Source organism: Amycolatopsis speibonae (genome assembly GCF_042647925.1).
GTDB classification, from domain to species: Bacteria; Actinomycetota; Actinomycetes; order Mycobacteriales; family Pseudonocardiaceae; genus Amycolatopsis; species Amycolatopsis speibonae.
The window spans coordinates 57390-112733 of the sequence record NZ_JBHRWK010000058.1 but is presented as its reverse complement, the minus strand read 5'-3'; the positions used below and the strand labels follow the sequence as shown (position 1 = coordinate 112733).

At 69.7% G+C, this 55344-nt stretch carries 57 protein-coding genes (2 of these 57 running past the window's edge); 19 read left to right on the top strand and 38 right to left on the bottom strand.

What is annotated here, in order from left to right:
- The 4 genes in view from ACFOSH_RS31330 to ACFOSH_RS31315 are tightly spaced (at most 14 nt apart) and all read right to left on the bottom strand, a layout consistent with a single transcriptional unit that may run on beyond the window.
- Positions 1-196: the beginning of an ABC transporter permease gene (locus ACFOSH_RS31330; protein WP_378243024.1), read on the bottom strand. It extends 725 nt beyond the left edge of the window; 196 of the gene's 921 nt are visible here — the first part of the coding sequence; it begins with the start codon at positions 194-196; its stop codon lies beyond the left edge, outside the window.
- A 14-nt stretch (positions 197-210) separates the two neighbouring features.
- Positions 211-999: an ABC transporter permease gene (locus tag ACFOSH_RS31325; RefSeq protein WP_378243022.1), complete on the bottom strand. Its 789-nt coding sequence runs from the start codon at positions 997-999 to the stop codon at positions 211-213.
- Positions 1000-1008: 9 nt separating this feature from the next.
- Positions 1009-1872 carry an ABC transporter ATP-binding protein gene (locus tag ACFOSH_RS31320; protein ID WP_378243019.1) on the bottom strand — a complete coding sequence of 288 codons (864 nt, stop codon included), beginning with the start codon at positions 1870-1872 and terminating at the stop codon, positions 1009-1011.
- Positions 1869-2264 (bottom strand): GntR family transcriptional regulator, encoded by a 396-nt coding sequence (locus tag ACFOSH_RS31315; RefSeq protein WP_378243017.1) that lies wholly within the window; start codon positions 2262-2264, stop codon positions 1869-1871. Before ACFOSH_RS31315 ends, ACFOSH_RS31320 begins: the two co-directional genes overlap by 4 nt.
- 409 nt (positions 2265-2673) lie before the next feature.
- Here ACFOSH_RS31315 and ACFOSH_RS31310 point away from each other — a divergent pair, with 409 nt between their 5' ends.
- Entirely contained in the window at positions 2674-5661 is a 2988-nt protein-coding gene (locus ACFOSH_RS31310) for an AfsR/SARP family transcriptional regulator (RefSeq protein ID WP_378243015.1), read from the top strand.
- Here ACFOSH_RS31310 and ACFOSH_RS31305 read toward each other — a convergent pair.
- From ACFOSH_RS31305 to ACFOSH_RS31295, 3 genes are all read right to left on the bottom strand, one after another.
- Positions 5658-6203: a hypothetical protein gene (locus ACFOSH_RS31305; protein WP_378243013.1), complete on the bottom strand. Its 546-nt coding sequence runs from the start codon at positions 6201-6203 to the stop codon at positions 5658-5660. The genes ACFOSH_RS31310 and ACFOSH_RS31305 overlap by 4 nt on opposite strands.
- A 285-nt stretch (positions 6204-6488) precedes the next feature.
- Positions 6489-7490 (bottom strand): Gfo/Idh/MocA family protein, encoded by a 1002-nt coding sequence (locus ACFOSH_RS31300; RefSeq protein ID WP_378243011.1) that lies wholly within the window; start codon positions 7488-7490, stop codon positions 6489-6491.
- A 4-nt stretch (positions 7491-7494) separates the two neighbouring features.
- Positions 7495-8499, bottom strand: coding sequence for a LacI family DNA-binding transcriptional regulator (locus tag ACFOSH_RS31295; RefSeq protein ID WP_378243009.1), 1005 nt, complete (start codon positions 8497-8499; stop codon positions 7495-7497).
- Between the two features lie 124 nt (positions 8500-8623).
- Here ACFOSH_RS31295 and ACFOSH_RS31290 point away from each other — a divergent pair, with 124 nt between their 5' ends.
- Genes ACFOSH_RS31290 through iolD form a run of 7 tightly spaced genes read left to right on the top strand, consistent with a single transcriptional unit; the run spans position 8624 to position 16013 of the window.
- Complete coding sequence (locus ACFOSH_RS31290; RefSeq protein ID WP_378243007.1) at positions 8624-9523, top strand: sugar phosphate isomerase/epimerase family protein; 900 nt, start codon at positions 8624-8626, stop codon at positions 9521-9523.
- A 24-nt stretch (positions 9524-9547) separates the two neighbouring features.
- Positions 9548-10534 (top strand): sugar ABC transporter substrate-binding protein, encoded by a 987-nt coding sequence (locus ACFOSH_RS31285; RefSeq protein WP_378243005.1) that lies wholly within the window; start codon positions 9548-9550, stop codon positions 10532-10534.
- Positions 10531-11565, top strand: a complete 1035-nt coding sequence (locus tag ACFOSH_RS31280; RefSeq protein WP_378243003.1) for an ABC transporter permease — start codon at positions 10531-10533, stop codon at positions 11563-11565. Before ACFOSH_RS31285 ends, ACFOSH_RS31280 begins: the two co-directional genes overlap by 4 nt.
- Positions 11562-12362 (top strand): ATP-binding cassette domain-containing protein, encoded by an 801-nt coding sequence (locus ACFOSH_RS31275; protein ID WP_378243001.1) that lies wholly within the window; start codon positions 11562-11564, stop codon positions 12360-12362. Before ACFOSH_RS31280 ends, ACFOSH_RS31275 begins: the two co-directional genes overlap by 4 nt.
- Positions 12359-13291 carry a 5-dehydro-2-deoxygluconokinase gene (gene iolC, locus ACFOSH_RS31270; RefSeq protein WP_378242999.1) on the top strand — a complete coding sequence of 311 codons (933 nt, stop codon included), beginning with the start codon at positions 12359-12361 and terminating at the stop codon, positions 13289-13291. Before ACFOSH_RS31275 ends, iolC begins: the two co-directional genes overlap by 4 nt.
- Entirely contained in the window at positions 13288-14178 is an 891-nt protein-coding gene (iolB, locus tag ACFOSH_RS31265) for a 5-deoxy-glucuronate isomerase (protein ID WP_378242997.1), read from the top strand. The genes iolC and iolB overlap by 4 nt, the downstream gene beginning before the upstream one ends.
- Entirely contained in the window at positions 14175-16013 is a 1839-nt protein-coding gene (gene iolD / locus ACFOSH_RS31260; RefSeq protein WP_378242995.1) for a 3D-(3,5/4)-trihydroxycyclohexane-1,2-dione acylhydrolase (decyclizing), read from the top strand. The genes iolB and iolD overlap by 4 nt, the downstream gene beginning before the upstream one ends.
- 64 nt (positions 16014-16077) lie before the next feature.
- Here the strand turns inward: iolD and ACFOSH_RS31255 are convergent, their stop codons facing one another.
- From ACFOSH_RS31255 to ACFOSH_RS31240, 4 genes are all read right to left on the bottom strand, one after another.
- Positions 16078-16938 carry an NAD(P)-dependent oxidoreductase gene (locus tag ACFOSH_RS31255; protein WP_378242993.1) on the bottom strand — a complete coding sequence of 287 codons (861 nt, stop codon included), beginning with the start codon at positions 16936-16938 and terminating at the stop codon, positions 16078-16080.
- A gap of 117 nt (positions 16939-17055) precedes the next feature.
- Positions 17056-17634 (bottom strand): TetR/AcrR family transcriptional regulator, encoded by a 579-nt coding sequence (locus tag ACFOSH_RS31250; RefSeq protein WP_378242991.1) that lies wholly within the window; start codon positions 17632-17634, stop codon positions 17056-17058.
- Between the two features lie 47 nt (positions 17635-17681).
- Positions 17682-18428, bottom strand: a complete 747-nt coding sequence (locus ACFOSH_RS31245) for a maleate cis-trans isomerase family protein (protein WP_378242989.1) — start codon at positions 18426-18428, stop codon at positions 17682-17684.
- A 17-nt stretch (positions 18429-18445) separates the two neighbouring features.
- A complete protein-coding gene (locus ACFOSH_RS31240) occupies positions 18446-22243 on the bottom strand; it encodes a non-ribosomal peptide synthetase family protein (RefSeq protein ID WP_378242987.1) in 3798 nt (1265 codons plus the stop codon).
- A gap of 318 nt (positions 22244-22561) precedes the next feature.
- Here ACFOSH_RS31240 and ACFOSH_RS31235 point away from each other — a divergent pair, with 318 nt between their 5' ends.
- A complete protein-coding gene (locus ACFOSH_RS31235) occupies positions 22562-23428 on the top strand; it encodes an alpha/beta hydrolase (protein WP_378242985.1) in 867 nt (288 codons plus the stop codon).
- On the opposite strand, the gene ACFOSH_RS31230 is transcribed toward ACFOSH_RS31235, so the two are convergent.
- From ACFOSH_RS31230 to ACFOSH_RS31205, 6 genes are all read right to left on the bottom strand, one after another.
- On the bottom strand, positions 23397-24455 hold the full coding sequence (locus tag ACFOSH_RS31230; RefSeq protein ID WP_378242983.1) for an NAD(P)-binding domain-containing protein: 1059 nt from the start codon (positions 24453-24455) through the stop codon (positions 23397-23399). The two genes, ACFOSH_RS31235 and ACFOSH_RS31230, sit on opposite strands and share 32 nt — an antisense overlap.
- Positions 24456-24505: 50 nt before the next feature.
- Positions 24506-25138, bottom strand: a complete 633-nt coding sequence (locus ACFOSH_RS31225; protein ID WP_378242981.1) for an SRPBCC family protein — start codon at positions 25136-25138, stop codon at positions 24506-24508.
- Between the two features lie 34 nt (positions 25139-25172).
- Positions 25173-26027 carry an FAD binding domain-containing protein gene (locus ACFOSH_RS31220; protein ID WP_378242979.1) on the bottom strand — a complete coding sequence of 285 codons (855 nt, stop codon included), beginning with the start codon at positions 26025-26027 and terminating at the stop codon, positions 25173-25175.
- Complete coding sequence (locus tag ACFOSH_RS31215) at positions 26024-28471, bottom strand: xanthine dehydrogenase family protein molybdopterin-binding subunit (protein WP_378242977.1); 2448 nt, start codon at positions 28469-28471, stop codon at positions 26024-26026. The genes ACFOSH_RS31220 and ACFOSH_RS31215 overlap by 4 nt, the downstream gene beginning before the upstream one ends.
- On the bottom strand, positions 28471-29001 hold the full coding sequence (locus tag ACFOSH_RS31210) for a (2Fe-2S)-binding protein (protein ID WP_037303592.1): 531 nt from the start codon (positions 28999-29001) through the stop codon (positions 28471-28473). Before ACFOSH_RS31210 ends, ACFOSH_RS31215 begins: the two co-directional genes overlap by 1 nt.
- A 531-nt stretch (positions 29002-29532) precedes the next feature.
- Positions 29533-30453, bottom strand: a complete 921-nt coding sequence (locus ACFOSH_RS31205) for a threonine ammonia-lyase (RefSeq protein ID WP_378242975.1) — start codon at positions 30451-30453, stop codon at positions 29533-29535.
- 70 nt (positions 30454-30523) lie between these two features.
- On the opposite strand from ACFOSH_RS31205, the gene ACFOSH_RS31200 reads away from it, so the two are divergent.
- Positions 30524-31003, top strand: a complete 480-nt coding sequence (locus ACFOSH_RS31200) for an Lrp/AsnC family transcriptional regulator (RefSeq protein WP_378242973.1) — start codon at positions 30524-30526, stop codon at positions 31001-31003.
- On the opposite strand, the gene ACFOSH_RS31195 is transcribed toward ACFOSH_RS31200, so the two are convergent.
- The 3 genes from ACFOSH_RS31195 to ACFOSH_RS31185 are packed head-to-tail and all read right to left on the bottom strand — an operon-like array spanning position 30981 to position 34414.
- Positions 30981-32093 (bottom strand): XdhC family protein, encoded by a 1113-nt coding sequence (locus ACFOSH_RS31195; protein ID WP_378242971.1) that lies wholly within the window; start codon positions 32091-32093, stop codon positions 30981-30983. The genes ACFOSH_RS31200 and ACFOSH_RS31195 overlap by 23 nt on opposite strands.
- Complete coding sequence (locus ACFOSH_RS31190) at positions 32086-33189, bottom strand: vWA domain-containing protein (RefSeq protein WP_378242969.1); 1104 nt, start codon at positions 33187-33189, stop codon at positions 32086-32088. Before ACFOSH_RS31190 ends, ACFOSH_RS31195 begins: the two co-directional genes overlap by 8 nt.
- A 7-nt stretch (positions 33190-33196) precedes the next feature.
- Complete coding sequence (locus ACFOSH_RS31185) at positions 33197-34414, bottom strand: FAD-dependent oxidoreductase (RefSeq protein ID WP_378242967.1); 1218 nt, start codon at positions 34412-34414, stop codon at positions 33197-33199.
- Positions 34415-34507: 93 nt separating this feature from the next.
- On the opposite strand from ACFOSH_RS31185, the gene ACFOSH_RS31180 reads away from it, so the two are divergent.
- Positions 34508-35542 carry a nucleoside hydrolase gene (locus tag ACFOSH_RS31180; protein ID WP_378242965.1) on the top strand — a complete coding sequence of 345 codons (1035 nt, stop codon included), beginning with the start codon at positions 34508-34510 and terminating at the stop codon, positions 35540-35542.
- Here the strand turns inward: ACFOSH_RS31180 and ACFOSH_RS31175 are convergent.
- The gene (locus tag ACFOSH_RS31175; protein ID WP_378242963.1) at positions 35539-36105 is read right to left on the bottom strand and encodes a TetR/AcrR family transcriptional regulator; all 567 of its coding nucleotides are present in this window, start codon (positions 36103-36105) and stop codon (positions 35539-35541) included. The genes ACFOSH_RS31180 and ACFOSH_RS31175 overlap by 4 nt on opposite strands.
- Positions 36106-36206: 101 nt before the next feature.
- Here ACFOSH_RS31175 and ACFOSH_RS31170 point away from each other — a divergent pair, with 101 nt between their 5' ends.
- On the top strand, positions 36207-37226 hold the full coding sequence (locus tag ACFOSH_RS31170) for an aldo/keto reductase (RefSeq protein WP_378243034.1): 1020 nt from the start codon (positions 36207-36209) through the stop codon (positions 37224-37226).
- Positions 37227-37229: 3 nt separating this feature from the next.
- Here ACFOSH_RS31170 and ACFOSH_RS31165 read toward each other — a convergent pair whose 3' ends face one another.
- Genes ACFOSH_RS31165 through ACFOSH_RS31120 form a run of 10 tightly spaced genes read right to left on the bottom strand, consistent with a single transcriptional unit; the run spans position 37230 to position 44741 of the window.
- Positions 37230-38102: an AAA family ATPase gene (locus ACFOSH_RS31165; protein ID WP_378242961.1), complete on the bottom strand. Its 873-nt coding sequence runs from the start codon at positions 38100-38102 to the stop codon at positions 37230-37232.
- A 31-nt stretch (positions 38103-38133) separates the two neighbouring features.
- Complete coding sequence (locus ACFOSH_RS31160; RefSeq protein WP_378242959.1) at positions 38134-38703, bottom strand: nucleotidyltransferase family protein; 570 nt, start codon at positions 38701-38703, stop codon at positions 38134-38136.
- Entirely contained in the window at positions 38696-39517 is an 822-nt protein-coding gene (locus ACFOSH_RS31155; RefSeq protein WP_378242957.1) for an IclR family transcriptional regulator domain-containing protein, read from the bottom strand. The genes ACFOSH_RS31160 and ACFOSH_RS31155 overlap by 8 nt, the downstream gene beginning before the upstream one ends.
- A gap of 9 nt (positions 39518-39526) precedes the next feature.
- On the bottom strand, positions 39527-39931 hold the full coding sequence (gene pcaC / locus ACFOSH_RS31150) for a 4-carboxymuconolactone decarboxylase (protein ID WP_378242955.1): 405 nt from the start codon (positions 39929-39931) through the stop codon (positions 39527-39529).
- Complete coding sequence (gene pcaD / locus ACFOSH_RS31145; protein ID WP_378242953.1) at positions 39928-40701, bottom strand: 3-oxoadipate enol-lactonase; 774 nt, start codon at positions 40699-40701, stop codon at positions 39928-39930. The genes pcaC and pcaD overlap by 4 nt, the downstream gene beginning before the upstream one ends.
- The gene (pcaG, locus tag ACFOSH_RS31140) at positions 40694-41242 is read right to left on the bottom strand and encodes a protocatechuate 3,4-dioxygenase subunit alpha (RefSeq protein ID WP_378242951.1); all 549 of its coding nucleotides are present in this window, start codon (positions 41240-41242) and stop codon (positions 40694-40696) included. Before pcaG ends, pcaD begins: the two co-directional genes overlap by 8 nt.
- Positions 41242-41976, bottom strand: coding sequence for a protocatechuate 3,4-dioxygenase subunit beta (pcaH, locus tag ACFOSH_RS31135; RefSeq protein ID WP_378242949.1), 735 nt, complete (start codon positions 41974-41976; stop codon positions 41242-41244). Before pcaH ends, pcaG begins: the two co-directional genes overlap by 1 nt.
- Before the next feature lie 28 nt (positions 41977-42004).
- Complete coding sequence (locus tag ACFOSH_RS31130) at positions 42005-43183, bottom strand: thiolase family protein (RefSeq protein ID WP_378242947.1); 1179 nt, start codon at positions 43181-43183, stop codon at positions 42005-42007.
- Positions 43180-43935 (bottom strand): CoA-transferase subunit beta, encoded by a 756-nt coding sequence (locus tag ACFOSH_RS31125; RefSeq protein WP_378242945.1) that lies wholly within the window; start codon positions 43933-43935, stop codon positions 43180-43182. Before ACFOSH_RS31125 ends, ACFOSH_RS31130 begins: the two co-directional genes overlap by 4 nt.
- Entirely contained in the window at positions 43932-44741 is an 810-nt protein-coding gene (locus ACFOSH_RS31120) for a CoA transferase subunit A (RefSeq protein ID WP_378242943.1), read from the bottom strand. Before ACFOSH_RS31120 ends, ACFOSH_RS31125 begins: the two co-directional genes overlap by 4 nt.
- Before the next feature lie 679 nt (positions 44742-45420).
- Between ACFOSH_RS31120 and ACFOSH_RS31115 the strand changes: the two genes are divergently transcribed.
- Together ACFOSH_RS31115 and ACFOSH_RS31110 are read left to right on the top strand one after the other, a co-directional pair.
- The gene (locus ACFOSH_RS31115; protein WP_378242941.1) at positions 45421-46386 is read left to right on the top strand and encodes a 2-hydroxyacid dehydrogenase; all 966 of its coding nucleotides are present in this window, start codon (positions 45421-45423) and stop codon (positions 46384-46386) included.
- Positions 46383-47507 carry a glycerate kinase gene (locus ACFOSH_RS31110; RefSeq protein WP_378242939.1) on the top strand — a complete coding sequence of 375 codons (1125 nt, stop codon included), beginning with the start codon at positions 46383-46385 and terminating at the stop codon, positions 47505-47507. Before ACFOSH_RS31115 ends, ACFOSH_RS31110 begins: the two co-directional genes overlap by 4 nt.
- Positions 47508-47525: 18 nt before the next feature.
- Here ACFOSH_RS31110 and ACFOSH_RS31105 read toward each other — a convergent pair whose 3' ends face one another.
- Complete coding sequence (locus ACFOSH_RS31105; RefSeq protein WP_378242938.1) at positions 47526-47837, bottom strand: iron-sulfur cluster biosynthesis protein; 312 nt, start codon at positions 47835-47837, stop codon at positions 47526-47528.
- An 81-nt stretch (positions 47838-47918) separates the two neighbouring features.
- Positions 47919-48134, bottom strand: coding sequence for a hypothetical protein (locus ACFOSH_RS31100; RefSeq protein ID WP_449224197.1), 216 nt, complete (start codon positions 48132-48134; stop codon positions 47919-47921).
- 170 nt (positions 48135-48304) lie between these two features.
- On the opposite strand from ACFOSH_RS31100, the gene ACFOSH_RS31095 reads away from it, so the two are divergent.
- The 4 genes from ACFOSH_RS31095 to shbA all read left to right on the top strand — a co-directional run bounded on the left by ACFOSH_RS31095 (position 48305) and on the right by shbA (position 50327).
- Complete coding sequence (locus ACFOSH_RS31095; protein WP_378242936.1) at positions 48305-48760, top strand: GtrA family protein; 456 nt, start codon at positions 48305-48307, stop codon at positions 48758-48760.
- Between the two features lie 10 nt (positions 48761-48770).
- The gene (locus ACFOSH_RS31090; protein WP_378242934.1) at positions 48771-49121 is read left to right on the top strand and encodes a YidH family protein; all 351 of its coding nucleotides are present in this window, start codon (positions 48771-48773) and stop codon (positions 49119-49121) included.
- Positions 49118-49420 (top strand): DUF202 domain-containing protein, encoded by a 303-nt coding sequence (locus tag ACFOSH_RS31085; protein ID WP_378242933.1) that lies wholly within the window; start codon positions 49118-49120, stop codon positions 49418-49420. Before ACFOSH_RS31090 ends, ACFOSH_RS31085 begins: the two co-directional genes overlap by 4 nt.
- Positions 49421-49670: 250 nt before the next feature.
- Entirely contained in the window at positions 49671-50327 is a 657-nt protein-coding gene (gene shbA, locus ACFOSH_RS31080; RefSeq protein ID WP_378242931.1) for an RNA polymerase sigma factor ShbA, read from the top strand.
- Between the two features lie 134 nt (positions 50328-50461).
- Here shbA and ACFOSH_RS31075 read toward each other — a convergent pair whose 3' ends face one another.
- From ACFOSH_RS31075 to ACFOSH_RS31065, 3 genes are read right to left on the bottom strand one after another with little or no spacing between them, the layout of a single operon-like run.
- Entirely contained in the window at positions 50462-51286 is an 825-nt protein-coding gene (locus ACFOSH_RS31075; protein ID WP_378242929.1) for an amidohydrolase family protein, read from the bottom strand.
- Entirely contained in the window at positions 51283-52254 is a 972-nt protein-coding gene (locus tag ACFOSH_RS31070) for an aldo/keto reductase (RefSeq protein ID WP_378242928.1), read from the bottom strand. Before ACFOSH_RS31070 ends, ACFOSH_RS31075 begins: the two co-directional genes overlap by 4 nt.
- On the bottom strand, positions 52251-52553 hold the full coding sequence (locus ACFOSH_RS31065; protein WP_378243032.1) for an L-rhamnose mutarotase: 303 nt from the start codon (positions 52551-52553) through the stop codon (positions 52251-52253). Before ACFOSH_RS31065 ends, ACFOSH_RS31070 begins: the two co-directional genes overlap by 4 nt.
- Positions 52554-52659: 106 nt before the next feature.
- Here ACFOSH_RS31065 and ACFOSH_RS31060 point away from each other — a divergent pair, with 106 nt between their 5' ends.
- Entirely contained in the window at positions 52660-53370 is a 711-nt protein-coding gene (locus ACFOSH_RS31060) for a FadR/GntR family transcriptional regulator (RefSeq protein WP_378242926.1), read from the top strand.
- 83 nt (positions 53371-53453) lie between these two features.
- On the opposite strand, the gene ACFOSH_RS31055 is transcribed toward ACFOSH_RS31060, so the two are convergent.
- On the bottom strand, positions 53454-54470 hold the full coding sequence (locus tag ACFOSH_RS31055; RefSeq protein ID WP_378242924.1) for an ABC transporter permease: 1017 nt from the start codon (positions 54468-54470) through the stop codon (positions 53454-53456).
- Positions 54467-55344, bottom strand: partial view of a sugar ABC transporter ATP-binding protein gene (locus ACFOSH_RS31050; RefSeq protein ID WP_378242922.1) — the 3' portion only. Its footprint extends 643 nt past the window's final position; the window shows 878 of its 1521 coding nt (coding positions 644-1521); the start codon falls outside the window, past its right edge; the stop codon is at positions 54467-54469. The genes ACFOSH_RS31055 and ACFOSH_RS31050 overlap by 4 nt, the downstream gene beginning before the upstream one ends.

Here is a 55344-nt window from a genome sequence, read left to right as displayed (position 1 = left end):
GCTGATAGAGATCTTCCAGCCCCGCGTCGTACTCACGGCACGGGATGCCGCCTCCATGACAGTACATAGAGGTCTTGCCGTTCGAAGCGTCGATGGCGGCCTGCCCGGACAGGAGCAGGATCGCCCCGATCACGGCCAGGAACCCCAGGGTGACGAGCAGCTGGGTACGGTGCTGCCGCCAGGTGAGCCAGAGCAAGAACTTTTCCCTTTCTAGGAGCGGCGTCGGATGGCGAAGGTCGCGGCGACGGCGAGCAGGAGCGAGACGCCCCCGAGGATCGCGGCCTCGGTCCATTGGAAGCGCCAGTACCAGTCCTGGGGCAGGACCTTGAGCGCGGTGATCTCCCCGGTGGCGTCCCTGACCATTTCGACGACCCGGGAAGTGGGTTCCGTGCCCAGTGGGACGAGCTTGGGATCCGCGTAGAGGTCACGGAAATTGGACACGCCGATCATGAGGCCCACCGTCACCGCGATGGTGACGGCGATGGCCGGGAGCATCTTGCGGATGAGGGCGCCCGCGGCGGTGCCGAGCACGAATCCGAAGAGCCACCACGCGCCGGGCGCGACGCCGGTCATCGCGAACAGGACTGGATTGTCGAAGCGACTGATGAAGGCCGTATCGCCGCGATCGGTCGGGAAGACCTCCACCCAGCGCTGCATCATCGTGCCGAACGCCAGACCGCCCAGTGTGGCGAGAACGGCGAGGAATCCCAGTTTCACGCCGAGCCAGCGGAATCGCGAGATCGACTGGGTCCAGGCGAGTTTCGTGGTACCGCGTTCGAACTCGGTCGCGACCAGCGGCGCGCCCCAGAAGACACCGATCGCCACCGGCACGACCTGTAGCCAGGTGAGGTACGTGTACAGGTCTTTGAAGAGCTTCGCCGGATCAAGACTGTCCGCCGCGGCGTTTCCGTTGACCAGCAAGATGATGCCGACGGCGACGAGCAGGAGCGCCGTGACCAGCAGCTGCATGCGGTGCTGGCGGTAGGTGAGCCAGAACATCGTCGCCCCTTACGTCGAAGCCAGTGTCGGGCGAGGCAGGCTCGCGGATTCGGGTCGCCGGAGGTAGGCGAGCACGAGCTCCTCCAGGTTCGCCGGCCTTTCGGTCCACTGTGGACCGAGCGGAACCGGTTCGGTGCGGGCGAAGACGGTCGCTTGCCTGCCCGCGCGGGCCTCGTCCACGATCGCGACGCGGTTGGCCAGCGCGTCCGCCTCCTCCACGGGTCCGGACAGGATTCGGTGCCCGGAGACGAGTTCGTCGATGTCGCCGCTGACCTGGACCCGGCCGCCGTTGAGGACGATCAGCCAGTCACAGGTGTTCTCCAGGTCGGAGACGACGTGCGAGGAGAGCAGCACGGTCATGCCGGTTTCCGCGACCGCCTCCATCAGCCCGCGCATGACCTCGTGCCGGGCCAGCGGGTCGAGGTTCGCGAGCGGCTCGTCGAGTACCAGGAGGTCCGGGCGTTTGGCGAGTGCGAGAGTGAGCGCGACCTGCGCGCGCTGCCCACCGGACAGCTTGCCGACCTTGTGCTTCAAGGGAAGCCGCAGCGAATCGATGCGCTCGATCGCGAACTCGTCGTCCCAGCCGGGGTTGAGGCGCCTGCCGAACTTGAGCATCTCGGCGATGCTGAAACCGGGGTACAACGGCTTGTCCTGGGCGAGGAACGCGGAGGTTCCTTGGATCGAGACCGAGCCGACAGTCCCCTCGATCAGCCCGACCGCGAGGTGCAGGAACGTCGTCTTGCCCGCGCCGTTCGGCCCGACGAGGGCGACGACGCGTCCTTTCGGGACGGCGAGGGAGCAGTCGCGCAACGCCCACTTGCGGCGGTAGCGCTTGCCGAGGCCGGTCGCCTCGATGACGGGTTTATCGGTCATGCCGTTCGTTCCCCTCGAAAGCCATCGACCACCACCGAGGTGAACAACGCCTCGACGTCTTCCTGGTCCAGCCCTGATTCCCGCGCGTCGCGAACCCAGACCCCCAGGCTCTTCCGCAACCGCGTGTGCTCCGCGAACGAAGCACCCCCGAGCGTCTTCTGGACGAAGGTGCCGAGGCCCGGCTTCCCCTCGACGAGCCCTTCGCGCTCCAGTTCGCGATAGGCCTTGAGGACGGTGTTGGGGTTGATCGCCAGCTCGGCGACCACCTCCTTCGCCGTCGGCAGCCGGTCCCCCGGCTCCAGGAGTCCCAGCCGGAGGGCGTTCTTGACCTGCTGGACGAGCTGGACGTACGTCGCGACGCCCGAACCCTTGTCCAGGTGGAAGGTGACCACTGGCAACACCCTTTCACTAATTAAGTAGTGAAAGGGTGCAGGCAGGTGGGTGCTCTTGTCAAATGCCGAAAACCGTGAAGGCCGCCTTGAGGGATTCTGGATCCCTCAAGGCGGCCTTCACGGAAAAACCCCAGCCCCAGTCAAGAAGAAGCGCCAGTTCGACGACACGGGGGAAGACGTCGAGCTGGCACTACCCCCAACCCCCACCGCCTTCAGAAGGCGGTGTCTGCGCAAGTTGAAGGTGTCCACCGTCGTGCCGGAACCGAATGGGGGGTCCTGCCCGTCTGTTGGTTGGGCACGGTTCCGGCGACGGGTCCTCGGTGGACACCACTGAAGGATCACGGCGTCCGGATGCAGCGCGCTTGCACTACGCTTGCAGGCTCTGACGAGGGTGAGCGGAGGTGGCCGGGTGGAGTTCCGCGTCCTCGGCGCCGTCGAGGCGCGGGCCGGTGGCGGTCCGGTCGATCTCGGCTCGCCCAAACAACGGCTCGTGCTGGCGGTTCTGCTGCTGGAGGCGGGCAAGCCGGTGCCGCGCGACCGGATCATCGACCTGCTCTGGCCCGAAGAACCGCCTGCCAGCGCCCGGAACACCGTTCAAGCACTGGTGTCCAGGCTGCGGGCGGTGTTCCGCGGCGCGGGCGGGCCCGAGATCGTCTCCGAGGGGACCCGGTACCTGCTCAAGGTCGCCCCGGCCCAGGTCGACCTGCACCGCTTCACCGAGCTGACGGCACAAGCCCGCGAGGCCGACGACGAAACCGCCGTGGAACTCCTGGACGAGGCGCTCGGCCTGTGGCGGGGCGAGGCGTTGTCCGACGTCGTGAGCGGCGAGGTCGCCCAGCGGCTCCGCGGTGGCATGAACGAGGAACGCTGGACCGCGCTGGAAGATCGCGCCGAGGCGCAGCTGCGGCTCGGCCGCGGCAGGCAGGCCCTCGGGGAGCTGACCGAACTCGTCGCCGCGCATCCCCTGCGGCAGCGGTTCGTCGGGCAGCTCATGCTCGCCCTGCACCGCGAAGGCCGCACCGATGACGCCCTCGAGGCGTTCCGCGCGCTGAGGGATCGGCTCGGTACCGAACTGGGTCTCGATCCCTCGCCTGAGCTGCGACGGCTGGAAACGGCCATCCTCGCCGCCGATCCCGCGCTGGAGCCCACGGCGGGCACCACCAAACCCGAACCGGTCCGCCCGGCGCAGTTGCCGCACGACGTCCGCGGGTTCGCCGGCCGGGCGGGCGAGCTGGAGCGGCTCGACGAGGCGACCCGTCACGCGGGCGAGGGCACCGACATCTGGGTCATCAGCGGGACCGCGGGTGTCGGCAAGACCGCGCTCGCGGTCCGCTGGGCGCACCGCGTCCGCGACGCGTTCCCCGACGGCCAGCTCTACCTGGATCTCCGGGGCTTCGACCCCGATCACGAACCGCTCACCCCGGCTGTCGCGCTCACGCAGCTTTTGCAAGCGCTCGGCACCGCGCCCAAGGCCATCCCGCCGGACACCGACACGCGGGCCGCGCTCCTGCGGTCCCTCCTCGCCGACAGCCGGGTCCTCCTGGTCCTCGACAACGTGCGAGACACCGGCCAGGTGCTGCCGCTGCTGCCGCCGTCGGGCACCGTCCTGGTCACCAGCCGCCAGCGGCTCGGCGATCTCATCGCCCGCACCGGCGCCCGCGCGCTCCCGCTGTCCGTCCTGCCCGCCGAAGACGCGCGGCACCTGCTGGAAGCCGTGCTCGGCAGTGAGACCGTCGCCGCCGAGGCCGGTGCGGCCGCGGAATTGGCGCGGCTGTGCGGACACCTCCCGCTCGCCCTCCGGATCGCGGCGGCCAACCTCGGCGCGAGCGGCGAACCCGAGATCGCCGAACTCGCCCGCGAGCTCGCCGGCGGCGACCCGCTGGCCGAACTGACCGTCGACGGCGCCGAGGAAAGTGCCGTGACCACGGCGTTCGGCGTCTCCTACCGGGCGCTTCCCGAAGAGCACCGCCTGCTGTTCCGCCGGCTCGCGCTCGTCCCCGGCCAGACGTTCACCGCGCCCGCCGCGCAGGCGCTGACCGGTGCCCCGCACTCGAAGGCGAACCAGCAGCTCAAGGCGCTCGCGGCGGCGCACCTGGTCGAGCGCTACACCCCGGGGCGCTACCGGTTCCACGACCTGCTCCGCAGCTTCGCGGCGGGCCGCACGTGGTCGGAGGACACGAAGTCCGAACGCGACACCGCGGAGAGGCGGCTCTTCGAGAGCTACCTGAGCACCGCCGACGCCGCGGGCCGTGTCCTCATCCCGCACTTCCTGCGCCTGCCTCGGGAAGAACCGGAAGACAAACCCTTCCGCGACACCGACGAGGCGCTGGCCTGGCTGGACGCCGAGTGGCCGAACCTCGCCGCGACCGTCGAGCACAGCGCCGAACACGGCCCGCCGGAATTCTCCTGGCATCTCGCCGACGCTCTCCGGGCGTTCTTCCACCAGCGCGGCCACCACGCGGAATGGATCGACACGGCCTCGACGGCGCTCAAAGCCGCCCGCCGCAGCGACGCCGGGCAGGCACAGGCGGCGATGCATCTGAGCATCGCGCTCGCCTGCGTCAACAGCGGCCGCTACGACGAAGCACGCGAACACCTCACCAGCGCCCTGCGCGGAGACCTCCTCGACGGCTGGGACGCCGGGCGCGCGGCCGTGCTCAACAACCTGAGCGCGGTGCACCAGCGCCTCGGCGACCCGCAGGAAGCGATCCGCTGCGGGCTGGAATCCCTGCGGCTGTGCGAAGAACTGGCCCTGCCGGGGATCTCGATGGCGTTGGCGAACCTCGGCTTCCCGTACTGGCAGACCGGTCAGCTCGACGAAGCGCTCGCCAACTTCACCCGCGCGCTGACGGTCGCCGAACGGGACGGCGCCCGGTTCAGCGTCGCGGTCCTGCTGGTCGACCTCGGGAACGTGCACCGCGACCTCGGCCTTCCCGACGAGGCCTACGACTTCTACACCCGCGCGCTCGCGGCCAACCGCGAACTGGGCTACACCTACGGCGAGGCGACGGCGCTGTCCGGCAGGGCCGTGCTCGAAAGCGGGCGCGACCCGAGCGAGCAGAATCGCGCGGACGCGCTCGAAGCCGTCGAACTCACCCGCAAGATCGGCGACCGGGGCACCGAGGCCTGGACACTCGTCGGGCTCGGCGAGGTCTGCCTGCGGCTCGGCCTGCCCGAGGAGGCCGCCGAACATCACCGGCTCGCGCTGTCGATCGCGCGGACGACCAGTTTCTTCTGGTGCGAGGCCGCCGCGCGGACCGGTCTCGCGGAAACCCTGCTGAAACTGGGAAAGTCCGAGGAAGCCCGGACACACGGGGAGCTGGCGCTGGAACTCGCCGCGCGCTCCGGCTACCGGCTCGTCGAGGAACGCGCGAAGCTGATCCTGGACAAGCTTTAACCGCGCGGCTTCTCGTACGACTTCACGCTTCCGGCGATCGCCGCCATGATCACCGTCAGGGCGCCGAAGACGATCGCCAGCGCCGTCGCGACGCCGTTGCTCTTCTCGAAGCCGAAGATCCACTTGAGATGAGTGCCGAAAGGCGTACCCCACACCAACGGCGCCATCGCGATGCTCGCCACCACGTAGAACAAGCAGAGCCCGCACAGCGTCCACGCGCCGGGAATCCTGCGGGCGAAGGTGAATCCCGCCGCGACCACCAGCAATCCCGCGGTGATGACGCCGCCGACCACGTTCTGCACCTCGATACCCGACCAGCGACCGGACGCCCCGGTGGCGTGGACGACGTTGTAGAGCGCGAACCAGACGAGCATGCCGGCGGTGAGCAGTGCCAAGACACCGGCGGCCATCGCCGCACCGGCGTTCGCCCTCGGCTTGGGCCGCGCCACCGGGCTTGGCCCGCCACCCCACTGGGTCGGCGCGCCCTCCATCGCCGTCGGGCCGTAGTGAGGGAACCCGGGCTGCGGTGGGTTCGGCTGCATCCAGGCTCCTCGCGCGTTCCGGCGGCGCGAACCGCCGCCCGTCATGGTCGACGATCACGTTAGCGCGAGTATTCCGGTGGTGATGGGCCTTTGGCAGCAACCTGCCTTCACGGTACCCAGGCAGCCGAACACGCGACTCACGTGATCGAAGCCGGAACTCGCGTGATCAGAGACGTGACTCGCGTGACTGGAGGGGCGACACCTGTGACTGGACGGGCGACACGTGTCGTCCATTCAGTCACGCGAGACGGCCAGATCGGTGCAGGTGGTCGTGATCGCCCTACGTCAGACGCGGACCTCGGCCACGCGGACCGGGCGGCGTTCGCGGCGAGAGAGCTCGCACGCCTCGGCGATGTAGAACGCCTCAAGCGCGTCCGCCGCTCCGCACGGGCTCGGCGCACGACCGGCGGCGACGTCGAGGAACGCCTTCAGCTCACTGATGTACGCGGGCCGGAAGCGCTCCATGAACCCGGGGCAGGCCGGGCCGGGCAGCGGCGGGACGCCGGGTTCCACCGAGGTCAGCGGAGCCCTGTCGTCCAGGCCCACCACGGCGTTCCCCGCCGAGCCGAAGACTTCCAGACGGACATCGTAGCCCGCGCCGTTGTAGCGCGTCAGCGAGACGACCGCCAGGGTTCCGTCGTCCAGGGTCAGGGTCGCGGCCGCGGTGTCGACGTCGCCCGCGTCGACGAAGAACCGCTCACCCTTGTTCGCCCCGACGGCGTAGACCTCGACGACCTCGCGGCCGCTGACGAACCGGACGACGTCGAAGTCGTGCACTCCGCAGTCGCGGAACAGGCCGCCGGAATGCGCGACGTACTCCGCGGGCGGCGGCGCCGGGTCCAGCGTGGTCGCGCGCAGGGTGTGCAGCCAGCCGAGCTCACCCGAGGCCACCGCCGCCCGTGCGGCGGCGTAGCCCGCGTCGAACCTGCGCTGGAAGCCGATCTGCACCGGCACGTCCGAACCGGAGATCTTGTCGATCACCGCTATCGTGCCGGGGATGTCGGCGGCGACCGGCTTCTCGCAGAACACCGGGATCCCCGCGTCGACGGCCCGGAGGATCAGCTCCGGATGCGCGTCCGTCGCCGCCGTGATCACCAAGCCGTCCAAAGAGGACGCGAAAAGCGCGGGAATGTCCGCGGCCGCTTCGACGCCGAGTTCGGCCGCGGCCGCCTGGGCGCGTCCGGCGTCGACGTCGGCGACGACCACGGACGAAACCTCGTCGAAGCTCTTCAAGGTTTCGGCGTGCGAAGTACCGATCCGGCCGGTGCCGGCGAGTCCCAACCTCATGTCGTCACCTTTCCAGGGCTGCGGTGGTCGAACGGACCACCAGCGACGGATTCAGCAGATGCCGGACCGGTTCGGTGCGTTCACCCCGGACCCGTTCGAGCAGCGCTTCGACGGCCAGCCTGCCCATTTCGGTCCGCGGCTGGTCCACAGTGGTCAGTGAGAGATGCTTCAGCGCGGCCAGCGAGGTGTTGTCGTAGCCGACGACGGAAACGTCTTCCGGGACACGCAGGCCCGCCTCTTCCAGCGCGGAGATCGCGCCGACGGCGTTGAAGTCGTTGCCCGCCACCAGCGCTGTCGGCAGCCCCTCGCGCGGATGGTCGCCGAGCAGCTCGTGCACGGCCTTCTCACCGGCGGTGTCGGTGTGCTCGCTGCGCACGATGAGCGGATGCAGCCGGTGCCGCCGCATGGCCTGCTGATACCCCCGGCGCCGGGCCGCCGCACCGGCGGCGACCCCGCCATCCAGATGAGCGATCCTTCGGTGCCCCAAGGAGACCAGGTGATCGACGGCGAGGGCGGACCCGGCCTCGCCGTCGTCGTTCACCGTGTCCACTCCCGCTACGCGCGAGGTGCGCGACACCAGGACGACGGGGCCTTGCGCGGCCGCTTCCTCGATCGCCGACGCGGGCACCACGGGCGACAGCAGGATCACTCCGGCGGGCCGGAAGGACAGCAGGCTCTTCAGGGCGGCCCGCTCGCGCGCGGGGCTGCGGCCGCCGGTGTTGAGGATCAAGTGGAATCCGGCCGCTTCGGCCGCGGCGTCGAGCCCCTCGACGACATCGGCGAAGAACGCGTTGCGGAGATCGGAGACCATCACGCCGAGGACCGTCGATGTGCGGCTGGCCAGCGATCGGGCCATCGCGTGCGGCTCGTAGCCCAGTTCGTGCGCGGCGCACAGTACGCGTGTCCGCCGTTCGTCGGAGACGTTCGGCGCGTTCCTCATCACCAGGGACACGAGCGCACGGGACACCCCCGCTTTCGCGGCGACATCCTCCATCGTCGGTCTCGCCATTCCCGATTACCCCCGTCTCCCCCCACCCTTGACTTTACTGTGACGGACGCTACATGATTAGAGCGCTCTAATCAATAGAGCGCTCCAACACCCCGATCCCCGCACACGCCGCAGGAGGCCGCCGATGACAGTGACGACGTCCCGGATCCGAATCGCCGCCGCCCCGATCTCCTGGGGCGTATGCGAAGTTCCCGGCTGGGGCCGCGTACTCGACGCGGGGACCGTACTGGGCGAAATGGCGGAGCTGGGGGTCCGCGCGACCGAACTCGGCCCACCCGGATACCTGCCGCGCGATCCGGCCGCGCTGCGTGAACTGCTGGGCGGCTACAAGCTCGACCTCGTCGGCGGCTTCCTCGCCGTGGCACTGCACGAAAACCCCGAAGCCGCGCTGGCCGAGGCCGAGGAGTCCGCCGCGCTGTTCGCCGCCTGCGGTGGCGACATGCTCGTGCTCGCCGCCGCGACCGGGCTCGACGGCTACGACGACAGGCCGAGGCTGAGCGACTCCGAATGGGCGACGCTGATCGCGACCTCCGGCGCGATCGGGGAGATCGCCGCGCGCCACGGGCTTCGCACCGTGCTGCACCCGCACGTCGGGACACACGCGGAAACCGAGGAAGAGGTCGAGCGCTTCCTCGCCGATTCCCCCCTCCCGCTGTGCCTGGACACCGGGCATCTCCTGATCGGCGGAACCGATCCGGTCGCGCTGGCCAAGCGGTACCCCGAACGGGTCGGTCACCTGCATCTCAAGGACGTGCGCGGCGAACTCGCCGAAGACGTCCGCGCCGGGAGGCTTCCCTACACCGAAGCTGTGGGCGAAGGTCTGTATGTCCCGCTCGGCGACGGGGACGTCGACATCGAAGCGATGGTCAGGTTCGTCCACGAGGCGGGCTACGACGGGTGGTACGTGCTCGAACAGGACACCGCGCTGAGCGAGCAGAGCCCGGAAGATCTGCCCAAGCGGGATGTGGCCAGGAGCCTGGCGCATCTCGACGGAATCGTCAGCCGGCTCCCGGCTGCCAGGTAACGGAAGAAGCGAGGAGAGACGACGATGTCCCATCGCTTGAGGAAAGCTTTGGTGGTCGTGGCGGGGCTGTTGCTCCTGTCCGCGTGCACCGGGCCGAAGGCCGAGGAGAAACCCGCCGCGGGCGCGGGCCCGGTGAAGACCCAGCCCAGTGGGCCGTTGCGGGTCGCGGTCATCTCGCACGGCACGGCGGGCGACGCGTTCTGGAACGTGGTCAAGAACGGCGCCGAGGAGGCGGGCAGGCAACTCGACGTCCAGGTCGAGTACAACTCCGACGGGGACCCCGGAAACCAGGCCAAGCTGATCGACAACGCGGTCGCCCAGCAGGTCGGCGGGCTGGTGGTGTCCATGGCGAACCCGGAGGCGCTCAAGACCTCGATCGAGAACGCGGTCCGCGCGGGGATCCCGGTCATCACCATCAACTCCGGTGAGGACAAGAGCGCGGGCTACGGTGCGCTCACCCATGTCGGGCAGAACGAGACCATCGCCGGCGAGGAGGCCGGGAAGAAGTTCAGGGAGCTCGGCAAGAAGAAGCTGCTCTGCGTGGTCCACGAGGCGGGCAACGTCGGGCAGGCCCAGCGCTGCGACGGCGCCAAGACCGGCTTCGCGGGCGACGTGCAGACCCTTCAGGTCGACATCAGCAACCCCACCGACGCCGAATCCCGGATCAGGGGCGCCGTGCAGACGGACTCCTCCCTCGACGCCGTCCTGACGCTGAACTCACAGGTCGCCGCGCGGGCGGTGAGCGCGATCAAGGCGGTCGGCTCGGCGGCGCAGGTCGGCACGTTCGACCTGAACACCGACGTCGTCGGCGCGATCAAGGCGGGCGAAGTGGTCTTCGCCGTCGACCAGCAGCAGTACGAGCAGGGCTATCTCCCGGTGCAGTTCCTCAAGCTCTACCGGGACAACGCGAACGTCGTCGGCGGCGGGAAGCCGGTGCTCACCGGGCCCGACCTGGTCGACAAATCCACTGTGGACACCGTCGGCCAGTACGTGCAAAGGGGCACGCGATGACAACCACCACCCTCGACGAACGGATCGCGAAACCGAGGCTGCTCGACAGGCTGGTCGTCCGGCCCGAGATCGGCTCGCTGCTCGGCGCCGTCGTCGTCTTCCTGTTCTTCACCGTCGTCACCGACCAGTTCTTCAGCGGCAGCGGCGTGGCGACCTGGCTGGACGACGCCTCGACACTCGGCATCATGGCGGTCGCCGTGTCCCTGCTGATGATCGGCGGCGAGTTCGACCTTTCGGCGGGCGTGATGACGGCCTCCACCGCGCTCGTCACCGCGACACTGGCGACGGAGGCCGGCTGGAACGTCTGGCTCGCGCTGTTCGCGTCGCTGGTCTTCGCCCTCGCGGTCGGCGCGTTCAACGGCTGGCTGGTGATGCGCACCGGGCTGCCCAGCTTCATCGTCACCCTGGGCACGTTCCTGGCGCTGCAAGGGCTCAACCTCGGCGTCACGCGGCTGGTCACCGGTACCGTCCAGGTCTCCGGAATGCGCTCGACCGACGGCTACGAGTCCGCCGGTTTCGTCTTCGCGTCCACAGTGGACATCGGCGGGACCGCGTTCCAGATCTCCATCGCCTGGTGGATCGGGTTCGCCGTGCTGGCGGCCTGGCTGCTGGTGCGGACCCGCTTCGGCAACTGGATCTTCGCCGTCGGCGGCAACGCGCAGAGTTCCCGCGCGGTCGGGGTCCCGGTGGTGCGCACCAAGATCATGCTGTTCATGACCACCGCGCTCGCCGCGTGGCTGGTCGGTTCGATCAACATCCTGCGGTTCGCGAGCGTCCAGGCGAACCAGGGCATCGGGCTGGAGTTCCAGTACATCATCGCGGCCGTGATCGGCGGCTGCCTGCTGACCGGCGGGTTCGGTTCGGCGATCGGCGCCGCGATCGGCGCGCTGATCTTCGGCATGGCGCGGCAGGGCATCGTGTTCGCCCGCTGGGACAGCGACTGGTTCATGCTGTTCCTCGGGGTGATGCTGCTGTCCGCGGTCCTGGTCAACAACGCCTTCCGGCGGCGCGCGGAAAGGGTACGGCGATGAGCCACAGCCAAGCCGAAGAGCTGCTCTCGGTCAAAGCGGTCGGCAAGACCTACGGCAGCGTGATCGCGCTGCGCGACGTCTCCACCGTGGTCAACGCCGGCGAGGTGACCTGCGTACTCGGCGACAACGGCGCCGGCAAGTCCACGTTGATCAAGATCCTGGCCGGGGTCCACCAGCACGACAAGGGCGAGTTCCTCGTCGAGGGCGAGCCGGTCAAGTTCGCGTCGCCACGCGAGGCACTCGATCGCGGCATCGCGACGGTGTACCAGGACCTGGCGGTCGTGCCGTTGATGAGCGTGTGGCGGAACTTCTTCCTCGGCTCCGAACCGACGGTCGGCTTCGGCCCGTTCCGGGCGCTGGACCGGAAGAAGGGCCGCGAGACGACCAAGAAGGCGTTGTCCGACATGGGCATCGACCTGCGTGACGTCGAGCAGCCTGTCGGCACCTTGTCCGGTGGCGAGCGGCAGTGCGTCGCCATCGCGCGGGCGGTGCACTTCGGCGCGAAGGTGCTGATCCTCGACGAGCCGACAGCCGCGCTGGGCGTGAAGCAGGCCGGTGTCGTGCTCAAGTACGTCGCGCAGGCCCGTGACCGCGGGCTCGGCGTCGTGCTGATCACGCACAACCCGCATCACGCGTATCCGGTGGCCGATCGCTTCCTGCTGCTCAAACGGGGCGCGCCGCTCGGCGCCTACGAGAAGTCCGAGATCGACCTGGCCGAACTGACCCGGCAGATGGCGGGCGGCGCCGAACTGGAAGCCCTCGAACACGAATTGCGAGCCGCGGAGTCCCCTTCATGACCGCTCTCGAAGCACTGACCGTCGGCCGCGTCGGGGTGGACCTCTACCCCGAGCAGAGCGGCGTGCCGCTGGCCGGGGTCAGCACTTTCGCCAAGTCGCTCGGCGGCACCGCGACCAACGTCGCGGTCGCCGCCGCGCGGCTCGGCCGCTCGACGTCGGTGCTGACGAAGGTCGGCCCGGACGGCTTCGGCGACTACGTCCGGCAGGCGCTGCGGGAGTTCGGCGTGTCCCCCGAGCACGTCGGGACGTCGGCGGGGCTGCAGACACCGGTGGTGTTCTGCGCGCTGGACCCGCCGGCGGACCCTCCGCTGCTGTTCTACCGGTCCCCCATCGCGCCGGATCTGACCCTCAACGAGGTCGACGTGCCGTGGGACGTGGTGGAAACGGTGCCGCTGCTGTGGGTCACCGGGACCGGTGTCTCCGTCGAACCGGCCCGCGGCACCCAGCGCAAGATGCTCCAGCGGCGTGGACGCCGGGCACACACCGTGCTGGACCTCGACTTCCGGCCGATGTTCTGGCCGGACACCGAAACCGCGCGTGAGGAGATCGGCTGGATGCTCGACCACGTCACGGTCGCGGTCGGCAACCGCACCGAGGCGGAGGTCGCCGTCGGCACGGCGGACCCCGACGAGGCCGCGTCCCGGATGCTGGCCAGGGGTGTCGCGCTGGCGGTGATCAAGAAGGGCGCGGAGGGAGTGCTGGTGGCCACCGCCGAGGGCCGGTGGACCGTGCCTCCCCAGCGGGTCGACGTCGTCTGCGGGCTCGGCGCCGGGGACGGTTTCGGCGGCGCGCTGATCCACGGTCTGCTGTCCGGCTGGGATCCGGTGCGCATCGCCGCCTATGCCAACGCGGCGGGCGCGCTCGTCGCCTCCCGGCTGGCCTGCGCCGACGCCATGCCCACCGCCGACGAGATCGAGGAGTTGCTGTGAGCAAGCTGCACCGCCGGTTCGGGACGCTTTCGGACGAGCGGGACCCGGTCCGGCTCACCCCGGACTCGGCGGGCTGGACCTACAGCGGCCTGAGGGTTCTCTCGCTGGCCGCCGGTGAGTCCAGGGTCGTGCGCACCGGCGAGTTCGAAGCGTTCGTGCTGCCGCTGGCGGGGGCGTGCACCGTCCGGGTCGACGGGCAGGTCTTCGACCTCGCGGGGCGGGACTCCGTGTTCACCCGGGTCACGGACTTCGCCTACGTGCCACGCGACGCCGAAGTCGAGTTGTCGACAACCGGAGGCATCGAGGTCGCGTTGCCGATGGCGCGCTGCTCCCGTCGTCTCGAACCGCGCTACGGACCGGCCGAGAACGTGCCTGTCGAGGTACGCGGAGCGGGGCAGGCGACGAGACAGGTCACCAACTTCGGCGTGCCCGGTGTCTGGGACCACGCGGACAAGCTCAACGCGTGCGAGCTGATCACCCCCGGCGGCAACTGGTCGTCGTACCCGCCGCACAAACACGACGAGGCATCCGACTGCGAGGTCGTCAACGAGGAGATCTACTACTTCCGCGTCGCGGGACGCGACGGCGTGACGACTTCGCGCGAAGGGTTCGGCCTTCACCGGACGTACACCTCGGATGGCGAACTGGACGAGGACGTCGCTGTCCGGGACGGCGACGTCTTCCTGATCCCGCGCGGCTATCACGGTCCTTGCGTCGCCGCGCCGGGCTATCCGATGTACTACCTGAACGTCCTGGCGGGGCCCGCCGAAGAGCGGTCGATGGCCTTCTGCGACGACCCGGCGCACGGTTGGATCCGTGAAACGTGGAACGACCTGGAACTCGATCCACGCTGCCCGGTCACGAGTCCCGAAGGACGGGTGTCATGAAGCTGACCACGGCACAGGCCTTGGTGCGCTGGCTGCTCGCGCAACGGTCGGAGACCCTGGACGGGCGGGAAGTCCCGCTGTTCCCCGGGGTGTTCGCGATCTTCGGGCACGGCAACGTCCTCGGTCTCGGTACCGCACTGGAGGAGCACCGAGACGAGCTTCCCCTGTGGCGCGGGCAGACCGAGCAGGGCATGGCGCTCGCCGCGGTCGGCTACGCCAAGGCGACCCACCGCCGCCAAGTCGGCGTGGTGACGTCGTCGATCGGTCCCGGTGCGCTGAACATGGTCACCGCGGCCGGGGTCGCGCACGCCAACCGGCTGCCGGTGCTGCTGCTCCCCGGCGACACCTTCACCAGCCGGGCCCCGGATCCGGTCCTGCAGCAGGTGGAGCATTTCGGCGATCCGACGGCCACGGTCAACGACGCCTTCCGCGCGGTGAGCCGGTACTTCGACCGGATCACCCGGCCCGAGCAGCTGCTTTCGACGCTGCCGCAGGTCGCCAGGGTGCTGACCGACCCGGCCGACGCGGGCCCGGTGACGCTGGCGCTGCCGCAGGACGTCCAGGTGGAGACCTACGACTTCCCGGACTCGCTTTTCGAGCCGGTGACCCATCGCCCGCCGCGCCCGCGGCCCGATCGCCGGGCCCTCACCGAAGCGGCGGGGGTACTGCGGTCGGCGCGGAAGCCGTTGCTGGTGCTCGGGGGCGGGGTCCGGTACTCCGGTGCCGGTGAGCGGGCGCTGGCCTTCGCCGAGCGGCATGGCATCCCGGTCACCGAAACCACGGCCGGGCGCACCCTGGTCCCGCACGGCCATCCGCTGCACGCCGGGCCGCTGGGCGTCACCGGCTCGGCGTCCGCGAACGTCCTGGCCGCCGAGGCCGACGTCGTGCTGGCCGTCGGCACCCGCCTGCAGGACTTCACCACGGCGTCCTGGACGGTGTTCTCGCCCGACGTCCGGCTGATCACGCTGAACGCGGCCCGGTTCGACGCGGTCAAGCACGGCGCGCTGGCCGTGGTGGGCGACGCCGAGGCGGGTCTCACGGATCTGGCCGCCCAACTGGAGAGCTGGCAGGTCGATCCTCTGTGGACGGAGCGCGCGGCGGCGGAGCGCGGCCGATGGGACGCGCACATCGACGCATTGCGTACCGCTTCCGGCGAGGTCCCGACCTACGCCCAGGTCGTCGGCGCTGTCAACGACCTCTCCGAGCCTCAGGACTACGTGATGACCGCGTCCGGCGGGATGCCGGGAGAACTGATCGGCGGCTGGCGCGGATCGGGATCGATCAGCATGGACGTCGAGTACGGCTTCTCGTGCATGGGGTACGAACTCGCGGGCGCGTGGGGCGCGGCGATGGCGCACACCGGCGGTCTGGTCACCACGATGCTCGGCGACGGTTCGTACCTGATGCTGAATTCGGAGCTGTTCTCGGCCGCCTTCGCCGGGCATCCCTTCGTCGCGGTGGTCTGCGACAACGACGGCTTCGCGGTCATCGCCCGTCTGCAGGAGGGCCAGGGCGGGAAGCCGTTCAACAACTTCCTCGCCGACTGCCGGAGCGCGCACGCCTCACCACCTCGGGTCGACTTCGCGAAGCACGCGGAGTCGCTGGGGTGCGCGGTGTTCACAGCGTCCACTGTGGACGCCGTGCGGGCGGCCTACGCGAAGGCGCGGGAAGCCGCGGTGGCCGAGAAGCGACCGGCGGTGGTCGTGGTGCGGACGCAGCCGAGCTCGTGGACCGAAGCCGGCGCTTGGTGGGAGGTCGGCGTCCCGGAGCACCTTTCCGGCCGGGAAGGCTTCGAGCACGGGAAGTCGGGGCAGGTGCGGTATGTGAAGGGCTAGGGCTGGGAAGAGTTAGAGCGCGGCCGCGTCCAGTGGGCTGGACGCGGCCGCGCCGACCCCCGCCCTATTTGTCAAAGCTGGCGAAGTAGCCGGCCGCCATGTCTTCATCTCCGTGCCCGGCTTCGGACGCGCGGGCGAAGCGGGCCTGCCCGGCCTCGACGGCGTCCATCCGGACACCCGCGCGGGCCGCGGCTTCGAGCACCAGCCGGGCGTCCTTCTCGGCGTTGTCGACCGAGAAGGCGGTGGTGTAGTCGTTCTTGAGGATCGCGGCGGATTTGGCCTGGAAGTAGCCGTTGTCCATCGGGCCGCCGGTGACGACGTCCACGAAGTGCCGCGGGTCGACACCGAGTCCTTCGGCCAGCGCGAGTGCCTCGCCGACGCCGTGGGTCAAGGTGATCACCCAGGTGTTCAGCACCAGCTTGAGCCGGCTCGCCGCGCCGGTGCGGCCGTCTTCGCCGACCCACAGCGTGCGCTTGCCGATCGTGTCGAACAGCGGCTGGACGGTCTCGCGCGCGGCGGGCGCGCCCGCCGCCAGCACGATCAGCTGACCCAGTTCGGCGGGCTGGCGGGTGCCTTGGACAGGCGCGTCGACAAAGATGAGGCCCTGCTCGTCGGCGTACGCGATCAGCTCGTCGACAGCCTCACCGACGGTGCTGAGCTGAACCCAGATCGTGCCTGCGGCGGGGGCGGCCGCGCGGATCGCCGCCAAGACCGCCGGGCCGTCCGTGAGGACCGTGATCACGACCGGAGCGCCCTCGGCGGCTTCCGCGGCGCTCGTCGCGACCCGGACACCGTCCCCGGCGAGGGCCTCGGCCTTGGCCGCGGTGCGGTTCCAGGCCCGGACCGCGAACCCGGCCTTGCTCAGGTTGCGGGCCACAGGGGCGCCGATGATTCCGGTGCCGAGCACCGCGACGGTTTCCGTCATGACTTGCCTTCAGCTCCTTGCCGTCGTCTGTTTGCCGTCGTGAGTGGAATGCTCGTTAAAGAACGAGCACGAAGGGAATCCGCGCGAACGCGGGGGCTTCTTACGAAACCTGGAACATCAGAACGCCTCGATGGTGGTTTCGACGACTTGGGTGAGTGCCTGCCGGTCCGCGGTCTTGCCCAGCACCCGCAGGCCGTACATCGCGGCGAGGGTGAACCGCGCCAGCGCCCGCGGATCCCGGCCCGCGCCGATCTCGCCCGCCTGCCGGGCGGCGGCGAACTCGACGTGGAACGCGTTCTCCACCCGCTCGAAGTTGTGGCGGATGCGGGCGGTGACCTCGTCGTCGATGCCGCCGAGTTCCAGGGCGGCGTTGACTGCCAGGCAGCCGCGATGCGTGGCCGAGGTGTCCATCTCGTCGTGGACCACGTCCATCAGCACGCGGCGGATCCGCTCCCGGATGGTTCCCGGGGCGACCAGCATCTCCTCCACCCGGGTGGCGGACGTTTCCTCATAGCGGCGCAGCGCCTCCTTGAACAGCTGCTGCTTGCTCGAAAACGTGTTGTACAGGCTGCCCCTGCCCAGGCCGGTGCCGTCGACCAGGTCCTGGGCCGACGTCGCCGCGTATCCCTTGCGCCAGAACGTGCCGACCGCGGCGTCCAGCGCCTCGGTGGGATCGAATCCCTTGGGACGGGGCATGCCGCCAGCATCGCACGTTCTGTAACGATCAGTCAAATACCGGGCGTTCAATGCTCCGAGAGCAGGGAGCCGAACCCGCGCACCCGGTCGGCGATGCCGTTGCGGCGCAGGGCGTGCCAGTACAGGACGACGTTGTTCGAGATGACCGGTTTGCCGAGCCAGAACTCGGCGGCCGCCGCGAGCCGGGCCATGGCGACGTTGGTGCCGACCTGGACGATGGCTTCGACGTCGGCGTTGTCGATCTCCTTGACCGCCTCCCGGAGTTCGGTCTCGGTGACGTGGGAGATCTTGGCCGGGCTCGGCATGCCGAGGCCCTGGAGGTTCAGCAGGTCGTAGCCGCTGTCGTCGAAGAAGCGGCTCACCGAGTCGTCGCCGACCGGCAGGTACGGCGTGATGACCGCGATCCGGCGGGCGCCGTGCGCGGCGAGCGCGGCGTTGATCGCGTCCGGGCTCATCGTCACCGGGCGGCCACCGGCGGCGTCCCGCATCGCGTCGAGCACGCTGCCATGCGAATCCTTTCCCTCCCAATAGCTTTCCGGCGACACCCCGATGATCACGCAGTCGGGTTCGCAGCCGGTGACGCTCCGGATCGCCGGCCGCGTCGACCGCCGGATGCTGTGCATGACGTGGTCGAACCCGGGCTCGTCGACCATCGGGTCGTCGTCGATGGCCATCCGGCCGGTGTGGTTGGTGACGCCGTCGGGGCGCAGCGCGTCCAGTTCCGGCTGGGCCGAGGTGTTGGTGGACGGGACGACGACGCCGACCTTGAGGCGGGGACCGAGGGAGTCGGGCACTGGTGGTTCTCCTTAGCTCAGAGGGGTTCGAGCCGGGCACGGATCGCCGTTACCAGTTCGGCGACCCCTTGTTCCTTGAGAACGCTGTAGTGATCGCCTTCGAGCGTGACCACCTCCGGCGGCGTTGCCGAGTACCCGGAGCTGTTCTCGACGAACGAGTAGTCATCGCCGTCGGCCTTGAACAGGGTCACTCGCGCCGCGATCCGCCGCCGTGCGAGTTCACGGAAGGTGTAGTCGAATTCGTAGGTCTCCTCGACGATCCGGACGATGCGCCGTATGAGCGGTTCGCCGAGGGCGGGCAGCAGCGTCGCCACGAAGGCCACGAATCCGTCTTCGTCGCGGACGGTCTCCAGGCACGCCAAGGGTTCCGGCCCGGAGATCGACCCGAGGAAGACCGACAGCAGGATCGTCAGGTACGCCGGGTTCGTGTAGCTCGCCACGCGCTCCCCGCCGCCCTCGATCTCGGGGTTGCCCGGGCAGATCAGCAGCAGGTCGGCCACCCGCTGCCCCTGCTGTTCCAGCTGCCACGCCGTTTCGAACGCGACCCGCGCGCCGAACGAGTACCCCCACAGCGTGTACGGGCCCTCCGGCTGGACGCGCCGGATCTCGGCGACGTCGGCCTTCGCCATCTCCTCGACGGTGGCGTACGGCGTTTCGCCGTTGTTGATCCCGTGCGCCTGCACGCCATAGAAAGGCCGTGCCAGACCGCTTTCCGAAGCCAGCAGCCGTAGGTTCATCGGATAGCCGCCGAGGCCGGGCCAGCAGAACACCGGGTCGCCGCCGCCCGCCGCCAAGGGCACCAGCCGCGACGACGGCTTGGCGGAGTCCTCGCCGATCCGGGCGGCCAGATCGGCCAGTTTCGGGCACTCGAAGACGACCTGCAGCGGCAACCGCGTGCCGTACTCGCGGTTGATCCGGTTCACCAGGGAGACCGCGGTCAGCGAGTTGCCGCCGGCGGCGAAGAAGTCGTCCCGCGCCGAGACGTCGTCGTACTTCAGCGCCTTGCCCCACACCCCGGCCAGCCACCGCTCGTGGCTCGTCGAGGGTGCGACGTACGGTGTGCCGCCGCTCGCCGAGCGGACGGTGTCCGCCGCCGCCAGCGCGTGCGCGTCGACCTTCCCGTTGGCGGTCAACGGCAGTTCGTCCAGCACCAGCACCCGGTTGGGGATCATGTAGTCGGGCAGCGTGGCCGCGAGTTCGTCCCGGATGATCTCCGCCGGGCCCTTCATGTGCACGGCGTCTTCGCGCATCCCTTCGCTGCGCGCCTGCTCCGGGCTCACCTTGCCGCCGACGAAGAAGTACGACGGCCCGGGCGCGATCCCCTGCCCGGCGAGGATGTCGTCGATCCGCCGGGCGGCGGGCAACGGGTTACCGCTCTTCGAGCTGTAGCCCGAGGACATGAAGCCGAACCCCGCGCCGTTGCGCTGCAGATGATGCAGCTTCGTGCCGAGACCGACGTACTCGAGCCACTCGTCGGCGGCCCGGCTGACCGCGGTGATGCCGAAGGCCGCGCGTCCGTACACCTGCTGGTTGATCGCGATCACGTGCTTGGCCTCGATCAGCTTGCCGGAGACGCGCTCGAAATCCCCGTTCCGCCAGCGGTAGGTGCCGGCGGGCAGTCCCTCGACCCGCCCCGGATGGGCTTGCACGAACAGCTCGATGTCGTCCCGGCCCGGTTCGCCGTCGTTGGCGCGCAAGGAGAACGTGCCGAGGTAGTGGTCTTCGGCGGCGGCGCCGACGCGAGCCGCCACCGCGGGGTCGAACCCCGACGGGCTGATCGTGAGGCCGTATCCGGGCAGGATGTCCTCGAACACGCCGACCATATGGCCGGCCTCGAACTCGAGGACCTCACGGATGTTGTTCTTGTAGACCGGTTCGATGGCCCCGGTGCGGCCGATGAAGTGCACCGAATGCCCGGCACCCGTGCTCGCGCCGATCAGGACCAGCGTGTGGTCGATCGGGTGGTAGTAGTAGATCCCGGCGCCGAGGCCGTCGAGACCGCTGGTCTCCAGGTACAGCTGCGTCGCGTACAGCGCGCCCGGCGAGGCGTAGGAGTACTTCGGCAGCAGGCGTTCGTCGCTCTGGAACCGGCCGAACCAGCGCAGCAGCTCGCCCAGTTCGGCGAACGCGAGTTCACCGGGCTCCCGGGAGTGCGTGCCGGCCGGGCCAGGGTTCAGGAGCGCGATGAGGTCGTCGCGGGTGACGGCACCGCCCTCGTAGTAGCGATAGGTCTTGCGAGCGAAGACTTCCTGCCGCTGCCGGCCGGTTTCCCGCTTGCCCTCCAGCGCGACGACGGGACGGCCCGCGAGATCGGCGCGCACGCCCGGAGCCGAAAGCTGTGCCTTGACCTGCAGTTTGCTGGCCTTCGACTGATGGTGCCCGCCGTGGTTGCCCTGATCCATCACCGCGGCTTCGCGCGGATTCAGCTCCACGCAGGCCACCAGCGCCTTCGACCCGGTCCGCGCGTCGTCGGTCACCACCGCCGCCGCACGGCGCACCCACGTGTGGTCCTCGATCGCCACCGCGATCTCGTCCAGCTCGACGCGGTAGCCGCGCAGCTTGACCTGGTTGTCGGCGCGGCCGACGAACTGGAGGGTGCCGTCGGGGTTCCAGTAGGCGAGATCCCCGGTGCGGTACAGCCGTTCGGTCGGTATGAACGGGTTCGGCACGAACTTCTCGCTCGTCTGCTCGGGCCGGTTCAGGTAGCCGCGGGCCAGCTGGACACCGCCGATGTACAGCTCGCCCGTCTCCCCGATGTCGACCGGGGCGAGCGCGGCGTCGAGCACGAAGCACTGGGTGTTGTCGACGGGCACGCCGATCGAGACCGTCCCGGCGCCCTCGCCGATCGTGTCCGGGTCGACGACGTGGGCGGTCGCGTTGATCGTGCATTCGGTCGGCCCGTAGAGGTTGACCAGCCGCGCCGACGGCAGCTCACGGGCGAGTTCCCTGGCCAGCTGGCGGGAAAGCGCCTCTCCGCCGGAGAACAGCTTCCGCACCGTCGTGCAGGTCGCGAAGCGTTCCGTGTCGAGCAAGGCCTGCAGCAGCGTCGGAACGCACTGCAGGGTGGTGACGTCGTGCGCGAGCACCGTGTGGATCAGGGCTTCGGGGTCACGGAAACTTCCCGGCGCGCTCATCACCACGCGGGCGCCCGCGGCGGGCGCCAGGATCTCCCATTGCGCGGCGTCGAAACTCATCGGCGTCTTCTGCAGCACCGTGACGCTCGCGTCCAGGTGACCGCAGGCCTGCAGCCAGCGCATCTGGGACACGACACTGTGGTGCTCGATCATCACGCCCTTCGGCTTTCCGGTGCTGCCGGAGGTGTAGATGACGTAGGCGAGCGAGTCCGGCCGGGGCCCGCGCGGGGCCTCGCCGTTCGCGCCGCGGACGTCGGCCACCGACACGATCCGCGTTCCGGCGGGTACCAGCCCGGCGAGCCGTCCGGCGAGGTGCGGCTGGGTGACGACGACGCCGGTACCGCTGTCTTCGAGCATGTACCGCAGCCGGTCTTCCGGGTACTCCGGCGACAACGGCAGATAAGCGGCACCGGACGCGAGAATGCCCCACGCGCCGACCATCAGATCCACGGAAGGCTCGACGTAAAGGCCGACGGGATCGTTCGCCACGATCCCCAGACCGGCGAGGTGCGCGGCCAGCTCCGCACTCGCTTCTTCGAGTCCGCGAAAGGTCAATTCGCGGTCGCCGTCGACGACGGCGACCGCTTCCGGCCGCGTTCCCGCCCAGTGCCCGAGCAGCTCCGGCAGGCAGGTGCCGGACCGGACGTGATGAACCGATGTGCCGTTGTCGACAGACGTCATAATCTTTTCCCCTGGCAAAGCCATCCCCCGATACGAATTCCGCGGCCGCGCGCCGTGTCGACGCGCTGCTCGTGAACCACGAAGCACAGGAGCGACCCGGGGGATCCCGAGATACGGGCCGGAACGAGAACAGCCCGAAAGTTCCCCGACCGGAATTTTCCTGACAAACGAGAGAGCCGGATTCCCTGGTGAAAACGCGATTCCCAGTCACCGGTAAACGAAAGGGAAAACGAACCGCGCGCCCCGCCGATCATTCTTTTCCGCCCTTTGGTGCCGAGGTTCTCTCCTGGCGTGCCCGGATCCGCCACACTCGAAGACATGATTCCCACTTTCGTCTTCGTGCACGGTTCGGGAAGTTCCGCCCACGCCTGGTCGGCCACCCAGCGGGAGATGGCGTCACGCGGGCATCGGACGCTCGCGCTCGATCTCCCCGGCCGGGGCGCGGGATTCACGCGGGCCTACTACGAACAGGACCTCGAAACCTTCGCGGCCGAGCCGTCGGCCATGAGCGGCGTGACCGCGGACGCCTTGATCGGGCAGGTCGTCGACGCCGTCCAGCGGGTACGTCATCACGGCCCGGTCGTCCTGGTCGCGCACAGCTTCGGCGGGCTCCCGGTCACCGCCGCCGCCAACGCGATCCCCGAACTGATCGACCGGCTCGTCTACATCGCCGCCCAGTGCCCGGTGGAGCGCCACCCCGGCGAGTACCCGGCGCTGCCCGCGTGGTCGTCGTCCGCGCTTTTCCCCGCGACGGCGCCGCTCTTGGTCGGCGACCCGACGCGCCAGGGCTTCATCCGGATCAACTGGCGTGGTGCCGGCCGCGCGCAGCGGGCCGCACTGCGGGACGCCATCTCCGGTGAACTCACCGAGGAGCAGTTCCTCCAGGTCGTCGTCACCAGTCAGCCGGACGAGCTGTTCTGGCTGACCGGGCCCGAATGGGACCTGCGCGCCGACAAGGACTCCTGGGGCCGGATCCCGCGCACCTTCGTCAAACTGACCAAGGACCGCTCCATGCCGCTCGCCGCCCAGGAGCTCTACATCGCCGAGGGCGACGCGCTCACCCCGGACAACCCGTTCGACGTCCGTGAGCTCGAAAGCAGTCACGCCGGGTTCTTCCGGCGGCCCGCCGAGCTGGCCGGGATCCTCGACGACCTCAGCGTCCGAGCAGGCGCCGGATCTCGGTGACGGCCGTCCGGCCCGCCCGGTTCGCGCCGACGGTGCTGGCGGACGGGCCGTAGCCGATCAGGTGCAGCCGTGGTTCGGCGACGACGCGGGTGCCGTCCATCCGGATCCCGCCGCCTGGCGCGCGCAGGCGCAGCGGGGCGAGATGGTCGATGGCGGCCCGGAAACCGGTGGCCCACAGGATGATGTCGGCGGGTTCGAAGGTGCCGTCCGCCCACACCACGCCGTCCGGGGTGATCCGCTCGAACATCGGATGGCGGTCGAGGATTCCCGCTTCCAGCCCCGCCCTCACCTCGGGCGTAACCGCCAGATCGGTCACGCTGACGACGCTTTCCGGCGGCAGGCCCTCGCGGACCCGCCTGTCGACCTTCGCGACGGCCTCGCGGCCCCAGTCCTCGCTGAACGGCTCGTCGCGCCAGACCGGTGGACGCCGGGTCACCCAGCGCGTCGAGTGCGCGAAGGGCGCGATCTCCAGCAGCAGCTGCACGGCCGACGCGCCGCCACCGACCACGACCACACGCTTGCCGCGGAAGTCCCCGACGCCGGTGTAGCCGGCGGTGTGCACCTGGCGGCCGCGGAAGGTCTCCTGGCCCGGGTAGTACGGCCAGAACGGCCTGTCCCAGGTGCCTGTCGCGCTGATCACCGCGCGGGCGGCCCAGGTCTCCGCCGCGCTCGCCACGACCAGCCGATCGCCCTCGGCGCTCACCGACAGGACGTCGACGGGGCGATGGACCGGAAGGTCGTAGGTGCGCTCGAAGCGGCCGAAGTACTCGGAGACGACGTCGGCGGCGGGCAGTTTCGGATCCGGGGTGCCGAAGGCCATCCCGGGGAGGTCGTAGATGCCGTGGACCTTCTCCACGAGCAGCGAAGGCCAGCGGTACTGCCACGCGCCGCCGGGTCGTTTGCCGTGGTCGAGCACGACGAAACCCGCCTCGTTGGCGAATCCCGCGCGGCGCAGGTGATACGCCGCCGACAGACCGGCCTGGCCTGCCCCGATCACCGCCACGTCGACTTCGTGATCCGCCTTCATACCGGGTTCAACGGTGACGGGCCCCGGCTATTTCGCGGGCTGGGTCACAGTCAGCGTTTCAGTGCCCGCACGATCGCGACGATCAGGAGGACCCCGGCGAGCGCCACCAGCACCGGCCCCACCCGTTTGACCACGGAATCGCCCGCGTACTCCATCAGGTCGATGGCCTCGCCCTCCGCCGCGGGCTTGACCGCTTTCAACGGCGGACGTTCCGGGGTTTCGGGCTTCTCGGGTTCGGGCGTGGTGGCGAGCTTGCCGGACAGGCAGTCCGCGAACGAGTCGAGGATCTTGCCGCCGACCTCGGAGATCATCCCGCGCCCGAACTGCGCCGGCTTACCGGTGACGGCCAGTTCCGTGGCGACGGCGCCGTGGGTGACACCGCCCTTCTCGGACAGGGTGAGCGTCACCGTCGCCGACGCCGTACCCGCTCCGCGCGCGTCCTTGCCGGAAGCCTTGATCACCACCTTCCTGGCTTCGGCGTCCTTCTCGACGAAATGGCCGGATCCCTTGTAGAGCAGGGAGATCGGCCCGAGCTTGACCTTCACCGTGCCTTTGAAGGCGTCCCCGTCGACTTCGGTGACGGTGGCACCCGGCATGCACGGCGCCACCCGCTCCGGGTCGACGACGGCCTTCCAGACCTCGTCGACCGGGGCGGGAACGGTGAACGCGTGGTCGAGCCGCACGGGCCGACCTCCCTTCTCTCTGGGACCCTGCTTTCTAGGACCCTGCGGCGGCGAGGACCGCCCGGCCGGTCAGCACCCGCGCGAGGTGCTGCCGGTATTCGACATCGGAGTTGCCGTCGGCCGTCGGGTTCGTGCCCTCGGCCGCGTGTTCGGCCGCGCCGCGGATCGCGTCGGCGGTGGCCGCGCAGCCGACCAAAGCCGCCTCGACCGCCGCCGCCCGCACCGGTGTCGAGCCCATGTTGGTGAGCGCGACCCGCGCCTCCTCGATGGTGCCCGCCTCGGTGCGGACGCAGGCCGCGACCGCGACCATCGACCACGCCTGCGCGACCCGGTTGAACTTCTCGTAGTGGGCGCGCCAGCCGGTGTGCTTCGGCACGCGGACCTCGACCAGGAGTTCGTCCGCGGCGAGCGCGGTGGTGAACATGTCCTGGAAGAAGTCCGCCGCGGCGACCGTCCGCCGCCCGCCCGGACCGGCGACGACGAGTTCGCAGCCGAGCGCGAGGACGGGAGCCAGCAGGTCACCGGCGGGATCGGCGTGCGCGATGGCGCCGCCGAACGTGCCGCGATGGCGGATCTGCGGATCGGCCACCGTGTCGGTGGCGGCCTTGAGCAGCGCGGCGTGCTCGGCGACCAGCGCGTCCCGCTGGACGTCGTAATGCGTGGTCATCGAGCCGATGACCAGCACGTCGCCGTCTTCGCGGACACCGCGCAGCTCGCCGACCTTCCCGAGGTCGACCAGCGTTGTCGGCGTGGCGAGCCGCATCCGCAGCACCGGCAGCAGGCTCTGCCCACCCGCCAGCACCTTGGCATCCTCGCCCGCTTCGGCGAGGGCGACCACCGCTTCGTCCACTGTGGATGGAGCGACGTAGTCGAACGGGGCCGGGATCACTGGGCACCTCCGGTGGCGTCGATCGAACCGAGACCGCCACCGGCCTCGGAACCCAGCCCGCCCGCGGCGGCCGACCCGTACCGGATGGCGTGCCAGACCCGCATCGGGGTCAACGGCATTTCGATGTCGTTCACCCCGAAGTGCCGGACGGCGTCGATGACGGCGTTGACCACCGCCGGGGTCGACGCGATCGTGCCCGCCTCGCCGACTCCCTTGGCGCCCAACGGGTTCGTCGTCGACGGTGTCTCGGTGCGGTCGGTGGTGAAGCTGGGCAGATCCGCCGCCGACGGCAGGAGGTAGTCGGCGAACGTGCCGGTGGTCAGCGTCCCGCCTTCGTCGTGGACGGCCTCCTCGAACAGTGCCTGCGCGATGCCCTGCGCGAGCCCGCCGTGCACCTGGCCTTCGACGATCAGCGGGTTGACGACCACGCCGACGTCGTCGACACAGACGTAGGAGCGCAACCGCACGCGCCCGGTCTCGGTGTCGACCTCGGCCGCGCACAGATGCGTGCCGTGCGGGAAGGAGAAGTTCTCCGGATCGAACGTGTCCGACGAATCCAGCGAGGGTTCGACGCCGTCCGGCAGGTTGTGCGCCGAGAACACGGCCCACGCGATGTCCTGGATGGACGTCGCGGAATCCGTGCCCTTGACCGAGAACTTGCCCGCCGAGAATTCGAGGTCGTCCTCGGCGCACTCCATCAGATGCGCCGCGATCGGCTTGGCCTTGGCGAGCACCTTGTCCGCCGCGTTGACCACCGCGACGCCGCCGACCACCAGGGACCGGGAGCCGTAGGTGTCCATGCCCTTGTGCGAGGACTGGGTGTCGCCGTGGATGACCTCGATGTCCTCGAACGGGACGCCGAGTTTGTCGGCGACGATCTGGCTCCACGCCGTCTCGTGGCCCTGGCCGTGCGCGGAGGCGCCGGTGATCACCTCGATCTTGCCGGTGGGCAGCACCCGGATCTCCGCGTGCTCCCAGCCGCCCGCCGCGTAGTCCAGCGAGCCGAGCACCCGCGACGGCGCGAGACCGCACATCTCGGTGAACGTCGAGATGCCGATGCCGAGCTGGACCGGGTCGCCCGAATCCCGGCGCTCCTTCTGCTCACGGCGGAGGCCGTCGTAGTCGAAGAGTTCCTTGGCCTTGCCGGTGGCGGCCTCGTAGTTGCCCGTGTCGTAGGTCAGCCCGGCCACCGTGGTGAACGGGAACTCCTCGTGCTTGATCCAGTTCTTCTCGCGCAGCTCCATCGGGTCCATGCCGAGTTCGACGGCGAGCTCGTCCATGATCCGCTCGATCCCGAACGTGGCCTCCGGCCGCCCGGCGCCGCGATAGGCGTCGGTGAGCGTGGTGGTGGTGAACACGTTGGTGCAGGCGAAGTGGTACGCCGGGAACTTGTAGATCGCGTTGAACATGAACGCGCCCAGGATCGGCACGCCGGGGCCGACGAGGCCGAGATACGCGCCCATGTCGGCGAGCAGTTCGACCTTGAGGCCGGTCACCGTGCCGTCGCGGTTCGCGGTGATGGTGAGGTCCTGGATCTGGTCGCGGCCGTGGTGCGCGGCGACCATCGTCTCCGACCGGGACTCCGTCCACTTGACCGGTTTGCCGAGCCGCCGCGCGATCAGCGTCGACATCATCTCTTCGGGCAGGACGGCGATCTTTCCGCCGAATCCGCCGCCGACGTCCGGCGCGATCACCCGCACCTTGTGCTCGGGGAGGCCGAGCGTGGCCGCGGTCATCGTCTTGAGGATGTGCGGGACCTGGGTGGCCGACCACATGACCAGCTGGCTGCCTGTCGGGTCGACGACGCACGCGCGCGGTTCCATGAAAGCCGGTACCAGCCGCTGCTGGCGGAACCGCCGTTTGAGCACGATCCCCGACTTCTCTGCGTTCGAGATCGCGTCTTCGACGCTGGAACCCGTTCCCGCATCGGCGGAATCGAAGACCCAGACCGCGTTCTGGTTGGTGCCGAGCTCCTCGTGCACCAGCGGCGCGCCCTCGGCGAGCGCGTTTTCGAGACCGAGGACGACCGGCAGTTCGTCGTAGTCGACGTCGATCGCTTCGAGCGCGTCATGCGCTTCGGCCGACGTCCGGGCGACGACCACCGCGACCCCCTCACCGGCGAAGTTCACCGTCTCCGAAGCGAGGATGGGCCGCCTCGGCGACTTCATGTCCGGGGTGATCGGCCACGCGCACGGCATGCCGATGGCGCTTTCCGGGTCGAGGTCCTTCCCGGTGAACACCGCGACGACACCCGGCGCGGACTTGGCCTCGGTGACGTCGATCGAGACGATCTTGGCGTGCGCGAACGGGCTGCGGAGGACCGCGAGATGCAGCATCCCGGGGAGCGTGAGGTTGTCGGTCCAGCGGGTCCTGCCGGTGATGAGGCGCTCGTCCTCCTTGCGGCGGCGGGCCTTGCCGACCTCCGGTTCGATCGTGGAGGTCATCACTCACCACCCGCGCCGACACGGGAGGCGGTGTCCGAGGCGAGCCGCTCGGCTTCCGGGCCGGCGCCGGGCCGCATCTGGTGGGCGGCGTCGCGGACCGCGCGGACGATGTTCTGGTACCCCGTGCAGCGGCACAGGTTGCCTTCGAGTCCTTCCCGGACGGCCTTCTCGTCCGGATCGGGATTGTCGGCGAGCAGGTCGATCGACTGCATGATCATGCCGGGAGTGCAGAAACCGCACTGGAGCGCGTGATTCTCGTGGAAGGCCTTCTGCACCGGATGCAGTTCGCCGTCGCGGGCCAGTCCCTCGATCGTGGTGACCTCGCAGCCGTCGGCCTGGACCGCGAGGACCGAACAGGATTTCACGCTGTGCCCGTCGAGGTGGACGGTGCAGGCCCCGCAGTTGCTGGTGTCGCAACCGACCACGGTGCCTACCTTCCCGACCCGTTCGCGCAGGTGGTGCACGAGCAGGGTCCGGGGTTCGACGTCGTCTGTGTAGCTGGTGCCGTCGACGGTGACGGTGATGCGCATCAGGCCTCCAAAAGCAAGAGAAACCCCGCGCTGGTCCGGGGTCGTTCGGGAGCGGCCGGTCATTCGATTGTCACGGACCGACCCCGGAGCGACCGTGATCGGACTCACAGCCGAGCGTGCTACTTCTGCTCGGCAGGGACAACCCCCACCAGGGGGTGACTCAGGCGCGGGTCCGCAGATGCGTTGAAGGGAAGAGGGAAGGGGCGCAGATGCGGAAAAGAGGCGAGTGTCCATTCGGTACAGCGGGTCGTGAGTGGCAAGTGTCGTGCTAACGGCACTCACCACTCACGAGGCCACTCGGCGTTCGGCCTCTGGGAGACGCCGCTTTCGCGGATCCTGGCGGCAGGCGGCCTTGCGACGTGCCCGAAGACGGCCTGCCCGCACCCGGCCTGCGCCGGGTATCGGTACAGCGGGCGCCGGAATCGAGCGTGGAAGATTTCGGACGTTGAGTTGTCCGGAATCTTCCACGCTTGGCCCGCCGCGGCATTCGGTACAGGGGGTCGTGAGTGGCGAGTGTCGTTCTAGCGGCACTTACCACTCACGAGACCAAACGGCGTTCGCGCCCGTGATCACGGTGGCGACCCGATCCCCCGGGAGATCGTGCACGGTCAGCGCGGCCAGCCCGGCGGCTCCCGCGGGTTCCGGGAGGACGCCGAGGGTTTCCGCGCCCAGCCGCATGGCCGCGCGCAGATCGTCGTCGCCGACCAGCACGAAGTCGTCGACCAGCGACCGCAGCCGCCGCACGGATTCCGGCTCCGGGGACCGGATCGTGATACCGGCGGCGAACGAGTTGGCTCGATCGACGGTGATCGGCTCGCCCGCCCGCCAGCTCTTCGCCATCGCCGGCGCGGACTCGGCCCCGACGCCGACGATCCGGACGTCCGGCGCCTGCGCCTTGAGCCAGAGCGCGACACCGGCGATCAGCGCGCCGTCGCCGACCGGGAGCACGACCGTGTCGATCCCGCTCTCGCGCGCCAGTTCCAGGCCGATCGTGCCCGCGCCTTCGGAGATCGCGGGCTCCCGGCCGTCGACCACGAAGACGCGGTCCGGGGCTTCGGCGGCGAAGGCGGCCGCGGCGTCCTTCGCCTCGCCGTCGACCCGGCGCACCCGCGCCCCCAGCGCCTTCATCCGCCGCAGTTTGACCGGCGAGATGTCGGCGGGGACGAACACTTCGGCCCGCAAACCGCGCTTCCGGGCGGCGAACGCGAGAGCCTGCCCGAAGTTGCCGCTGGTCCCGCACACCATGGTGGTGCCCGGCTCCAGTCCGGCGGCGAAGTAGTCCGCCCCACGGCCTTTGAAGCTGCGCAACGGATTCAGCGTCTCGACCTTCACCAGGACCGGCCGCCCGAGCCGTTCGTTCAGCTGTTCGTCGCTGTACTGCGGGGAGTTCAGAAAGAGAGGGTCGATCACCTTCGCCGCTTCGGCGACATGGTCCAGCTGCAGGTCGGTCATGAAGCCCAAGCTAGAGCGGAAGACGATCACGGCGATTGTAAATTTTCCCGCCCGCGTGCAAAAATCTTGCGTGCCTCTGGACGAGATCGACCACCTGCTGCTCGGCCTCGTCCAGGCTGACGCGGCCCGCCCGCTGCACGACCTGGGGGACGCCGTCGGCCTCTCCCCCAGCGCGGTCCAGCGGCGGCTGACCCGGCTGCGCGCCGAGGGCGTGATCCGCGCGCAGGTCGCCGTGCTCGATCCGGAGGCGCTGAGCGCCGCGATGACGTCGGTCATCCTGGTCGCGCTGACCGACGACGACCTGAAGCACCACACGGCGTTCCGCGAGCGCATGCTGGCCGAACCCCGCGTCCAGCACTGCTACAGCATCGTCGGGCAGTGGGACTACGTCGTCGTCCTGCTCACCGCGGATCTCAAGACGAGCCGGTACCTGTCCAGGGAACTGTTCGACGAGCACGTCAAACGGTTCGAGACCCTGCCCGCCTTCGAGGTGGTCAAGTCCAGCCAGGCCGTCCCGGTGCCCGGTGTCAGCCGTGGATCCGGCCGGTGAGTTCCGCGAGCCGCGACCCCGAACCGCTCCACCGCAGCGCGATGATCTCCGCCGCGATCGACACCGCTGTCTCCTCCGGCGTCCGCGCGCCGAGGTCGAGGCCGATCGGCGAGGAAAGCCGTTCCAATTCCGCCTCGCCGACCCCGGCCTCGCGCAACCGCGAGAACCGGTCGTCGTGGGTCTTGCGCGAGCCCATCGCGCCGACGTAGCCGACGTCGAGCCGCAACGCGACCTCCAGCAGCGGCACGTCGAACTTCGGGTCGTGGGTGAGCACGGCGATCGCGGTCCGGCCGTCGATTCGGCCCGCGTCGGCTTCGGCCCTGAGATAGCGATGCGGCCAGTCGACGACGACCTCGTGCGCGTCGGGGAAGCGGCTCTTCGTCGCGAACACGGGTCGCGCGTCGCAGACCGTCACCTGGTAGCCGAGGTACGCGCCCATCTTCGCCATCGCGGCCGCGAAGTCGATCGCGCCGAAGACCAGCAGGCGCGCGGGCGGCTCGAAGGAGTTGACGAAGACCGTCATGCCCTCGCCGCGGCGCTGCCCGTCCGGCCCGTAGTGCAGGGTGCCGGTGCGGCCGCCGACGAGCATGCCGCGCGCGTCGTCGACGACGGCGTCGTCCATCCGGGACGATCCGAGCGAACCGGCGACCCGATCCGGCCAGACGATCAGATGCTCGCCGACCAGGCCTTCCCGTTCGTGCTCGATCACCGTGACCACGGCGACCGGCTGTCCACTGTGGACCGATTCGACGACGTCGCCGAGCTCCGGCATCGAGTCGCGGTCGACGTGCTGGACGTAGATGTCGATGATCCCGCCGCAGGTCAGCCCGACGGCGAACGCGTCGTCGTCGCTGACGCCGTAGCGCTGCAGCACGGGCGCGCGCTCAGCGACCACCTGCTGCGCGAGTTCGTAGACGGCGCCTTCGACGCAGCCGCCGGAGACGCTGCCGGTGACCGTGCCGTCCGGGGCGACGAGCATCGCCGCGCCGGGGCTGCGCGGCGCCGACGAGAACGTCGCCACCACCGTGCCGACCCCCACGGTCTCACCTGCCGCCCAGCGGCGGTGCAGTTCGTCCAGTACGTCACGCATCGGCGATCTCCACCAGCAGTCGTTCCAATGTGGCCATGCTGTGCCCGGCGAGCAGCCGATCGAGGTACGGGAGCGCGGCCACGATGCCGGACTGCACGGGAGCGTAACCCGCCCGCCCCGCGTGCGGATTCACCCAGAATACGACGTGCGCGAGCCGCCGCAGCCTGGCGAGCTGCTCGCCGAGCAGGCCGGGGTCGCCCCGTTCCCAGCCGTCGGAGAACACGGTGACCACGGATCGCCTGGCCACGCCGCGTTGTCCCCAGCGGTCGAGGAAGGCCCGCAGGGTCTCACCGAGCCGCGTCCCGCCCGCGAAATCGGGGACCGCGGCGGCCGCGGCGAGCATCGCGTGCTCGGGATCGCGTAGCCGGAGCTGGCGGGACACCCTCGTGAGCCGGGTGCCCAGGGTGAACACCTCGACACGGCCGGGAGCGTGCCGGGCGACGACGTGCGCGAACCGCAGCAGGGCGTCGGCGTACGGCCCCATCGAGCCGGAGACGTCGATCAGGAGGACGAGGCGGCGGGGCTTGGTGCCTTTGCGCCGGTACGCCAGGCGCACGGGCTCGCCGCCGCCCGCCAGCATCGCCCGGAGCGTGCGCGACGGATCGAGGGTGCCCCGCCGGGCCGCGCGCCGACGCGGCGACGACCGCAGCGGGAGGGCCGGGCGCAGCTTCGCGAGCAGTTCCCGCAGGTGAGCGCGTTCGGCGACGCTCAGTTCGGCGAGGTCGCGATGTCGCAGGATCTCGTCCTCACTTGCCGCCACCCGGAGCTGATCGGGCTCCGCGCCGGACTCGCCCTGGCTCGGCGCTTGCGCGAGCGAGGCGATCTTCGCGCGCTTCGGGGGTGTCTCCCGCCCTCGCCGTCGTGGTCCGGCCTTCTTTTCGGTGAACCAGGCGTCGAACGCGGCGTCGTAGCGCGGGAGGTCGTCGGGGTCTCCGCACAGCGTCAGCCGCCCGGCCCAGTACAGCTGCTCGGGATCGGCCAGATCGACCTCGCCCACGGCCGCGAGGTACGCCTGGACCCGGTGCGCGTCGCACGGCAAACCGGCTTCGCGCAATGCCTCCGCGAAGCCGACGAACCCGGCCAATGGATCGCTCACTCCTTCATTATGTGCCTCGCCGGGCGAAGACCGGGGTCTTCTCGCGCAGCGGGCCGACGCCGCCCAGGAATGCCGCGACGGCGGTGAGCTGCGGAAAGCGGTCGGAAATCCGGAGCGGAAGCGGGATGGTCCGCGCGGTCAGCGTGCCGTCCAGGGCGGGCTCGATAAGCATCTTGTGCTCCCCCAGTTGCTGTTTCCGGGCGAGCGAGACCGCCACGGACCGCCGTCGCTGCACGCGGGCGAGATCCCGCGCGGTCAGCGTGCCGCGCAGCAGCGGGGCGGCGAGGATCCGCGCGGCCGCCACGGCGTCCTGCACCGCGATGTTGACGCCCATCCCGCCGACCGGCGACATCGCGTGCGCGGCGTCGCCGATGCAGAGCACCCTGCCGGAGTACCAGTGCGGGAGCTTGGACATCCGGACCTTCAGCAGCTTGACGTCGTCCCAGCCGCCGATCTCGTTCAGCTGCTCGTCGGTCCAGCCGAACAGGCCGCCGATCCGCTCCCGGAACTTCTCGATCCCCTCGGCCCGGCGCTCGGCGTCCTGCCCCTTCCGGATCAGGTACGAGGTCTGGAAGTAGTCGCCTCGGTCCATGGTCACACCGGCGAGCCCGTTCGCGAAACAGCCGAACACCTGGGCTTCCTTGCCGGTGTCTTCACGTTTGGGCACCCGGACCCACCAGACGTCCATCGGCACGTCGTAGTCCGTCGAAACGAGGCCCGCTTCCGCCCGGATCAGCGAATCCCGGCCGTCGCAGCCGACCACGAGCGACGCCGCCAGCTCCCGCTCGGCACCGTCGGAATCGCGATAGCGCACGCCGCCGCCCTCGCGCAGGCCGGTCACCTCCGCTCCCATCCGCAGGGTGAACGTCGGTTCTTCGGCTGCCGCTTCGGCGAGCAGGTTCAGGAAGTCCCACTGCGGGACCATCGCGATGTACTTGTGCGGCCCGGGAATCCGGCTGAAGTCGGCGGCGACGATCGTCGTGCCGCCGATCACCATCCGCATCTTCTCCAGCCTTCGCGACGGCAGTTCCGCGAACCGTTCGCCGAGCCCGAGGTCGTCGAGCAGCATCAGGGTCGGGGGATGCACCGTGTCGCCACGGAAATCGCGGAAGAAGTCCTCGTGCTTTTCGAGAACGGTGACTTCGACCCCGGCCCGCGCCAGCAGGAGCCCCAGCACCATCCCCGCCGGGCCGCCCCCCACCACACAACACTGTGTCCGTTCCATAGTCGAGTTGTAGCGTGCCCGCCGAGCCGTCGCCAGGTGTTCGGCTCCGAAGAGGACCTAGGTCCTGCCGGGAATTCTCGCTACGGTGACGCCATGTTCTCGTCCCGTGCCGTGCTCGCCGTCCTGCTCGCCTGCGTCGTCGGCGCGGCGGCCGCCCCCGCCGCCTCGGCGACCTCCGCCTCTTCGCCGGTCCCTGTCGTGTTCGATGGCGACTCCGATTTCGCGGACATCGCGACGCTCGCGTACCTCTGCCAGGCGCACAAACAGCACCGCATCGACCTGCGCGCGGTCACCGTCACCGACAACGGCGCCGGAATCCCCGGGCGCGGGCTGACCCACGTGCGGACCGCCCTCGGGAAATGCGGCCTCTCCGGCGTTCCGGTCGCCGACGGTTCCGACACCGGGGTGAACCCGATGCCCGCCGACAGCCGCGCCTGGACCGAAAGCATCCTCAACGGCGCACTCGGCGACGCGGGCGTGCCGGATCGTCCGTCACGGGTCCGGGCCTCGACACTGCTGGCCGCGACGGTGCTCACGTCCGCCAAGCCCATCGTCGTGATCGCGACCGGACCGCTCACGAATGTCGCGAAGGCGATGGACGTTCCCGGTGTGGCGCAACGGATCTCACGGCTCGCGGTGATGGGCGGCGCGTTCGACGTCCCGGGCAACGTGTTCGGCCCCGACGCGGCGAAGTTCGACGGCACCCAAGAGGTCAACATGTGGCTCGACCCCGCTTCGGCGGACAGGGTCTTCGCCGGGATCCGCCGGGTGGACATCGTCGGACTCGACGCCACGAACGACGTCCCCATCACACCGTCCTATGTGGAGCGTCTGGGCAAGGAAGGGCGGACCGCGGAAGCGAAACTGGTGCACGCGATCGTCACTCAGCCCGATCTGGCGCCGTATGTCCAGGACGGGTCGGCGTTCTGGTGGGACGCGCTCGCGTCGTCCGAGGTGTTCGACGCCGTGAGCCCGGTCAAGCTGCGGCAGGCGAAGGTCGACGTGCGACAGGACGGCGCCGCGGCAGGACGTACTTACGTGACGCCGAAGGGAACTTCGCAGTACATCGGCTACGACGCGGACCCCGCGTTGTGGGAGAACGGCTTCCTGAAGATGCTGAACGGCTAGGGTTTCAGGCCCGCGATGAGGACTCCGACCATCTTGCGCGCGTCGTAGCGGGGATCGTTGCCGGCGCCGATGCAGAGGTTCCCGACGCCGCGCATGACTTCGATCGCCTGCAGGTCCGAGCGGATCTCGTCGGCCTCGGCCGCGGCGTCGAGCAATCGGGCGCAGACGGGCAGGAGCGTGTCGAGGAAGTAGGTGTGCAGCGTCTCGAACCCGGCGTTGTCGGACCGCAGGACCGCCGCCAGACCGTGTTTGGTGACCAGGAAATCGACGAAGAGGTCGATCCAGCGCCGCAACGCCTCGTACGGGGAATCGTTCGACGCCAGCAGTTCCGGCCCGGCCGCGGCGCACGCGTCGACCTGGTGCCGGTAGACGGCGATGATGAGGTCGGCCCTGGTCGGGAAGTGCCGGTAGATCGTGCCCATCCCGACGCCCGCCTTGGCCGCGATGTCGCGGACCGGCGCTTCGACGCCCGAGGTGACGAAGACGGCGGCGGCCGCGTCGAGCAGGGTCTTCTCGTTGCGCCGGGCGTCCGCGCGTTTGCCTTTGGTGCCCTCTTCACTCATCACGCCACTCCTCCACCTGCGCGGTTGCCAAGCGGAACATTGCTCCGTATCGTTAGCGGAGCAACGTTCCGCTTGCTCATCTTGCCATGGAGGACACCGTCATGCAGTACCGCACCTTGGGCAGGACCGGTGTGCAGGTCAGCACCCTCGCGCTCGGCGCGATGAACTTCGGCGCGATCGGGCGCACCACCCAGGACGAGGCCACCGCCATCGTCGACGCCGCGCTCGAGGGCGGGATCAACGTCATCGACACCGCCGACAGGTACAGCGACGGCGAGTCGGAGAAGATGGTCGGCAAGGCCATCGCCGGCCGCCGCGAAGACCTCGTGCTGGCCACGAAGGCCGTCTTGCCGATGGGCGACGAGCGCAACCACCAGGGCGCTTCACGCCGATGGCTGGTCACCGAACTGGACAACAGCCTGCGCCGGCTCGGCGTCGACCACGTCGATCTCTACCAGGTCCACCGCTGGGACCCGAAGACCGGCGACGAGGAAACGCTTTCCGCCCTGACCGATCTGCAGCGCGCGGGAAAGATCCGCTACTTCGGTTCGTCGACCTTCCCCGCGTACCGGATCGTGCAGGCCCAGTGGGCCGCCCGCGAACACCACCTGAGCCGGTACGTCACCGAGCAGCCCGGCTATTCGATCCTTCAACGCGGCATCGAAACGCAGGTGCTGCCCGTGACCGAGGAGTACGGGATGGGCGTGCTCGCGTGGAGCCCGCTCGCTTCGGGCTGGCTGTCCGGCGCGGTCCGGGAAGGCCGGGAGATCAAGACGAATCGTTCGGCCGTCCTGCCGCAGCGTTTCGACCTGACCAGGCCCGTCAACCAGGCCCGGCTCGAAGCCGTCGAGCGGCTGGTCAAGGTCGCCGACCAGGCGGGATTGAGCCTGATCCAGCTCGCGCTGGGCTTCGTCGTCGCGCATCCGGGCGTGACGAGCGCGATCATCGGGCCGCGCACGCTGGCGCATCTGGAGTCGCAGCTCGCCGCCGCGGACACGGTGCTCTCGGCGGACGTCCTCGACGCGATCGACGAGATCGTCGCCCCGGGCACCGATCTCGCGCCGGAGGAGAAGAACGACACCCCGCCCGCGCTGCTCGACGCGTCGCTGCGACGCCGCTGACGTTCAGGCGAGCAGTTTGTCCAATTTGGCGCGGACCCTGTCGAGGTCTTCGCTGTACTTGAGCACCGAGCCGAGGGTCCGCGCGCCGGCCGCGGCGTCCAATTCGGACATTCCCAGCGCGAGGAGCGCCTGAGCCCAGTCCAGGGATTCCGCCACCCCTGGCGGCTTCAGCAGCTCCATCTCGCGGAGCCGGTGCACGGCCGTCGCGACCTGTGACGCGAGCCCTTCGCCCAGGTCCGGGATCTTGCGGCGCAGGATCTCGATCTCGCGGCCGAGGTCCGGGTGTTCGAGCCAGTGATAGAGGCAGCGGCGCTTCAGCGCGTCGTGCACCTCCCGCGTCCGGTTGGAGGTGAGCACCACGAGCGGCGGATGCTCGGCGCGCACCTCGCCGAACTCGGGGATCGTCACCGCGTTCTCGTCGAGGAGTTGCAGCAGGAAGGCTTCGAACTCGTCGTCGGCCCGGTCGATCTCGTCGACCAGCAGTACGCACGGCGCGGTCTGCAACGCCTTCAGCAGCGGCCGGGAGAGCAGGAAACGTTCGGTGTAGAGGGATTGTTCGGCGGCCCCGACGTCGAGGCCGCCGTCACCGGCGGCTTCCAGCGCCCGCAGATGCAGTAGCTGCCGGGGGAAGTCCCATTCGTACAGTGCCTGCGCCGCGTCGATCCCCTCGTGACACTGGAGGCGGATGAGCGGCAGGCCCAGCGCTTCGGCCAGGCCCAAGGCGAGCGAGGTCTTGCCGGTACCCGGTTCGCCTTCGCAGAACAGCGGGCGGCCGAGCCGCAAGGCGAGGAATCCGGCCGTGGCGATGCCGTCGTCGGCGAGGTAGCCGACCGATTCGAGGGCTTCGGCCAGTTTCTCCGGCGATTCGACGGTCACGTCCCGATCGTAGGCCTCGGGGGGCCGGAGATCAGTCTGGAAGATCCTCGCGGCGGTCCACGTCGTGTCCGGTGCCGAGGTCGCCGCATTCGACGAGCCGCAGATCGGGGCGGTCCTTGAGCCAGTCCCGCGCGCCCTTGTCCCCGGACGCGCCCGCCGCGATCTCCGGCCACCAGCGGCGGCCGAGCACGACGGGATGACCGGGGACACCGTCGTAAGCGGCTCGCGCGACGGTGTTCCCGTCTGCCCCAGTCGCGACCCTGCGCACCACTTCGGCGCCGACGCCGGGCAGGTCCACGAGATGCACGACAGCGGCTTCGGCGCCTGTCGCTTCCAAGGCCCTCAGACCCGCGCGCAGCGACGCGCCCATGCCGGACTCCCAGTCTTCGGCCACGACGGCGGCCTCGGCGGCGGGCAGGAGCGCGCGGACTTCGTCGGCCGAAGCACCCAGCACCACCCGGACCGGTGTGCAGCCCGCGTCGGCGAGCACCCGCAGCGCCCGGACGACGAACGGCTCACCGTCGAGGACCGCCAGCGCCTTCGGCCCGCCGAACCGGCGCCCGGCCCCGGCCGCGAGCAGCAATCCGGCGGTCTCAGCCATGCCCTGCCTTCGTCTGTCCCGCCTTGGTCGGCGGCGCCGAAGCCAGATCGGTCTCGATGGCGCGTGCCGCTTCGAGCAGCGACGGCAGCAGTTCGTGCTCGACGGACTCGGGTGTCGTACGGCTCGCGTGGGTGGAGAGGTTGACCGCGGCCACGACCCTGCCCCGCCTGTCCCGGATCGGCGCGGCGATCGAACGGAGACCCTCTTCGAGTTCTTGGTCGACCACCGCGTATCCCTGCCGGTAGACCCGCTCCAGCTCGGCGATCAGGTCCTTCTGCCTGGTCAGCGTGTGCGCGGTCAGTTTCTCGAGCTTGGCCGCGTCGAAGTAGCCGTGCAGGTCTTCGCCTTCGAGGCCGGCCAGCAGAACGTGCCCCATCGACGTCGCGTGGGCCGGGAAGCGGGTGCCGACGTTGATGCTGACGGTCATGATCCGCGAAACGGCCACGCGCGCGACGTAGACGATGTCCAGGCCTTCGAGCACGGAGACCGAACTCGACTCGTGCACCTTGGCGGACAGCCGTTCGAGATGCGGCTGGGCGACCTCCGGCAGCGACAGGCTCGAAAGGTAGGAGTAGCCGAGTTCGAGGACCCGCGCGGTGAGCGAGAAGTACTTGCCGTCCGTGCGCACGTACCCCAGGTCGACGAGGGTGAGCAGGAACCGGCGGGCGGCCGCCCTGGTCAGCCCGGTGGAGCGGGCGACGTCGCTCAGCGTGAGTTCCGCCGCCTCCGCGTTGAACGCCTTGATCACGGCCAGTCCGCGTTCCAGCGACTGGACATGGTGCGCTCCGCGCTCGGTCACCTCGCCTTCGTCCATACGAGAACCCTAACCGGCGCCTTCTTCCCTTGCGGCAGGCTCACCGAGTTCGGCCAGTACCCGCTGTGCCACGGCGAACGCCGCGTTGGCTGCCGGGGCGCCCGTATAGACGGCGGTGTGCAACAGCACCTCGGAGATCTCCTCCGCGGTGAGTCCATTGTGGACCGCCGCCCGGACGTGCATCGCGAGTTCGTCGTGGGCGTGCAGCGCGGTGAGTGTGGCCAGCGTGACGCAGCTGCGGGTCTTGCGGTCGAGCCCGTCGCGCGACCAGACCGAGCCCCAGGCGCCCCGGGTGATGTAGTCCTGGAACGGTCGGCTGAACTCGGTGGTACGGGCCACCGCCCGATCGACGTGCGCGTCCCCGAGGACTTCGCGGCGCACCCTCATGCCGGTCTCGTAAAGGTCATCGCTCATCGAGCCGCCTCCAGATGTTCGAGAATGAGCGCGGTGAACCGCTCCGGCTGTTCGAAACTCCCCAGGTGCGCGGCGCCTTCGACGACCGCGAGCCGCGCGTCCGGGATGCCGCCGGCGATCACCTCGGCGTGCTCGACCGGGGTCGCCGGATCCTCGGCCCCGGCGATGACCAGGGTCCGCGCCGCGATCTTGGGCAGGTCACCGACGAGGTCCATCCGTTCGACGGCCTGGCAGGACGCCGCGTATCCCTCGGCGGGGACGGCGGCGATCATCTCGCGCAGGAAGGCGGCTTGCCCGGGATGCGCGGCGACGTGGCCAGGAGTGAGCCAGCGGCCGACCCCGGCCTCGGCGACCGAGGCGGTTCCGTTCTTCCTGACCGTCTTCGCCCTGTCCGCCCACATGCTCGGCGGCCCGAGTTTCGCGGACGTGCAGCAGAGCACGAGGCTTTCGATCCGGTCCGGCGCGTGCACGCCGAGCCACATCCCGGTCATCCCGCCGAGCGAGAGCCCGACGACGTGCGCACGTTCGGCACCGTGCTCGTCGAGCAGCGCGACCAGATCACCGCCGAGGTCTTCGAGCGTGTACGGCCCGGGCGGCACCGGGGACGCGCCGTGCCCGCGGGAGTCGTAGCGGATCACCCGGAAACCCTTTTCCACCAAGGGTTTCACCTGCGGGTCCCACATGCGGTGATCACTGCCGAGCGATCCGCTGAACACCACGACAGGGCCGTCCGCGGGCCCTTCCACGACGCTGTGCACCAGCTCAGACATCGAAGAACACCGTCTCCCCCTCGCCCTGCAGCCGGACGTCGAACCGGTAGCCCTCGTCCGTCTTGGTGGCGATCAAGGTGCCCCGGCGGGCCTCCGGGACCGAAGCCAGCACCGGGTCCCGGGAATTGTCGTTGTCCTCGAAGTAGATCCGGGTGACGACGCGGTGCAGGAGGCCGCGGGCCAGCACCGAGACGTCGATGTGCGGCGCCTGTGTGCTGCCCGCCGGACCGGGGAGCGAGCCGGGCATGATCGTCCGGATCCGGTAGTTGCCACCAGGATCGGTCGGACAGCGCCCGAAGCCCCGGAACCCGCTCGCGACCGCTCCGCGCGGGTCGTCGGGGTGGTCGAACCGGCCGTCGGCGTCGGCCTGCCAGGTCTCGATCATCGCGTCCGGGACCGGTTCGCCCGCGCCGTCGAACACCCGGCCGTGGATGCGGATCGCGGCCGGTTCGTCCGCGGGGACGACGTCCGGTCCGTCCGGCCAGGGCAGGCCGATGGACAGGTACGGGCCGACGGTCTGGGAAGGCGTCGTCTCCGGCATCAGTGCTCGTCCTCCTCGTCTTCGAAGACCGACGCCTCGCGGCCGCGCACGACGATGTCGAACTGGAAGGCCAGCGCCCACTCGGCTTCGGTGCGGTCCAGGTCGAACCGCGCGATCATCCGCTGCCGTGCCTTCTCGTCCGGGATGGAGTTGAAGATCGGGTCCTGCGAGAACAGCGGGTCTTCCGGGAAGTACATCTGGGTGACCAGCCGCTGGGTGAACGCGCTGCCGAAGACGGAGAAGTGGATGTGCGCCGGCCGCCAGGCGTTGTCGTGGTTCTTCCACGGGTACGCGCCCGGTTTGATGGTGGTGAAGGTGTAGCGCCCTTCGCCGTCCGTCAGCGTCCGGCCCGCGCCGTCGAAGTTGGGGTCGATCGGCGACGGCCAGCGGTCCAAGGTGTGCCGGTAGCGGCCGCCCGCGTTCGCCTGCCAGACCTCCACGAGCGAATCCCGGATCGGCCGCCCGTCACCGTCGAGCAGCCGTCCGGTGACGATGATCCGCTGCCCTTGCGGCTCTCCCGGATGCCCCTGGGTGAGGTCGTTGTCGAACTCGCCGATCCGCCCCGGCCCGAGCGCGGGACCGGTGACCTCGGTCAGCAGGTGCGGGAGCACGATCAGCGGCTCCTGGGGGTGCCGCAGCGCCGTCGACCGGTAGCCGGCGTGGTCGAGCGGCGGATGCGTCCCTTCCGGATCGCGCCGGTAGCGCGGGAGCATCGATTCTGCGGGTGCGGACATGGTGTTCCCTCCAGCGCGGGTCAGTGGGTCACTGGGCTTCGAGGACGACGGCCAGCCCCTGGCCGACGCCGATGCAGATCGCGGCCAGTCCCCACCGGCCGCCGGTGCGGCGCAGGTGATGGGCCAGCGTGCCGAGGATCCGGCCGCCGGAGGCGCCCAGCGGATGCCCGATCGCGATCGCGCCGCCGTTCACGTTGACGATCTCCGGGTCGAGCTTCGACCAGTCACGCAGGCAGGCCAGCGACTGCGCGGCGAACGCCTCGTTCAGTTCCACCGCAGCCAGGTCTTCCCAGCCGATCCCGGCCCGTTCCAGGGCGATCTCGGCCGCGCGGACCGGGCCGATGCCGAAGACGTCGGGGTCGACACCCGCCGCGCCGCGGCCGGCGATCCGGGCCAGCGGCGCCTTGCCGAGCCGCTTCCCCGCGGCCTCGTCACCGAGCAGCAGCGCGGAAGCGCCGTCGTTCAGCGGCGACGCGTTCGCGGCCGTGACCGTCCCTTGTGGACGGAAGACGGGCTTGAGCTTCGCGAGCTTCTCCGTGCTGGAGCCCGGGCGGATGCCTTCGTCACGAGTGAGTTCGACGCCTTCGACGGGGACGACGTGGTCGTCGTAGAACCCCTCGTCCCAGGCGCGGGCGGCGTTGACGTGGCTGCGCACGGCGAACGCGTCCTGCTCGTCGCGGCCGATGCCGTAGCGCTCGGCGAGCAGTTCGGTGGACTCGCCGAGCGAGACCGTCCACTGCTCGGGCATCTCCGGATTGACCATGCGCCAGCCGAGCGCGGTGGAGTACAGCGTCTGGTTGCCGGCGGGGAAGGCCTTCTCCGGCTTCTGCATGACCAGCGGCGAGCGGCTCATCGACTCGACCCCGCCCGCGACGGCGAGCGAGGCGTCGCCGACCTGGACCGACCGGCTCGCCTGCATGACCGCGTCGAGACCGGACCCGCACAGCCGGTTGACCGTGGCACCGGGCACGGTCGTCGGCCAGCCCGCCAGCAGCGCCGCCATCCGCGCGACGTTGCGGTTGTCCTCGCCCGCGCCGTTGGCGTCGCCGAGCACGACCTCGTCCACGGTGGCCGGGTCGAGGTCGTTGCGCTCGGCCAGTGCCCGCAGCACGGTCGCGGCGAGGTCGTCCGGGCGGACCCCGGACAGGGCGCCGCCGTACTTGCCGAACGGGGTCCGGATGGCGTCGAACAGGAAGACGTCGGTCATGCGCTCGCCCTTTTGAGGTCTCGGAGGATGCGGAGTTCTGCCTCGGTCGGCGCCGGGGTGGTTCCCAGGTCGCCTGCCACCTTCAGTTTCCACCCGGTCGCCTCGACGACCTGATCGACGTCGACCCCGGGGTGCAGTTCGGTGAGCGTGAGCTCGGCGGTCTCGGGGTCGGGGCGCATCAGGCCGAGGTCGGTGACCACCAGCGTCGGCCCGGCGCCGGGGAGGCCGAGCCGCTCGCGGTCGCCCTTTCCGGTGCCATGACCGAACGATGTCACGAAGTCGACTTTCTCGACGAACGTGCGGGTGCTCTGCCGCAGCACCACGAACACCTCGCGGCAGGACGCGGCGATCTCCGGCGCGCCGCCCGCTCCGGGCAGGCGCACCTTGGGGTTGGCGTAATCCAGTCCGATGACGGTGGTGTTGATGTTGCCGAACTTGTCCAACTGGGCGGCGCCGAGGAAACCGACGTCGATCCGGCCCGGCTGGAGCCAGTAGTTGAAGACCTCCGGGACGCTGACCACGGCGTCCGCGGTGTCGGCGAGTTCGCCGTCGCCGATCGACAGCGGGAGCCTGGTCGGTTTGGCGCCGAGGCAGCCGGATTCGTAGATCAGCGTGAGGTTCGGCGCGTGCCCGCGGCGGGCCAGGTTGGCGGCCGTGCTGGGCAGGCCGATGCCCACGAAACAGGACATCCCGTCGCCGAGCGCGCGGGCGGCGGCGACGCTCATCATCTCGTCGGAGGTGTACCCGGTCATGCCCTCACTCCCGTCAGCTCGTCGAGCCAGCGGGTGAAGCTCTCCCTGTCCCGGCCGATCGCGTCCCATGCCTGGTAGGCGTCGTTGTCCCGTTCGTAGTACCCCGCCGCGTACGACGGCCTCGCACCGCCGGGGACCTCGGCGACGGCGGTGACCGCCCACGAGGGCAGCACGATCGCGCCCGGCCGGGGCTCCAGTTCGTCCACGACCTCCTCGACGGTGACCAGCGAACGCTTCGCCGCCAGCACCGCTTCCTTCTGCACGCCCGTGATCCCCCAGATCTGGACGTTCCCGGACCTGTCGGCGCGCTGGGCGTGCACGATCGTCACGTCCGGGTTGAGGGCGGGGACGGCGGCGAGCAGCTCACCGGTGAACGGGCAGGTGATGGGTTTGATCGTGTCCGTCTGCGCGGGCAGATCGGTGCCGGTGTAGCCACGCAGGACGGCGAACGGCAGCCCCGAGGCACCGGCGACGTACCGATTCGCCATGCCCGCGTGACTGTGTTCCTCTATTTCCAGGGGTACCGGCCACGAATGCTGGACAGCGTCGCGGAAGCGGTGCAGCGAGCCGACACCGGGATTGCCGCCCCAGGAGAAGATCAGCTTGCTCGCGCAGCCCGCGCCGATGAGCTGGTCGTAGACGATGTCCGGGGTCATGCGGACCAGCGTCAGGCCGGTGCGGCGCTGACGGATGATCTCCTGGCCCGCGGCCACGGGAATGAGGTGCGTGAAGCCCTCGAGCGCGACGACGTCCCCGTCACGCACCAGCCGCGCCACGGCCTCCTTCAACGACAGAAGCTCCGCCATCCCCACTCCCGGATTGTTCGCACTGTTCGTATCGCGCACACATGTTCTTCAGACGAACATAGCACAAGGACTCCGGTTGTGGCACCCACGACGAGAAGGCGCCGATCACACGGTCGTGAAGGCCTCCTTGCCTACCCTCAAGGTAGGGAAGGAGGCCTTCACGGACATCCGAACGCAGGGGCTCAGCTGATCCCGCTGCCGGGCGGGAACCATTCGACAGCCTTGAAATCCCCGGTCTCGACCCGTTCGAAGGTCGCGCTGCTCATACAGGGCGGCACGACGAACTCGTGGTCCGGATCAGGCCCCCAGCTATAGCCGACCCTGTCACGCTTGCGTTGTCGTACACCGACATCCCGACCCTGCGGTCCTTGAGATCCGGGACGTTCGTGTCCTCGACGATGCCGGTGACCACGGCGACGGGCCGCCGACGACCAGGCTCGGTTCGGTCGGCCTCCCCTTGCCTTCCTCCGCTCCCGACGCCGGACCGGCCGCTACGAGCGAGTTCTCGTGATCGGTTCATTTCCCACCCCCTGGAATTCCCCTGTCGCGGAACCTTTCCGCACTCCGACCATCCCGCGGCGCCCGGCCGTGACGACTCCCCCGCGCAGGGGAAGCGACTCCCTCACAGCGGGGATCTCTCATGTTTGGGATACCAACCGCCGCACACTAGGCTGAGGGAGTGACCTCGACGATCGCGGTGACCCGGTGGATCCCCGACGAAGCGCTGAAAGTGCTCGCCGAAGCCGGGGAGGTGAAACTGTCGCGCGCCGACAGGCCGCTGACGCCGGACGAGCTGCGCGAGTTCGTCCAGGGCGCGTCCGCGATCGTCGGCATGCTGCACGACCGGATCGACGGCGCGGTCGCCGACGCGGCGGGCCCGGACCTGAAGGTCGTGGCGAACGTGGCCGTCGGCTACGACAACGTCGACGTCGCGGCGCTGACCGGCCGCGGGATCACCGTCACCAACACCCCCGGCGTGCTCACCGACGCGACAGCGGATCTGGCCTTCGGGCTGATCCTCGCGGTCACGCGACGGCTCGGCGAGGGCGAACGGCTGCTCCGCTCGGGCACCCCGTGGTCGTTCCACCTGGGCTTCCTGCTCGGGGCCTCGCTGCAGGACAAGACGCTCGGGATCGTCGGACTCGGCCAGATCGGCCAGGCGGTCGCGCGGCGGGCGCTCGGTTTCGGCATGCGGATCGTCTACTCAGGACGGTCACGGGCCGCCGAAGACGTCGAGAAGACCCTGGGCGCGAAATATGTGCCCTTCGAAGAACTACTGGAAAGCTCCGACGTCCTTTCGCTGCACTGCCCCCTGACGCCGGAGACCCGGCATCTCATCGACGCGGACGCGCTGAGGTCGATGAAACCCGGCGCGTATCTGATCAACACCACGCGCGGTCCCGTCGTCCACGAGGCGGCGCTGGCGGACGCGCTCGAAGCCGGGGAGATCGCCGGAGCGGGCCTCGACGTGTTCGAGGCCGAACCCGAGGTCGAGCCGCGCCTGCTCGATCGCGAAAACGTCGTCTTGACGCCGCATCTCGGCTCGGCGACGGTCGAGACCCGTACTGCCATGGCCGTGCTCGCGGCCGAGAACGTCGCGTCGGTGATCACCGGCGGAAACCCGCTGACGGAGGTTCGTCCATGACTCGTGTGGTCATCGCGCCCGACAAGTTCAAGGGAAGCCTGACCGCGGTCGAGGCCGCGGAAGCGATCGCCCACGGCGTCCGCGACGCGCTGCCCGACGCCGAAGTCTCCTCCTGCCCGGTCGCCGACGGCGGCGAAGGAACGCTCGACGTCCTCGTCGCGGCGGGCGGGCACCTCGTGGAACTTCCGGTCCGCGGGCCGCTCGAAGACACCGTCGACGCGCGCTACGTGATGCTGGACGGAACGGCCTACATCGAGTCGGCCCGCGCGTGCGGGATCGAGTTCGTCGAGCCGAGCCCGGAGGTGGCGCTCGCCGCGCACACCTGGGGCGTCGGCGAACTCCTCGCGCACGCGCTCGACAACGGCGCGCGGCGGCTGGTGCTGACCGTCGGCGGGACCGCGAGCACCGACGGCGGCGCCGGGATGCTGGCGGCGCTGGGCGCCGGGGTGTTCGACGCGTTCGGCGCACCCGTCGGACTCGGCGGCGGCACGCTGGGCCGGGTCGCTTCGGCCGAACTCGGCCCGGTGCGCGAAAGGCTCGGCTCCGTCGAGGTCGCCGTCGCCACCGACGTGACGAACCCGCTGCTCGGATCCCGTGGCGCGGCCGCGATCTTCGGCCCGCAGAAGGGAGCGGGCCCGCGCGAGGTCGAGCAGCTGGACGAGTCCTTGTCCCGCTGGGCACAGGCGTTGCGGAACGCCGGGACCCCCGACGTCTCCGACCTTCCCGGAGCCGGGGCGGGCGGCGGGGTCGCCGCCGGCGCGATCGCGGGACTCGGCGCGCGAGTCGAATCCGGCTTCCAGCTCATCGCCGGGCTCACCGGGGTCGCGAGCGCCATCGAACGCGCCGACCTCGTCATCACCGGTGAGGGCTCACTGGACGAGCAGAGTCTCGACGGCAAGGCTCCGGCGGGTATCGCGGCCCGCGCACAGGAACACTCGGTGCCCCTGATGGTGCTGGCCGGGCGGATCCAGCTGGACGAGAGCCAGCTCGCCGGCCTCGGGGTCGTGGGCAGCGCCGCCCTGATCGACCACGCGCCTTCGCTCGACCACGCGCGTGAGCACGCGGCGAAGCTCTTGCGCGAGCGGGCCGGCGAGCTGGTCCGTGCCTGGGCCCGGACTTAAAGCCTGAACCCGCCGGGCTCAGCTGCCAGGCTGGGGCTGAGCCTGCGGGAGTACGGCGAAGGCGACTTCACCGGTCTCGTCCTGCTGGACGTCGAGCACCTTGTCGTCGAGCAACGCGGCCGCTTCGGGCTCCAAGAACACCTTCGGGCCGCCGTCTGCGCCGAGTACCTTGTCGCCGCTTTCCGGCTCGGGCGTGACGGAAACCGCGAGCTGGGGACTGTCCCCCTGCTGGGAATGCATCGCGAACCGCAGTCCGCCTCCGTCTTGCCCGTTTTCCTGCCCGGTCAGTGCGGTGATCGCCTCGGCGGCGGCTTCGGTGACTGTCAGCATCTCTGCCCTTCCTTCGTCGCGGTCTTGCACTTGACCGACCACGCTAGGGGGTCCCGCCATGGCCTGCCGTCTGAGTGAAGATCATTTTTCGCCGACGTCCGGCTCCTCTTCGGCCAGCCTCATGGCGTGCGACTCCCCCTCGCGGATCTCCGCGGGCGTGGTCCCGAACCGGTCGGCCCCGCTCCAGTGCTCCGGTGGTTCGACACCTTCTTCGAGCGGGTCGACGCGGAGTTCGTCCTCGTCGAGCGCCTCGCTGGGACTCAACGTTTCCGGCTCTGCCGTCTCACGGTCGCTCATCGGCCGCTCCCTCCTCGTCGGGCGTTGTCCGGGGCGTGCTGTACTCGACCCGGTTCCCGTGGCGTACCCGGCGTCTTCGCAGGCCAAACGGCGACGCTGTCGCCGGGATCACACTTTCCCATCCAGTTCATTAGCTTCACAAGTTTGTGAAACGGGGTAGCGTCGTCGGTATGACCACCACCAGGTGGGCGCCAGGGCACCGGATCATCCGGCGCGCGCCGGAACGGCACCACGAACTCGGCCACCATGCCGCGTGGTACCTCGTCGCCGGTGTCGCCGCCACCGGCCTGCAGGCGGTGCTGTTCCTCGTCCTGCAGCCGACCCTCGGCCCCCAGCCCGCCAATCTGGTCGCGCTCGCGGTCACGACCGTCGGGAACACCGAGTTCCACCGCCGGGTCACCTTCGCCACCCGGAAGAGTCATGCGGGCAAGCGGCACTTCCAGGATCTGGTGACGTTCGCCTTCTACGCGGTGTACGGCTCGATCGTGCTCGCGTCCCTCGACGCGGTGATCACCGAGCCGACCGCGCTGGAACAGACCGGCGCCCTGCTCGCGGCCAGCGTCGTGGGCGGCATCGCGCGCTTCGCGGTTCTTCGCTGGTGGGTCTTCGCGCGCCGCAAGGCTTAATGTTCGTGGCGTGGCAGAGATCAACGGACCGCACGACGACGGTTCGGAACCCGATTACCGATTCACCCTCGCCAACGAACGGACCTTCCTCGCCTGGCTCCGGACGGCGCTGGGCCTGCTCGCCGGCGGCGTCGCCGTCCATCAGCTGGTCCCCGGCCCGACCGCGCTGAGCACCGTTCTCGCCGGCCTGTGCGTCGTACTTGCCGCCGTGCTCGCGGCGAGCGCGTACCCGCGCTGGCGGCAGGTGCAGACGGCGATGCGCGCGGGGCGGCCGCTGCCGAAGAGCGGGATGCCGATCCTGCTGACCGCCGGGATCCTCGCGATCACCCTGACGGCCGCGGCCTTGGTCGTCTTCTCGTGAGTTCGGCCGATCACGGAGCGCAAGCGGAACGGACCGGGCTGGCCTGGCGCCGGACGACGCTCGCGGCTACCGCCTGCACACTTCTGCTCCTGCACGCCGCCGCCCGGCGAGGCTGGGGGACGGCGGTCGTCCCGGTCGCGTTCGCGGGCGCCATGGTGATCACCTTGGTCGCCATCGGTTCGTTCCGTGAACGAGCACTGCGCGGGCCCGAAACCCCGAAACCCCTTAACCCGATCCTTGCTGTCACAACGGCAGCACTCGTCGTAGCGACCGCGGTCGCCTTGGTCGCGGTACGCTAGGTGCCGCGCACATGCTGCGATCGCCACGGCCCTTTTCGCGACGCAGAGTCTCGGTTGTATTAAGCCGACTCCGTCTAATGGGCTATCTCTAGTTGAAATCTTTACTGCCGTCCGATCGGCGCCTACGATTACGCTGCGTCGCAACGGCGGTAGGTGGATCTGATCTTACGGAGCACCTGCCGCCCTCAATCGTTACGGAGTGTTGGCCCCTCGACAGCGACAGTCGCAGGGTCGGCCGGGGAGGACGACCATGCAAGCAACTTCAAGCGCGTCCAGAACCGTCACCCCCGATGCGGTCCCCGGATACACGACTCCGGAGAACCTGCCTCGACCGGGCGGACGGCTGACGAAAGAGGACCTCGATCCTCTCGTCAAGGACGCGGGCGACGGGAATCCCGCCGCGATCCAGTCACTGCTGCGGATGATCGGCCCCGTCGTGGTCCGGTACTGCCGCGCCAGAATGGGTGGCCGCGATCTGTCCTACCTGTCGGCGGACGACGTCGCGCAGGAAGTGTGCATGGCGGTGCTCAAGGCACTGCCGGGCTATCAGGATCGCGGCGGCTCGTTCCTGTATCTCGTGCACGCGATCGCCGCCAACAAGGTCGCCGACGCCTACCGCTCGGTCTCCCGTGACCGGTCGGAACCGGTACCGGAACTGCCGGAACGGCCCATCGGCGACAACGAACCCGAAACGCACGCCCTGCACCTGGACCTCGGTGCCCGGCTCAACCGTCTGCTCTCCACCCTGCCGCGAGTACAGCAGGAGATCCTCGCCCTCCGCATCGCCGTCGGCCTTTCCGCCGCCGAGACCGCCGAGGCGCTGGGCATCTCCGCCGGCAACGTGCGTGTGACGCAGCACCGCGCACTGGCCCGCTTGCGGACGATGGTCAAGCAGGACGAGTTCTGATCTTGTTTCCCCCTGCCGCAGGTCGTTGATCGGCGGCTCTCAGGCGCCCGGACCCCGCGCCGCCCACTTTCTTCCTCGAACCGGCTTCGTGCCGGTTCTTTGTCATGTCTCGAGCACGCGAGACCCGTCTCTGATCACGAGAGGCGGTAAGCGCGCCTCGCGGTGCCGTCGAAGAACTCCAGCCGCTCGGCGTCGCTCAACGAGCCCGTCAGCGAGAACGCCGTGTCCACGACGACCTCGTACGCGGCCGCGAGTTCGCAGACCGGCCAGTCCGAGCCGAACATCAGCCGCGAAGCACCGAAGGACTCCAGGACGTGCTCCGCCCAGCGCGCCAGCTGCCCGACCTTCCACCGCGCCCAGTCCGCTTCGGTCACCAGCCCCGAGAGCTTGCAGTACACGTTGCCCAGCTCGCCCAAGGCCGCGACACCGTCCGCCCACGGCTGCCAGTCTCCCGAGGAGATCGGCGGCTTCGCGGCGTGGTCGAGCACGAAAACCTGATCCGGCAACGCTTTCGCCGCGGCGAGTGCCGCGGGAAGCTGGGGCGGCTTCACCAGCAGGTCGTACGCCAGTCCTGCCTCGCCGAGAGCGGCGAGACCGCGCAGGACGTCGGGCCGCGTCAGCCACGACGGGTCCGGCTCGTTCTCCACCTGATGCCGGATTCCCACCAGCGGACCGGAAAACGCGGCCACGCGCTCGGCGACGTCGGGGGCGGTGAGGTCGGTCCAGCCGACCACGCCCACGATCAGCGCTTCGGCCTGAGCGGCGGCGAGGAACTCGCGCGTCTCCTCCTCCGACGAGACCGTCTGCACCAGCACGGTCCCCTTCACCCCGGCCGTTTTGGTCACCGTGCGGAGATCGTCCACTGTGTACGGACGGCGGATCGGTTCCAGCGCCGTGCCCGACATCCACGGGTAGTCCCGCCGCGACGGGTCCCAAAGATGGTGGTGCGCGTCGATCACGGCCGGTCCTCCTGTCGCAGCACGGTGTCCTCACGCAACAGTCCCGCACGGATCAGGTCCGTCCACAACTCGCGCGGCACCGGCCGCCGGAACCGTTCGGCGTTGAGCCGGACCTGGCCGGGATCGTGCGCGCCGACGACGACGGACACCACGGCCGGATGCGCGGCGGGCAGGCCTAGAGCGGCCTGCGGGAGTTCGACACCGTGCCGCTCGCAGACCTCGGCGATCCGCTGGGCCCGCTCGACCAGTTCGGCCGGAGCCTCGGCGTAGTCGTACATCGTGCCCGGCGACGCGGTGGCGAGGATCCCGGCGTTGAACGCGCCGCCCACCACCACGTCCACCCCGCGTTCCGTGCACAGCGGGAGAAGATCGTCGAGGGCGGGCTGATCGAGCAGGGTGTACCGGCCCGCCAGCAGGATCACGTCGAGATCGAAGCGGCGGACGAATTCCGAGAGCATCGGCGCCTGGTTCATCCCGGCCCCGATGGCGTCGACGACACCCTGGTCCCGCAGTTCGAGCAGCGCGGGGAACGCGCCGTCGACGGTGTCCTCGAAGTGTTCGTCCGGGTCGTGCACGTAGACGACGTCCACCCGGTCGAGCCCGAGGCGGTCCAGGCTGTCCTCAAGCGACCGGAGGATCCCGTCGCGGCTGAAGTCCCAGCGGCGTTTGTAGGCGGCGGGAACGACGAACCCCTGGGAGTCGGTGCGCGACGCGCCGCCGGGATCGGGTTCCAGCACCCGGCCGACCTTCGTCGACACCACGAAGTCCGCGCGGGGATACGCCGAAAGCGCCGCGCCCAGCCGTCTTTCCGACAGCCCGAGACCGTAGTGCGGGGCGGTGTCGAAGTACCGGATGCCTTCGTCCCACGCCTGCCGGACGGTCCCTTCGGCCGTCTCGTCGGCGATGGCGTGGTACAGGTTGCCCAGCTGCGCGCAGCCGAGCCCCAGTGGGGACAGGGAGATCTTCACGGAAGCTCCCAAACCAGGCCGAGACCCGAATCGCCGCCCGAGTAGTCGTCTTCGACGTCGAGCAGTTCCGACATCCGCGCCTGCCACGGAATGTTGGCCGGATGCTCGCGCAGGACCTCGCGCATCTTCGCGTAGTCCTCCACCTCCACCACGTGGAACAGATCGAGACCGTCACGCCAGATCCGCCACGAACGCACGCCCGCACCGCGCAGGGCTTCGTCCAGGTCAGGCGGGATGACGGCGTGGACCGACTCGTATTCGGCCTCCTTGCCCGGCTTCAGCCGGGTGTGGAGTGCCACTCTTTGTAGTGCGACACCGTGGGTCACCGCGCCTCCTCAACTCGAAACATGGCACTCTGTCAACTGACACTCAAACATCCGAGGTCTTCGGGGAGGGCGGTGGAACATGCCGGTCACCGATGTCGCGATCGACAAGATCAAGGACATGATCATCTCCGGCGAGCTTGCTCCTGGCGACAGGCTGCCGAAAGAGGCCGAACTGGCCCAGCGGCTCGGCCTGTCCCGCAGCTCGCTGCGCGAAGCGGTGAAGGCGTTGTGCCTGATCCGCGTGCTCGACGTCCGCCAGGGCGACGGAACGTACGTCACCAGCCTCGAACCGAATCTCCTCCTCGACGCGATGACGTTCGTGGTGGACTTCCACCGCGACGACACCGTGCTGGACTTCCTCGCCGTCCGCCGGATCCTCGAACCGGCGGCGACGGCGATGGCCGCGATGCACATGGGCGACGAGGACATCGCGGAACTAGGCCGCCTGCTCGACGAACTCGCCGACTCGCCGACGGTGGAGGCGCTGGTCGCGAACGACCTGCAGTTCCACCGCAAGATCGCGGACGGTTCCGGCAATCCGGTGCTGTGCTCGCTGCTGGACAGCCTGTCCGGCCCCACCGCGCGCGCCCGCATCTGGCGCGGGCTCACCCAGGAGGGCGCGGTCGCGAAGACCCGCGAGCAGCACACGGCGATCTACGAGGCCATCGCCGCCCGCGAACCCGAACTCGCGCGTTCCTGGGCCACCGTGCACGTGGCGGGGGTGGAGCAGTGGCTCCGCAACGCCCTCGGCACGGCGGACGATCCCACCGCCGCCGCGGAACTTTCCTGACACCGCACTCCTCCATGGATGCTCCGTGAAGGCCTCCTTCCCTACCCTCAAGGTAGTGAAGGAGGCCTTCACGGACTTTCGGACTAAGTTTGGGCTTTCCCGCTCGCGTAGCGGGAAATGATCAGCGCGACCAGGATGATCACGCCGTAGATCGCCTTGAGCCACTCGGGCGGCACCTGCGCGACCTGCAGCAGGTTGGTGACCGTCTGCAGGAGCAGGACTCCGGTGAGTGCCCCGACCAGCGTGCCCTTTCCACCGTCCAGGGAGACACCGCCGATCACCGCAGCGGCGAACACCTGCAGGATCAGCCCGTCGCCCTGATCCGCGCCCAGCGCGCCGACGTAACCCGTGTACGCGAGCCCGCCGAGCGCGGCCAGCACCCCGGCCACGACGAAGACGCCCCACGAGATCCGGTCGACGCGGATACCGGCGGCCCGCGCGGCTTCGGAGTTCCCGCCGATGGCGTACAGCGAGCGGCCGATCCGGTGATACCGCAGCCCCAGGCCGAAAGCGGTGAACAGCGCCGCGGCCAGCCACACCGACATCGGGAGCCCGACGAAGGTCGTCGTCGCCAGCGCGGTGAACACGTCCAACTGGTCGAAGAGCGTCTTCCCCTGCGTGGACCCGATCTGCGTGCCGCGCAGCACCGTCAGCATCGCCAGCGTGACGATGAAGGCGTTCAGCTTCAGCTTGATGATCAGGAACCCGTTCACGAACCCGATCGCGGCACCGGCCACCAGCACGGCCAGGACGCCCGCGAAGCCGGGGATCTCGGTGCCGAAGCCCGAGGACGCCACCGGGATGACGAGCATCGCGCCGAGCGCGGGCGCCATGCCCATGGTCGATTCCAGCGACAGGTCGAATTTCCCGGTCAGGAGCACGAGCGATTCGCCCAGCACCACCATCGACAGCGCCGCCGAGGCGGACAGGATGCCGACGATGCTGCCGAAGGTCAGGAACGTGTCACTGATCAGTCCTCCGATGATCAGCACCACCACGAGCGCCGGCACCAGGGCGAGTTCGCGCAGCCAGCGGAACTTCCGGCGGCGCGGCGGGGCCGCGAACGACGAAGTCTTCGGATCGGTCATCAACTCGGTCACCGCTCGACTCCTTCGATGTCGGCCACGAGGTCGCCGTCGGACCAGCCTGCCCGGTGTTCGGCGACCACGGCGCCGGCGCGCAGCACCAGTACCCGGTCGCTCAGCCGAAGATCGTCCAGCTCGTCGCTGACGATCAGGACCGCCTTGCCCTCGGCCCGCACCCGGTCGACGACCGCGAGCAGCGCCTCCTTCGATTTCACGTCCACGCCCGCCGTCGGATTGATCAGCACGACCAGCCGCGGCTCCCCTGCCAGCGCGCGGGCAAGGACGACCTTCTGCTGGTTACCCCCGGAAAGGTCGGACACCGGCTGGTCGGCGTCGGCCGCGACGATGTCGTAGTCCGTCAGCGCCTTGGCGGCCCGCCCGTAGCGCGCACCCGGCGACGCGAGGCCGCCCTTGCCCATGCGATCCAAAATGGACAGTGTGGCGTTGTCCGCGATCGAGTGTTCGAGCACGAGTCCTTCGTGATGTCGATCTCTCGGCACACAGCCGATCCCGGCGCGGATCGCGGCCGGGATGTCACCGCGCTTCAGCGGCTTCCCGTCCATCCGGATCGTGCCGGCGATCGGCGAACGCAGTCCGTACACGGTTTCGGCGACCTGGTGCTTGCCGCTGGCGTTGCTGCCCGCGAGCCCGATCACCTCGCCGCGGTGGATCCGGAACGTCACGTCCTCGAAGCCGTCACCGGAAAGCCCGTCGACGGTCAGCACCTCGTCGGCGTCCGGCGCGAGCGCCTCACGCGTCGAGGCGTCGCGGACGGAAAGCCCGCCCTCCTCACCGGTCATCGCGTCGATCAGCTCGGCGCGGCCCACTTCCGAGACCGGCGCGGTCAGGATGTGCTTGGCGTCGCGCAGCACGGTGACCGCCTGGCACA

Bases quoted from the DNA above. Each gene is read 5' to 3' on its own strand.
- ACFOSH_RS31325 (WP_378243022.1), bottom strand. From the start codon at position 999: ATGTTCTGGCTCACCTACCGCCAGCACCGCATGCAGCTGCTGGTCACG.
- ACFOSH_RS31320 (WP_378243019.1), bottom strand. From the start codon at position 1,872: ATGACCGATAAACCCGTCATCGAGGCGACCGGCCTCGGCAAGCGCTAC.
- ACFOSH_RS31305 (WP_378243013.1), bottom strand. From the start codon at position 6,203: ATGCAGCCGAACCCACCGCAGCCCGGGTTCCCTCACTACGGCCCGACG.
- ACFOSH_RS31300 (WP_378243011.1), bottom strand. From the start codon at position 7,490: ATGAGGTTGGGACTCGCCGGCACCGGCCGGATCGGTACTTCGCACGCC.
- ACFOSH_RS31295 (WP_378243009.1), bottom strand. From the start codon at position 8,499: ATGGCGAGACCGACGATGGAGGATGTCGCCGCGAAAGCGGGGGTGTCC.
- ACFOSH_RS31290 (WP_378243007.1), top strand. From the start codon at position 8,624: ATGACAGTGACGACGTCCCGGATCCGAATCGCCGCCGCCCCGATCTCC.
- ACFOSH_RS31285 (WP_378243005.1), top strand. From the start codon at position 9,548: ATGTCCCATCGCTTGAGGAAAGCTTTGGTGGTCGTGGCGGGGCTGTTG.
- ACFOSH_RS31280 (WP_378243003.1), top strand. From the start codon at position 10,531: ATGACAACCACCACCCTCGACGAACGGATCGCGAAACCGAGGCTGCTC.
- ACFOSH_RS31275 (WP_378243001.1), top strand. From the start codon at position 11,562: ATGAGCCACAGCCAAGCCGAAGAGCTGCTCTCGGTCAAAGCGGTCGGC.
- iolC (WP_378242999.1), top strand. From the start codon at position 12,359: ATGACCGCTCTCGAAGCACTGACCGTCGGCCGCGTCGGGGTGGACCTC.
- iolD (WP_378242995.1), top strand. From the start codon at position 14,175: ATGAAGCTGACCACGGCACAGGCCTTGGTGCGCTGGCTGCTCGCGCAA.
- ACFOSH_RS31255 (WP_378242993.1), bottom strand. From the start codon at position 16,938: ATGACGGAAACCGTCGCGGTGCTCGGCACCGGAATCATCGGCGCCCCT.
- ACFOSH_RS31250 (WP_378242991.1), bottom strand. From the start codon at position 17,634: ATGCCCCGTCCCAAGGGATTCGATCCCACCGAGGCGCTGGACGCCGCG.
- ACFOSH_RS31240 (WP_378242987.1), bottom strand. From the start codon at position 22,243: ATGACGTCTGTCGACAACGGCACATCGGTTCATCACGTCCGGTCCGGC.
- ACFOSH_RS31235 (WP_378242985.1), top strand. From the start codon at position 22,562: ATGATTCCCACTTTCGTCTTCGTGCACGGTTCGGGAAGTTCCGCCCAC.
- ACFOSH_RS31230 (WP_378242983.1), bottom strand. From the start codon at position 24,455: ATGAAGGCGGATCACGAAGTCGACGTGGCGGTGATCGGGGCAGGCCAG.
- ACFOSH_RS31215 (WP_378242977.1), bottom strand. From the start codon at position 28,471: ATGACCTCCACGATCGAACCGGAGGTCGGCAAGGCCCGCCGCCGCAAG.
- ACFOSH_RS31210 (WP_037303592.1), bottom strand. From the start codon at position 29,001: ATGCGCATCACCGTCACCGTCGACGGCACCAGCTACACAGACGACGTC.
- ACFOSH_RS31205 (WP_378242975.1), bottom strand. From the start codon at position 30,453: ATGACCGACCTGCAGCTGGACCATGTCGCCGAAGCGGCGAAGGTGATC.
- ACFOSH_RS31195 (WP_378242971.1), bottom strand. From the start codon at position 32,093: ATGCGTGACGTACTGGACGAACTGCACCGCCGCTGGGCGGCAGGTGAG.
- ACFOSH_RS31185 (WP_378242967.1), bottom strand. From the start codon at position 34,414: ATGGAACGGACACAGTGTTGTGTGGTGGGGGGCGGCCCGGCGGGGATG.
- ACFOSH_RS31180 (WP_378242965.1), top strand. From the start codon at position 34,508: ATGTTCTCGTCCCGTGCCGTGCTCGCCGTCCTGCTCGCCTGCGTCGTC.
- ACFOSH_RS31175 (WP_378242963.1), bottom strand. From the start codon at position 36,105: ATGAGTGAAGAGGGCACCAAAGGCAAACGCGCGGACGCCCGGCGCAAC.
- ACFOSH_RS31170 (WP_378243034.1), top strand. From the start codon at position 36,207: ATGCAGTACCGCACCTTGGGCAGGACCGGTGTGCAGGTCAGCACCCTC.
- ACFOSH_RS31160 (WP_378242959.1), bottom strand. From the start codon at position 38,703: ATGGCTGAGACCGCCGGATTGCTGCTCGCGGCCGGGGCCGGGCGCCGG.
- ACFOSH_RS31155 (WP_378242957.1), bottom strand. From the start codon at position 39,517: ATGGACGAAGGCGAGGTGACCGAGCGCGGAGCGCACCATGTCCAGTCG.
- pcaC (WP_378242955.1), bottom strand. From the start codon at position 39,931: ATGAGCGATGACCTTTACGAGACCGGCATGAGGGTGCGCCGCGAAGTC.
- pcaD (WP_378242953.1), bottom strand. From the start codon at position 40,701: ATGTCTGAGCTGGTGCACAGCGTCGTGGAAGGGCCCGCGGACGGCCCT.
- pcaG (WP_378242951.1), bottom strand. From the start codon at position 41,242: ATGCCGGAGACGACGCCTTCCCAGACCGTCGGCCCGTACCTGTCCATC.
- pcaH (WP_378242949.1), bottom strand. From the start codon at position 41,976: ATGTCCGCACCCGCAGAATCGATGCTCCCGCGCTACCGGCGCGATCCG.
- ACFOSH_RS31130 (WP_378242947.1), bottom strand. From the start codon at position 43,183: ATGACCGACGTCTTCCTGTTCGACGCCATCCGGACCCCGTTCGGCAAG.
- ACFOSH_RS31125 (WP_378242945.1), bottom strand. From the start codon at position 43,935: ATGACCGGGTACACCTCCGACGAGATGATGAGCGTCGCCGCCGCCCGC.
- ACFOSH_RS31120 (WP_378242943.1), bottom strand. From the start codon at position 44,741: ATGGCGGAGCTTCTGTCGTTGAAGGAGGCCGTGGCGCGGCTGGTGCGT.
- ACFOSH_RS31110 (WP_378242939.1), top strand. From the start codon at position 46,383: ATGACTCGTGTGGTCATCGCGCCCGACAAGTTCAAGGGAAGCCTGACC.
- ACFOSH_RS31105 (WP_378242938.1), bottom strand. From the start codon at position 47,837: ATGCTGACAGTCACCGAAGCCGCCGCCGAGGCGATCACCGCACTGACC.
- ACFOSH_RS31100 (WP_449224197.1), bottom strand. From the start codon at position 48,134: ATGAGCGACCGTGAGACGGCAGAGCCGGAAACGTTGAGTCCCAGCGAG.
- ACFOSH_RS31095 (WP_378242936.1), top strand. From the start codon at position 48,305: ATGACCACCACCAGGTGGGCGCCAGGGCACCGGATCATCCGGCGCGCG.
- shbA (WP_378242931.1), top strand. From the start codon at position 49,671: ATGCAAGCAACTTCAAGCGCGTCCAGAACCGTCACCCCCGATGCGGTC.
- ACFOSH_RS31060 (WP_378242926.1), top strand. From the start codon at position 52,660: ATGCCGGTCACCGATGTCGCGATCGACAAGATCAAGGACATGATCATC.